53 protein-coding genes and 8 pseudogenes are annotated in these 56,386 nt (G+C 61.9%); 25 read left to right on the top strand and 36 right to left on the bottom strand.

Translation table 11 applies throughout. The features are described 5' to 3' along the window. The first annotated feature begins 249 nt into the window (after nt 1-249). Complete coding sequence (locus tag BZ163_RS15660; RefSeq protein WP_178110483.1) at nt 250-1,563, top strand: MFS transporter; 1,314 nt, start codon at nt 250-252, stop codon at nt 1,561-1,563. Nucleotides 1,564-1,617: 54 nt separating this feature from the next. Here BZ163_RS15660 and BZ163_RS15655 read toward each other — a convergent pair whose 3' ends face one another. The 11 genes from BZ163_RS15655 to BZ163_RS15610 form a co-directional block, all read right to left on the bottom strand. Then, the gene (locus tag BZ163_RS15655) at nt 1,618-2,343 is read right to left on the bottom strand and encodes an aspartate/glutamate racemase family protein (RefSeq protein ID WP_128871660.1); all 726 of its coding nucleotides are present in this window, start codon (nt 2,341-2,343) and stop codon (nt 1,618-1,620) included. A 97-nt stretch (nt 2,344-2,440) separates the two neighbouring features. Next, nucleotides 2,441-3,673, bottom strand: a complete 1,233-nt coding sequence (locus BZ163_RS15650; RefSeq protein ID WP_128871659.1) for an OprD family porin — start codon at nt 3,671-3,673, stop codon at nt 2,441-2,443. A 168-nt stretch (nt 3,674-3,841) separates the two neighbouring features. After that, nucleotides 3,842-4,849 (bottom strand): asparaginase, encoded by a 1,008-nt coding sequence (locus BZ163_RS15645; protein WP_128871658.1) that lies wholly within the window; start codon nt 4,847-4,849, stop codon nt 3,842-3,844. A gap of 3 nt (nt 4,850-4,852) precedes the next feature. Next, entirely contained in the window at nt 4,853-5,221 is a 369-nt protein-coding gene (locus BZ163_RS15640; protein ID WP_128871657.1) for a non-heme iron oxygenase ferredoxin subunit, read from the bottom strand. 14 nt (nt 5,222-5,235) lie between these two features. Continuing rightward, nucleotides 5,236-5,790 (bottom strand): nuclear transport factor 2 family protein, encoded by a 555-nt coding sequence (locus BZ163_RS15635; protein ID WP_128871656.1) that lies wholly within the window; start codon nt 5,788-5,790, stop codon nt 5,236-5,238. Further along, nucleotides 5,787-6,575, bottom strand: a complete 789-nt coding sequence (locus BZ163_RS35175) for an NAD(P)/FAD-dependent oxidoreductase (RefSeq protein WP_218190522.1) — start codon at nt 6,573-6,575, stop codon at nt 5,787-5,789. The genes BZ163_RS15635 and BZ163_RS35175 overlap by 4 nt, the downstream gene beginning before the upstream one ends. Next, on the bottom strand, nt 6,572-7,021 hold the full coding sequence (locus tag BZ163_RS35170) for an FAD-dependent oxidoreductase (RefSeq protein ID WP_218190521.1): 450 nt from the start codon (nt 7,019-7,021) through the stop codon (nt 6,572-6,574). Before BZ163_RS35170 ends, BZ163_RS35175 begins: the two co-directional genes overlap by 4 nt. Beyond that, nucleotides 7,018-7,344, bottom strand: a complete 327-nt coding sequence (locus BZ163_RS15625; RefSeq protein ID WP_128871655.1) for a hypothetical protein — start codon at nt 7,342-7,344, stop codon at nt 7,018-7,020. Before BZ163_RS15625 ends, BZ163_RS35170 begins: the two co-directional genes overlap by 4 nt. Next, on the bottom strand, nt 7,341-7,754 hold the full coding sequence (locus BZ163_RS15620; RefSeq protein WP_128871654.1) for a cupin: 414 nt from the start codon (nt 7,752-7,754) through the stop codon (nt 7,341-7,343). Before BZ163_RS15620 ends, BZ163_RS15625 begins: the two co-directional genes overlap by 4 nt. A gap of 14 nt (nt 7,755-7,768) precedes the next feature. Continuing rightward, nucleotides 7,769-8,152 carry a hypothetical protein gene (locus BZ163_RS15615; protein ID WP_128871653.1) on the bottom strand — a complete coding sequence of 128 codons (384 nt, stop codon included), beginning with the start codon at nt 8,150-8,152 and terminating at the stop codon, nt 7,769-7,771. 5 nt (nt 8,153-8,157) lie between these two features. Continuing rightward, nucleotides 8,158-9,444 (bottom strand): SRPBCC family protein, encoded by a 1,287-nt coding sequence (locus tag BZ163_RS15610; RefSeq protein WP_128871652.1) that lies wholly within the window; start codon nt 9,442-9,444, stop codon nt 8,158-8,160. Nucleotides 9,445-9,682: 238 nt separating this feature from the next. Between BZ163_RS15610 and BZ163_RS15605 the strand changes: the two genes are divergently transcribed. Beyond that, nucleotides 9,683-10,264: a TetR/AcrR family transcriptional regulator gene (locus BZ163_RS15605; RefSeq protein ID WP_128871651.1), complete on the top strand. Its 582-nt coding sequence runs from the start codon at nt 9,683-9,685 to the stop codon at nt 10,262-10,264. A 99-nt stretch (nt 10,265-10,363) separates the two neighbouring features. On the opposite strand, the gene BZ163_RS15600 is transcribed toward BZ163_RS15605, so the two are convergent. The 3 genes from BZ163_RS15600 to BZ163_RS15590 all read right to left on the bottom strand — a co-directional run bounded on the left by BZ163_RS15600 (nt 10,364) and on the right by BZ163_RS15590 (nt 13,347). Continuing rightward, nucleotides 10,364-10,960 (bottom strand): DUF4157 domain-containing protein, encoded by a 597-nt coding sequence (locus BZ163_RS15600; RefSeq protein ID WP_128871650.1) that lies wholly within the window; start codon nt 10,958-10,960, stop codon nt 10,364-10,366. A gap of 271 nt (nt 10,961-11,231) precedes the next feature. After that, nucleotides 11,232-12,404, bottom strand: coding sequence for an MFS transporter (locus BZ163_RS15595; protein ID WP_128871649.1), 1,173 nt, complete (start codon nt 12,402-12,404; stop codon nt 11,232-11,234). A 70-nt stretch (nt 12,405-12,474) separates the two neighbouring features. Then, a complete protein-coding gene (locus tag BZ163_RS15590) occupies nt 12,475-13,347 on the bottom strand; it encodes an SDR family NAD(P)-dependent oxidoreductase (protein ID WP_128871648.1) in 873 nt (290 codons plus the stop codon). Nucleotides 13,348-13,691: 344 nt separating this feature from the next. Between BZ163_RS15590 and BZ163_RS15585 the strand changes: the two genes are divergently transcribed. From BZ163_RS15585 to BZ163_RS15565, 7 genes and pseudogenes are all read left to right on the top strand, one after another. After that, nucleotides 13,692-14,381, top strand: a complete 690-nt coding sequence (locus tag BZ163_RS15585) for a GntR family transcriptional regulator (RefSeq protein WP_128871647.1) — start codon at nt 13,692-13,694, stop codon at nt 14,379-14,381. Nucleotides 14,382-14,403: 22 nt separating this feature from the next. Further along, complete coding sequence (locus tag BZ163_RS15580) at nt 14,404-15,081, top strand: DUF2848 domain-containing protein (RefSeq protein WP_128871646.1); 678 nt, start codon at nt 14,404-14,406, stop codon at nt 15,079-15,081. 7 nt (nt 15,082-15,088) lie between these two features. Further along, a pseudogene (locus BZ163_RS35675) lies at nt 15,089-15,469 on the top strand (amidase family protein); the annotation flags it as partial. Nucleotides 15,470-15,494: 25 nt separating this feature from the next. After that, nucleotides 15,495-15,860: an amidase family protein gene (locus BZ163_RS35670; RefSeq protein WP_371916808.1), complete on the top strand. Its 366-nt coding sequence runs from the start codon at nt 15,495-15,497 to the stop codon at nt 15,858-15,860. Beyond that, nucleotides 15,790-16,431 (top strand): amidase family protein, encoded by a 642-nt coding sequence (locus tag BZ163_RS35665; RefSeq protein WP_256579042.1) that lies wholly within the window; start codon nt 15,790-15,792, stop codon nt 16,429-16,431. The genes BZ163_RS35670 and BZ163_RS35665 overlap by 71 nt, the downstream gene beginning before the upstream one ends. 151 nt (nt 16,432-16,582) lie before the next feature. Then, a complete protein-coding gene (locus BZ163_RS15570) occupies nt 16,583-17,917 on the top strand; it encodes an MFS transporter (protein ID WP_128871645.1) in 1,335 nt (444 codons plus the stop codon). A 329-nt stretch (nt 17,918-18,246) separates the two neighbouring features. After that, complete coding sequence (locus BZ163_RS15565; protein WP_128871644.1) at nt 18,247-18,807, top strand: YSC84-related protein; 561 nt, start codon at nt 18,247-18,249, stop codon at nt 18,805-18,807. Nucleotides 18,808-18,902: 95 nt separating this feature from the next. Here BZ163_RS15565 and BZ163_RS15560 read toward each other — a convergent pair whose 3' ends face one another. The 3 genes and pseudogenes from BZ163_RS15560 to BZ163_RS15550 form a co-directional block, all read right to left on the bottom strand. Further along, the gene (locus BZ163_RS15560) at nt 18,903-20,006 is read right to left on the bottom strand and encodes an extracellular solute-binding protein (RefSeq protein ID WP_128871643.1); all 1,104 of its coding nucleotides are present in this window, start codon (nt 20,004-20,006) and stop codon (nt 18,903-18,905) included. 1 nt (nt 20,007) lies between these two features. Next, on the bottom strand, nt 20,008-20,916 hold the full coding sequence (gene aguB / locus BZ163_RS15555) for an N-carbamoylputrescine amidase (protein WP_128871642.1): 909 nt from the start codon (nt 20,914-20,916) through the stop codon (nt 20,008-20,010). Nucleotides 20,917-20,920: 4 nt separating this feature from the next. Then, nucleotides 20,921-21,972, bottom strand: a pseudogene (locus BZ163_RS15550) (agmatine/peptidylarginine deiminase). Nucleotides 21,973-22,106: 134 nt separating this feature from the next. Between BZ163_RS15550 and BZ163_RS15545 the strand changes: the two are divergent. Together BZ163_RS15545 and BZ163_RS15540 are read left to right on the top strand one after the other, a co-directional pair. Continuing rightward, nucleotides 22,107-22,976 carry a LysR substrate-binding domain-containing protein gene (locus BZ163_RS15545; RefSeq protein WP_128871641.1) on the top strand — a complete coding sequence of 290 codons (870 nt, stop codon included), beginning with the start codon at nt 22,107-22,109 and terminating at the stop codon, nt 22,974-22,976. 190 nt (nt 22,977-23,166) lie between these two features. Further along, nucleotides 23,167-23,676: a YkgB family protein gene (locus BZ163_RS15540; RefSeq protein ID WP_128871640.1), complete on the top strand. Its 510-nt coding sequence runs from the start codon at nt 23,167-23,169 to the stop codon at nt 23,674-23,676. Between the two features lie 45 nt (nt 23,677-23,721). Here BZ163_RS15540 and BZ163_RS15535 read toward each other — a convergent pair whose 3' ends face one another. Next, nucleotides 23,722-24,567: an AraC family transcriptional regulator gene (locus BZ163_RS15535; RefSeq protein ID WP_128871639.1), complete on the bottom strand. Its 846-nt coding sequence runs from the start codon at nt 24,565-24,567 to the stop codon at nt 23,722-23,724. A 169-nt stretch (nt 24,568-24,736) separates the two neighbouring features. Here BZ163_RS15535 and BZ163_RS15530 point away from each other — a divergent pair, with 169 nt between their 5' ends. Together BZ163_RS15530 and BZ163_RS15525 are read left to right on the top strand one after the other, a co-directional pair. After that, nucleotides 24,737-25,141 carry an antitoxin Xre-like helix-turn-helix domain-containing protein gene (locus BZ163_RS15530; RefSeq protein WP_128871638.1) on the top strand — a complete coding sequence of 135 codons (405 nt, stop codon included), beginning with the start codon at nt 24,737-24,739 and terminating at the stop codon, nt 25,139-25,141. Then, nucleotides 25,135-25,833 (top strand): RES family NAD+ phosphorylase, encoded by a 699-nt coding sequence (locus BZ163_RS15525; RefSeq protein ID WP_128871637.1) that lies wholly within the window; start codon nt 25,135-25,137, stop codon nt 25,831-25,833. The genes BZ163_RS15530 and BZ163_RS15525 overlap by 7 nt, the downstream gene beginning before the upstream one ends. Before the next feature lie 235 nt (nt 25,834-26,068). Here BZ163_RS15525 and BZ163_RS15520 read toward each other — a convergent pair whose 3' ends face one another. Beyond that, on the bottom strand, nt 26,069-27,742 hold the full coding sequence (locus tag BZ163_RS15520) for a tetratricopeptide repeat protein (protein WP_128871636.1): 1,674 nt from the start codon (nt 27,740-27,742) through the stop codon (nt 26,069-26,071). Nucleotides 27,743-27,929: 187 nt separating this feature from the next. Continuing rightward, nucleotides 27,930-28,001: pseudogene (locus BZ163_RS15515) on the bottom strand (AsnC family transcriptional regulator); the annotation flags it as partial. Between the two features lie 102 nt (nt 28,002-28,103). On the opposite strand from BZ163_RS15515, the gene BZ163_RS15510 reads away from it, so the two are divergent. Beyond that, entirely contained in the window at nt 28,104-28,640 is a 537-nt protein-coding gene (locus BZ163_RS15510) for a cupin (protein ID WP_128871635.1), read from the top strand. Between the two features lie 82 nt (nt 28,641-28,722). On the opposite strand, the pseudogene gabP reads toward BZ163_RS15510, so the two are convergent. The 3 genes and pseudogenes from gabP to BZ163_RS35165 form a co-directional block, all read right to left on the bottom strand. Beyond that, nucleotides 28,723-30,122: pseudogene (gene gabP / locus BZ163_RS15505) on the bottom strand (GABA permease). 257 nt (nt 30,123-30,379) lie between these two features. Next, nucleotides 30,380-31,270 (bottom strand): GlxA family transcriptional regulator, encoded by an 891-nt coding sequence (locus BZ163_RS15500; RefSeq protein ID WP_218190520.1) that lies wholly within the window; start codon nt 31,268-31,270, stop codon nt 30,380-30,382. Next, the gene (locus BZ163_RS35165) at nt 31,245-31,412 is read right to left on the bottom strand and encodes a hypothetical protein (protein WP_218190519.1); all 168 of its coding nucleotides are present in this window, start codon (nt 31,410-31,412) and stop codon (nt 31,245-31,247) included. Before BZ163_RS35165 ends, BZ163_RS15500 begins: the two co-directional genes overlap by 26 nt. Before the next feature lie 117 nt (nt 31,413-31,529). Here BZ163_RS35165 and BZ163_RS15495 point away from each other — a divergent pair, with 117 nt between their 5' ends. From BZ163_RS15495 to BZ163_RS15465, 7 genes are all read left to right on the top strand, one after another. Next, a complete protein-coding gene (locus BZ163_RS15495; protein ID WP_128871634.1) occupies nt 31,530-32,582 on the top strand; it encodes an ABC transporter substrate-binding protein in 1,053 nt (350 codons plus the stop codon). Between the two features lie 15 nt (nt 32,583-32,597). Beyond that, nucleotides 32,598-33,665: an ABC transporter ATP-binding protein gene (locus BZ163_RS15490; protein ID WP_128871633.1), complete on the top strand. Its 1,068-nt coding sequence runs from the start codon at nt 32,598-32,600 to the stop codon at nt 33,663-33,665. Further along, a complete protein-coding gene (locus BZ163_RS15485; RefSeq protein ID WP_128871632.1) occupies nt 33,662-34,504 on the top strand; it encodes an ABC transporter permease in 843 nt (280 codons plus the stop codon). The genes BZ163_RS15490 and BZ163_RS15485 overlap by 4 nt, the downstream gene beginning before the upstream one ends. Next, nucleotides 34,501-35,289 carry an ABC transporter permease gene (locus BZ163_RS15480; RefSeq protein ID WP_128871631.1) on the top strand — a complete coding sequence of 263 codons (789 nt, stop codon included), beginning with the start codon at nt 34,501-34,503 and terminating at the stop codon, nt 35,287-35,289. Before BZ163_RS15485 ends, BZ163_RS15480 begins: the two co-directional genes overlap by 4 nt. 34 nt (nt 35,290-35,323) lie before the next feature. Further along, entirely contained in the window at nt 35,324-36,337 is a 1,014-nt protein-coding gene (locus tag BZ163_RS15475; protein ID WP_128871630.1) for a proline racemase family protein, read from the top strand. 104 nt (nt 36,338-36,441) lie between these two features. Further along, the gene (locus BZ163_RS15470; protein ID WP_128871629.1) at nt 36,442-36,891 is read left to right on the top strand and encodes an antitoxin Xre/MbcA/ParS toxin-binding domain-containing protein; all 450 of its coding nucleotides are present in this window, start codon (nt 36,442-36,444) and stop codon (nt 36,889-36,891) included. Nucleotides 36,892-36,930: 39 nt separating this feature from the next. Next, nucleotides 36,931-37,335 (top strand): RES family NAD+ phosphorylase, encoded by a 405-nt coding sequence (locus BZ163_RS15465; RefSeq protein ID WP_256579040.1) that lies wholly within the window; start codon nt 36,931-36,933, stop codon nt 37,333-37,335. A 57-nt stretch (nt 37,336-37,392) separates the two neighbouring features. Here BZ163_RS15465 and BZ163_RS15460 read toward each other — a convergent pair whose 3' ends face one another. The 11 genes and pseudogenes from BZ163_RS15460 to BZ163_RS15415 form a co-directional block, all read right to left on the bottom strand. Continuing rightward, nucleotides 37,393-41,673, bottom strand: a complete 4,281-nt coding sequence (locus BZ163_RS15460) for a cytochrome P450 (protein ID WP_168187371.1) — start codon at nt 41,671-41,673, stop codon at nt 37,393-37,395. Between the two features lie 318 nt (nt 41,674-41,991). Beyond that, nucleotides 41,992-42,342 (bottom strand): RidA family protein, encoded by a 351-nt coding sequence (locus BZ163_RS15455; RefSeq protein ID WP_224790959.1) that lies wholly within the window; start codon nt 42,340-42,342, stop codon nt 41,992-41,994. A gap of 12 nt (nt 42,343-42,354) precedes the next feature. Next, nucleotides 42,355-43,533: an FAD-binding oxidoreductase gene (locus tag BZ163_RS15450; protein WP_128871626.1), complete on the bottom strand. Its 1,179-nt coding sequence runs from the start codon at nt 43,531-43,533 to the stop codon at nt 42,355-42,357. After that, nucleotides 43,526-44,551, bottom strand: a complete 1,026-nt coding sequence (locus BZ163_RS15445; protein WP_256579039.1) for an NAD(P)/FAD-dependent oxidoreductase — start codon at nt 44,549-44,551, stop codon at nt 43,526-43,528. Before BZ163_RS15445 ends, BZ163_RS15450 begins: the two co-directional genes overlap by 8 nt. Then, complete coding sequence (locus BZ163_RS35660) at nt 44,506-44,901, bottom strand: FAD-dependent oxidoreductase (RefSeq protein ID WP_256579038.1); 396 nt, start codon at nt 44,899-44,901, stop codon at nt 44,506-44,508. The genes BZ163_RS15445 and BZ163_RS35660 overlap by 46 nt, the downstream gene beginning before the upstream one ends. Next, nucleotides 44,898-45,251: a (2Fe-2S)-binding protein gene (locus tag BZ163_RS15440; protein WP_128871625.1), complete on the bottom strand. Its 354-nt coding sequence runs from the start codon at nt 45,249-45,251 to the stop codon at nt 44,898-44,900. The genes BZ163_RS35660 and BZ163_RS15440 overlap by 4 nt, the downstream gene beginning before the upstream one ends. Then, complete coding sequence (locus BZ163_RS15435) at nt 45,241-46,383, bottom strand: FAD-binding oxidoreductase (protein WP_128871624.1); 1,143 nt, start codon at nt 46,381-46,383, stop codon at nt 45,241-45,243. The genes BZ163_RS15440 and BZ163_RS15435 overlap by 11 nt, the downstream gene beginning before the upstream one ends. Continuing rightward, nucleotides 46,380-47,177, bottom strand: coding sequence for an ABC transporter permease (locus BZ163_RS15430; RefSeq protein WP_128871623.1), 798 nt, complete (start codon nt 47,175-47,177; stop codon nt 46,380-46,382). The genes BZ163_RS15435 and BZ163_RS15430 overlap by 4 nt, the downstream gene beginning before the upstream one ends. Nucleotides 47,178-47,183: 6 nt before the next feature. Then, nucleotides 47,184-48,056, bottom strand: a complete 873-nt coding sequence (locus tag BZ163_RS15425) for an ABC transporter permease (RefSeq protein WP_128871622.1) — start codon at nt 48,054-48,056, stop codon at nt 47,184-47,186. Further along, nucleotides 48,043-49,117: pseudogene (locus BZ163_RS15420) on the bottom strand (ABC transporter ATP-binding protein). Before BZ163_RS15420 ends, BZ163_RS15425 begins: the two are co-directional and overlap by 14 nt. Before the next feature lie 69 nt (nt 49,118-49,186). Beyond that, a complete protein-coding gene (locus BZ163_RS15415; protein ID WP_224790954.1) occupies nt 49,187-50,263 on the bottom strand; it encodes an ABC transporter substrate-binding protein in 1,077 nt (358 codons plus the stop codon). 222 nt (nt 50,264-50,485) lie between these two features. Here BZ163_RS15415 and BZ163_RS15410 point away from each other — a divergent pair, with 222 nt between their 5' ends. After that, nucleotides 50,486-51,382, top strand: coding sequence for a LysR substrate-binding domain-containing protein (locus BZ163_RS15410; RefSeq protein ID WP_128871621.1), 897 nt, complete (start codon nt 50,486-50,488; stop codon nt 51,380-51,382). 32 nt (nt 51,383-51,414) lie between these two features. On the opposite strand, the gene BZ163_RS15405 is transcribed toward BZ163_RS15410, so the two are convergent. Together BZ163_RS15405 and BZ163_RS15400 are read right to left on the bottom strand one after the other, a co-directional pair. After that, complete coding sequence (locus BZ163_RS15405; RefSeq protein WP_128871620.1) at nt 51,415-52,560, bottom strand: AraC family transcriptional regulator; 1,146 nt, start codon at nt 52,558-52,560, stop codon at nt 51,415-51,417. A 381-nt stretch (nt 52,561-52,941) separates the two neighbouring features. Continuing rightward, nucleotides 52,942-53,631: pseudogene (locus BZ163_RS15400) on the bottom strand (winged helix-turn-helix transcriptional regulator). A gap of 103 nt (nt 53,632-53,734) precedes the next feature. Here BZ163_RS15400 and BZ163_RS15395 point away from each other — a divergent pair. From BZ163_RS15395 to BZ163_RS15385, 3 genes and pseudogenes are all read left to right on the top strand, one after another. Continuing rightward, nucleotides 53,735-54,677: pseudogene (locus tag BZ163_RS15395) on the top strand (carbon-nitrogen hydrolase family protein). Between the two features lie 72 nt (nt 54,678-54,749). After that, nucleotides 54,750-55,184, top strand: a complete 435-nt coding sequence (locus BZ163_RS15390; protein WP_128871619.1) for a GFA family protein — start codon at nt 54,750-54,752, stop codon at nt 55,182-55,184. A gap of 151 nt (nt 55,185-55,335) precedes the next feature. After that, nucleotides 55,336-56,386, top strand: a pseudogene (locus tag BZ163_RS15385) (DUF3300 domain-containing protein); the annotation flags it as partial.

Below are 56,386 nucleotides of genomic sequence, written 5' to 3'. Positions count from 1 at the left end.
ACCTCGACCGCTGGGCGCCTGCGTTTTTTTTTTGTAAAACGGGACTAACGCCTCAAAAACGAATGATGTATTCTTTTGTTGTCTCTGCAGATGACGAACCACCAACAAAAACTAATAGTTGCTGGTTATAAAATGGCAAAAGCCAGAAATTGCCAGCACCAATAAAGATCATTGTATTTTTTTAGCCGCCCTTTTTTGGGGACTGGCTAGACCTTGCCTAATAAAAACATTACCCAAAGGAACAAATACGTGCACATCACCGAGACGAGCAATGCCGGGGCGGCCGCCAGCCTCCCCCGCCGCACCATGCTTTTAGTACTGGGCCTCTGCTGGGCCGCCATTCTCTCGGAGGGGTATGACATCGGCGTCATGGGCACTATCGTGCCCGCGCTGTTGAGCGACCCTCAGTGGAACCTGACCCCGCTGGAAGTGGGCGCAATGAGCAGCTCTGCGCTGTTCGGCACACTGATTGGCGCCTACTTCATCAGCCCATGGAGCGACATTATCGGGCGCAAACCACTGATCATCCTCTGCATCGCCCTGTTTTCGGGCTCCATGTTGGCGGCCGCCTGGGCGCCGACCCCGCAAATATTCTCGCTGGTCAGGGGGATTGGCGGTCTGGGGCTGGGAGGAGTCATCCCGGTAGCCGCCGCCTTGACGATCGAGTACTCGCCGCCGCACCGGCGCAACCTCAACTTCGCGCTGATGTACTCGGGGTACCCGCTCGGCGCCCTGCTATCGGCCTGGGTCGGCATGACTTTCATGCCCGAGCATGGTTGGCGGGCGGTGGTGGCCGTAGGCGCGATAGCCCTGTTGCTGATCCCGATCATGATGCTGTGGCTGCCTGAGTCATTGGAGTTTCTGGTCGCGAAGAAGCGTACTCGCCAGGCCCAGGCACTGGCCTCACGCCTGGGCATCAGCGAACTGCCTGCGCCACCGATCGATAAGGGCAAGGCGCAACTGTCGCCGTTCCGGGAGATTCTTGCCGAGGTCTTTTCCAAACGAAACCGCCGGGGTACGCTGTGCTTGTGGGTGGCCCAATGCACGGCGGTCATGGTGGTTTATGGGCTCGGTACCTGGTTACCGCACTACATGCGTAACAATGGCTACGACTTGGGCTCTTCGCTGATGTTTTTCGCCACTTTCAACCTGGCCGCCGCCCTGGGCGGAATTGTCATCGGACGGATTGCCGACCGCTTTGGCGCGCGCCGAACCCTTGCCCTGGGCTTTACTTTCGGAGCCTGCGCCATTGCCGCGCTATCGATGAAAAATTCGATTATGGTCACCTACATCCTGGTGGCCTGCGCCGGCTTTGGCAGTGTGGCCGTGGCCTTGGTCCAACTAGGTTACATCGCTAACTACTACGCGCCACACGCACGGGCATCGGCGACAGGCTGGGCCGTGGGCATCGGGCGCTTCGGCGCGATGGGCGGGCCCATCCTGGGAGGCTTTGTCGCCGGGTTGCAGCTCGGCAGTTTCTGGAACTTTCTGGTGTTTGCTGCGGCCGCCATTGCTGCCGCTATCGCGATTATCATGACACCTGCACCCGCTCACGGAAGATAATGTCCATGGCTCACCGACCAGCCTGTGCTGGTCGGTGAGCCACTGCTTCACACCTTACTCAATGCCCGCAAACGCCTTCGAAAACAACGAACCAAAACCCCGCACCTCGCTGTCGATGCGCAACCGCTGCAAGCACATCCACAACAGCGCCTGATTGCTGCTCACCACCGGCAACTCCAGCTGTGTTTCTATGATCGCCAGCACTTCGGCCACCTGGATCCCGGCACAGCTGATCAACACGCCATCCAACGCCATTCCGCGAAAGCCTTGCGCCAACTCGAGCCATGTCTGCGCAGGCAGGCTGCCCTGCTCCACCGGTGTGGCGCAGGGTCTACCCAAGGCGCTGACCACCTCGATGCCGAGGCCGGCGAAGTACTTGCGCTCAACCTCGATCACTTCCTGCGGGTAAGGCGTCAACAGGCCGATACGTCGCATGTTCTGCGCCCGGCAGCCCGCGATAACCGCCTCGATGGTGGTCACGCTGTCGAGCCCGGTCGCCGCCAACAACCGCTTGCGTAGCACCTGCGGCCCGGCCAGCAAGGTCGCGGCCGTGCAATTGATCGCCAGCAGATCGACCTCGGCATCGGCGAGCAATTGCCCATGGCTTTCCAGGCCTTCGGCAAACTTGCGATCCGCTTCCAGCGAGGTCTGGCGAAAAGGCACGCGGGTGGTGACGAAACGCACCCCCTCGGGGGCCATCAGTTGAGGTTCATGGTCGCAGAGACCACCCGATGGGTAGAGTTGGCCTATACGCGCCAAAGTACCGATTCCTGGATTCACGGGACGCTCCTTTTTCAGTTGTAGATTGCACATGCCTGTAAGCAGAAAAACCTCCGAGGCCGGCAAAGCCGTCGGAGGTCAGTGACCGCGCAGTCGACTACCAGAGCGCCAGGGTGTACCCGACAATCAGGCGATTTTCATCGACATCGGTGGTCAGGCCGTCGCCTGCGCGGAAGGTGACATTGCGCCAGCGTACGCTCACGCCCTTCAGGGGACCATCCTGCACGGCATAGGCCAGGTCAGTGTCGCGCTCCCACTCGCGGCCATCGGCCACGGTGGCCGTCCGGACATTGCGCCCGTCCACGTAGCGCGTCATGAAGGTCAAGCCAGGCACGCCCCACCCGGCGAAATCGTAGTCGTAACGCAGTTGCCACGAATCCTCCTCCGCCCGGGTGAACAGGTTATAGGTCACCAGGTTGGCCACGTAGGGTTCAGCGCCATTGAGGAACGGAAAATCACTGTCGCCCGACAGGTACTGCCAGGCCGTGGTGAACCGGTGGGCCTTGTATTCCAGACCGATCATGCCGTTGAAGTTGCGGTTATCGATAGTCCCCGCCAGCTTGCGTCCTTCGTCACGACTGTCGAAATACCGAATGTCGGTTTTCAACGCAACGCCCTCGCCGAGCGGCCAGCGATAAGTCAGGCCGGCGAATTGCTGCCGGTAGATGTCCTGCAGGTTCGCGCTGTAGTAACTCAGGTTCAGCCGGGGCGTCAGCGCATACTGGGCGCCGGCAAAATCGAAGTGGTCGCTGGAGGCTGCGCCATAACCGATATCTTCATTGCCGGAAGAGTCGCGCAGGCTGGCCTGGGTCAATCGTCCCGCGTTGAAAGACAGGCCCTGGATATCCTGCGAGTTGAGCAAGCCACCGCGGAACGAAGAGCCCAGCAAGCGAGTGTCGTTGTACATCACCACGGGCAGCACCGGCTGTAATGTGCCGAGATTCAACACAGTCTTGCCGGCCCGCGCCTTGGCCGTCAGCCCCAGCTTGCTGTAACTGTCTGCGGCCTGCCCGCTGTCGCCCACCGGCAACAGCCCGGAGCCCCTGCGATCAGGGCTGGAGTCAAGCTTGAGCCCCATCTGCCCCAACGCATCGACCCCAAAACCCAGGGTACCTTCGGTAAATCCCGAGACCAGGCGCCCCGTGAAGCCCTGGGCCCACTCATCGGTCCTGGACTGTGGGGCGTTGTCCTGACGAAAATCACGGTTCAAGTAAAAGTTGCGCAGTTCCACGCTGGCCTTGCTGTCATCGACAAAGTCCGCCAGCGCGCAGTTGGCGATGGAGGTCCCGATGGAAAACAGCAAGGGTGCGGCAAAGCAAGGTCGGCTCATTATTATTGTCCAGACTCGATTGAAGCCGGGGCGGCCGGCAACCGGACGCGCGCCGGATGGCACGCATCAATTCACTGAGCGGCAGGCAAAGGAAAACCATCGACACCCGTGACCGGGCGCCCTTACGTGGTGCTTATTGTTGAGTTGTGCCGCGACGACACGCCGTCGCTAGGCCCCGAGAATGCAGTCCTGCAACTGCGACGCCGGCAGGTTCCGGGTCAGCGCCAGCATCAGTAATATGCGCAACTTGTGCGGGCTCAGGTCGCCCCCGGCCAGCACTCCGTCGCGCTGGAGAAAGGCCTGGCGCGGCACAATTGCACGCACCGCCCGGCTCGCCTGGACCACAACGACACCGGCGGCGGTTGCCCGCCTGATCGCGGCTACCTCGCCCGCAGCCGGTCGGCCCGGAGCCAGCCCGGCACTGACGATCGCCTTGCTCCCTGCGGCAACCAGCGCATCGATGACCGCACCGTCGGCGCCGGCGTAAGAGGTGGCGATATCAACCCGCGCCAGCGCGCTGACGCCTTCGAACCGGAATTGCGCATGCCAGCCGTTGTCCGGCAGGCAGCGGCGCCAGTGCACGTGGGCCAGGGCATCCACTTGCGCCAGCGGCCCATAAGGGATGGCCTCGAACGCGTTGAGATCGAAACTCGAACTCTTGCTCACATCGCGCGCGGCGTAGGCCTTGTTATCCATGACCACCAGCGCGCCACACGCCTTGGCCTGGGCACAGGTCGCAACAGCCAGGGCTGCACGCAAGTTGCCCAACACATCGCTGCCGGCGGTATTGACCGGACGCTGGGCGCCGGTCAGTACCAACCCGACGTCCAGGTTCAGGGCCAGGTCGAGGAAGTACGCGGTCTCTTCCATCGTCGCCGTGCCGTGAGTGATGACAAACCCTTCGATGTCCGGACGCTCACTCGCCGTACGCTCGATAAGGCGCGCCAGCTCCAGCCAGTCCGCCGGGGTGATCGCGGTGCTGCCCAAGGCCCGGAACGGCACTGGTACGCATTCGATATGGGGTGCCACCTCGCCCAATTGCTCCAGCAGATGATCGATCGGCAAGACCACGCCACTTTCGCTGTATTCAACCCAGTCAAACGGGTCGCGGGCCTGCATGGCAAACGTACCGCCGGTGCCGATGACGGCGACCTTGGGACTATATTGAGTAGTCATCAATCAAGCCTCCGGGCTGACAAGCTGGACAAACACGCATTCGTCTTCGATTTTCACCAAGTGACATCGGGTGTTCTTGAGCAAGGGACTGCACAGCGCCTTGCCACTGCGCAGGTCAAATGCGCCAGCATGCAACGGGCATTCGATTTCATAGCCGTCCAGCTCACCCTCGCTGAGCAGCGCGTTGCCATGGGTACAAATGTCGTCGACGGCAAACAACTCATCGTCGACCTTGAACAACCCCACCTTGCGGCCGCCGACCTGGACACCAGCGCAATCGCCCTGGTCGAACAGTTCGGCCATCGTCCCGACGGCGATCCATTGCCCGGCGATTGCCGGCTCGGGAAATATCAATGCTTGCGAAGCAGTCATGAAAACACCCTCAATCAATTAGTGCCCATCGGAACAGGGCTTCGCGCGCGCAACGCTTCAAGCCCCGGCGCCAGCGGCAAGCTGCCGCTGCCCAGTGCCGTCACCTGGACGTCACTGAAGCGCATCGAGTCGATCAGCCAGCCGTGCGCCTCGGTGCAGCGATAGGTTTCCTCGGTCCGCGCCATCAGCAATACAGCCTCGGCGTTGTCGGCGCGCAGGGCGAGCTGCCATAAACGCCAGTTCGCACGCGCCTGCTGGCCGTCGACTGCGATGTCCGCGCCCACGTAGTAATGCGCGGCAAAGCACCATGGCGAGTGTTCAAACCACTGCGCCAGCGCTTCGCGCCCGACCCGATCGCCACCGAATTCGGCGCCATACCAGACCGCCTGCGGGGTAAAGCACGCCGCTTGCGCCGCGGCCAGTTCCTTCAGTCGCGCGGGTTCCTGCCGGCAGTAATCGGCGGTGTATTTGGCGTCAGCCAGGGCGGCGTAACGGGCCTTGAGCTGCCTGATGGCCTCGCAGGCTTCCAAGCGGTGCAAACGTTCGACCAGTTGGGATAAATCGCTCATGCCGCCACCGCCTTCAGGGACACCGAAAGGTCGCCCAACAGCGTTTGGTCGACGACTCGGCGCTCACGAATCAAGGCCTCCAGCGCCTTGCGCTCCTTACCCTGATTGACCATCACCGCCGCCACCACCCGACCTTCCCTGAGCAGCACCAGCGTCGCCTTGTCCTGGGCTAGATCGCCGCGCCAGACATGCCCGTCGGCCTCTTCGATCAAGCCGACGACCTGAATGTTGTGGCCCAGTTGATCGGTCCACATCCAGGGGATTTCACCGTACGGCTGCGCGTCTCCGGCAATCTGCCTGGCGACGGCCAGCGCCTGGTTTTCCGCGTTGCGCCAGGTCTCCTGACGCAACGACCGACCGTAGAAGGCGTTGTCGCAGTTGGCGACATCGCCGACCGCGTAGCACCACGGCGAATCGGGACTGCGGCAGGACGCGTCGACCACGACGCCGTTGCGGCAGGTGATGCCGGCCCGTTCGAGAAACCCGGTGTCGCAATCGATGCCAATGGCGAGCAGCACCTGCTCGACTTCCAGTACCTCGGACACTCCGTCGAGGTTTTGCACGTGTACCCGGTAAACCGTGCCGTCATGGGCGATGGATTGCACCCCGACCTGCGACTTCAGTTCGACGCCGACCCGCTGATGCTGCGCCGCCAGCCACTGCGACACCGGTGCCGGCAGGCACCGGCGCATAATCTGGTCAGACACGTCCAGCACCGTCACCGCGACGCCCAGCGCCGACGCGGTGGCCGCGACTTCCATACCGATCACACCGGCGCCGATCACCAGCAGCGCGAGCCAGCGATCAGGGTTGCCGCCAGTTTCTCGCAGTCGCCGATCCCCCTGAGCACATGCAGGCCGGGCAAATCACCGCCCGGCACCCGCAATGGTCGCGCGGCGCCGCCGGTGGCCACCACCAACTCATCGAACTCGACCTGACGGCCGTCATGCAGACTCAAGCAGCGTCGCTCGCTATCCAGCCCGACGACCCGCGCCGTGATGCGTTCCAGCCGAGGATGGGCGGTCCAGAATTCGTCCGCGGCCAGCATCAACTCGCCCCAGGCCTGCTCGCCTGCCAGGACCGCCTTGGACAACGCGGGACGCTCGTAGGGCGCAAAGGGCTCATCACCGATCAGCAGCACCTGACAGGCGCTGTCCAGCGCCATCAAATGCTGAGCGACACGCCCGCCGGCATGACCGGCACCGACTATCGCGATTCGCCGGGCGCTCATGCTGTGTGCTCCCGCACCGCGCCGACACGCACGATGGCGCGATAAAGCAGGCCCTTCGCCGAAGTGCACACCCACCGCCGCGGCTCGTGCGGCGGAATGATGATCGCCTCGCCGGCACTGAGGCTGTAGCACTCGTCGGCGGCGAACACGTCAAAATTGCCCTCGACGATTGCGCCAACCTCCTCGCCCAGATCGCTGATACCGCCAGTGACCGATTCACCTTGTACAAATGGCCGCAGTTGAAGGTCAAAAGCATCGCCGCTGACACGACTGCCCTCGGCGGATTCCAGTGGTGCAGTGACAAGACACTGTTGAGTGTTCATGAGTCCGCCCGATTCTTGAGTGGGTAATAAGGCACGCTGTCCTCCGGCCCGAACTCCGGCCGCGGTGGCGTGACCACATTAAGACGCATGCTCACCCCTTCGGCGCCAAAGCGATTACTGCCGTAGTGACTCAACTGCGCGGGAATGATCATGGCGCTGTGTGCCGCCATGGGCACCGCCACGTCACCCGCCTCGCCGGCGCCCTCAAACACCGTGCATTCACCCACCAGTTGCAGCGACGCTTCTTCGCCGTGTACGTGTGACTTGGCGGGCAGGTCGTGCCCGACCTTTTCCACGAACTTCACCACCGACACACTGATCTGCTTGCCGAACAGGTGCTTCATGTACAACCCGTCGGCGACGACTTCCTTGAGCCCGTCATCGATACCGAAAACCCTGCACTTGCCCATAGTCACCTCCGCGCTCAATAGACTGGCTTGAGAGAAAAATCTTCTTCCGCCACGAATCGGCGCGGATCGAATCCGTACACCACTTCCTGCTGGTTGTAGCATTCGACGGTGGGGGCGATTTCGGCCAACGACAGCAGCAACTTGAGCAAGATGGTCTCCACCTCGTCGAGCTCTGCCAGGGGCTTGCGGTTGAGGAACGCAAGCAGCTCGTCGAGCTGCGCCAGCATGGCGTCCTTGAAGGCGATGATGCTGGGCATCGACTGGCGATGACGCTGGATATTGCGTTCGGTTTCGGTTGCCAGCGCCCACACGCCGACATAGGCCTGCAGCGCATGGAACGCTTCAGGCAACAGCACGTTGACCGGGTGATCGACCTGGGAAGTTGCAATCATGTTCATGGTATTCACTCCGCAGCGGCTTGAGCGGCATTGCGTTCCAGCATGCGCTCGACAGCGTGATAGTTATGGCGCACGAGCACTTCGTTGTCCTGCAGGAACATGAAGCGCTTGGCCCCGGTTTCTGCAGCCTTTTGCGTGCGTTCGACAGTGCTCATGTCTTCGAGCAGCACGTCGCGCAAGGCGACTTTCATGTACTCGACGAAGAAGCGCCCACCCGCCGTGGTCATCTCCGGGTAGAACACCCGGCACTCCACGCGCGTGCGGTTGTAGGCCGTGGGGCGGAAGGTGTAGCACTGGAAGTAGTTGGGGCGCAGGGACAGGTACAGGTCTGGAAACACCACGTTGATGTCGAACAACCAGTTGGGACTCTTGGTCCAGTTCATGCCTTCGGGCAATGCCTCGATGGGGAAGTCGTATTTTGCGCTACCCGCGGCACCGCGCAGCGCGGCCGCCGAGATCGGCTTGGTCTTGCTCGCCTCGACCAACGCTTCGGCAAATGCTGCCCCGCCTTCGGTCATGGCCTTGGGGTTGCCGTAGACCGACTTCGGATTGCCCGACAGAGACAATCGACGATGGTATTCGCCGCACAGCGCGCCGAGCGGCGGCATGGCGCCATGTTCGTCCTTCTCCACCGCGTCGGCGATCGACAGGCCGTGGATGTAGGCCACGTGGTAGGCCTCCTGGAAAGCGTCCAGGGCCAACTTCCAGTTGCACTCCACTTCACTCACCCAGGAAAACCCGGAGGTCAGTTTTTCGAAGGGGTAACCTTCGATCGAACCGAACATGGGCTTGAGGTAATCCTCAAGGGATTGCGCGGGCTGGGCCTGCATGTTGATGAAGATGAAGCCTTGCCAGATTTCGCAGGCGACTCGCACAAGGCCATTGGCGGACTTGTCCAGGTCGAAAAAGCTTTCCTCTTCCGGCACGCCCGTCAGGTTGCCGTCCAGGTCAAACGCCCAGCCGTGGAACTTGCAGGAGAACTTGCGGGTGGTGCCGCACTTCTCGTAGGCAATCTGGTTCACCCGGTGCGAGCACACGTTGTGCATCGCATTGATCTGCCCCTTCTTGTTGCGCACGACAATGATCGAGGCATCGGCGCACGCCAGCTCCTTGACCATGTAATCCCCAGCGTTGGGGATTTCCTCAACCCGTCCTACCTCAAGCCAGGTCTTCTTGAAGATGTGTTCTTTTTCCCGCGCGTAGTACTCGGGAGAGATGTAGGGCTCAACCGGCACCGGGCCTTTGCCCAGCTCGGGATAGTCGTCAGTAATAAAGGTGCGCTTGATGCTCATTATTTTTCTCAAACCTCATCAGGTCGTCCAATTAACGAATGTCATTCTGTTATCTGGCGTGATCATCTGTCAATAGCCAATGAATAAGGCTAACAAACCGCAGCAATACCCTTATAAAACGAGTACCAGTCTTTAAAGAATGATTGAATTGAAGGATGGGGGCACCGTAACGGCGCTAACTGATATGATTCGCAGTCCATGGCACGAGCGTGCGAGAGCGATCAAACAGGAGTAATGCGTGGCGCAAATCAAAAAAATGGAAATCCGCGATGCCATCGTCGAATCCGCATTCACCTTGTTTAAACGCAAGGGCTACACGGCGACCACCATGAGCAGCATCGCCCGCGAAGCCGGGGTGACGGTGTCGAACCTGTACGTTTACTTCGATTCCAAATTCCTGATTCTCTATGCGATTTACACGCCTTGGTTTGAAGACCAAGTCACCCGACTGAAGGACTCCGTCAGCCGCTTGCGCCAGCCACGGGCGCGGCTTAAACGAATACTGATCGGCGTTTGGTCAGAGCTGCCCGTGGCCGACCAGGCCTTTGCCAACTGCATGATCGAAGCGCTGGCGAGCGCCCCTCGCCAACAGGGCAAACCCAATGACCTGCTCAAGTGGGCAGAAGCGCAGATCAGCGAAATGATGTTCGATACCCTTCCCGAGGACCGCCATCACCTGCTCACCGACGGCCTCCTGGCACATACTCTGTGGATGGCATTTGACGGGTTTGTGATCAATCAACGCGTGGGCGATTGCCGCGACATGGGAAAAATCGCAGATCTGTTCACCGAGATGCTGTTACCCGATTCAACCAAATGAAATCTCGAAAGACGCCGACCTTTACCCGCTCGCCCGGCAACCGGATGGGACTCGGCGCAGCCTGAAGGAAGCGCCCCGGACAGGCAGCTTCGCTTCCCGTCAGCGAGCCCCTTCCCGCACCCACCGCCGGACCTCGACCTGTACGGCATAGGCCGGGGCCTCCACCGCATTGAAATCCTGGGTGTAGCGCTGGGCAAATCCTGCTACCCCCCATTCCTGATACTGCTGCACGTGCTTGAGTTCGTGAGCCCAGAGCGCGATGTCCTGCTCCGCGGCTTGAGCGTCCCGGAACAGGATGATGTCGATCAGCATCACGGCACCGACATCGGGGTTTTGCAGCATGGCCGTGGCGGCGTTGAATTGACCGTTGTCGCTGATTTTGTAGCGCGCGGTATCGAGGACGCCGGGGGCGTACCAGCGCAGCAGTTGCTCGCGGATGTGCGGTGGAACGGGTTGGGTGCCGGCGCTGGCGGCTTCGGCGCGGGCTTGGGTCAGCCACAGCGCCAGGGCCGGTGCCGCGACCTGGAAGATGCCATCAGGCAGGGGGTCGAGCAGCGGCCCCAGGTCTGGCAGGCAGATGCAGCTGTCCAGGCACACTGGTTTCTCGCCAGCCGGACAGACGTTGGGCTGGGCTGGCACTTCAAGGGTCAGGCAAAGAACCGACAGCGCCACCAGGCGCGTGGTGATGGGCGACATTGGGCGCTCCGGGTACAGCGCGATTAGACAGCTAGCTATCTGTTGACGAAAGCCTGAAGTATTCATTTGAGCTTACAGATTCTAGAACGGCAATATCCAACTGGACACCGCACCTCACACCATACGCTGCGATGCCGAAGGCGAGCGAGTGCGGCGCTTCATGGGCATCAATACGCTTTCGCCAAACCTGTCTGCCACCGCGGACCCTGCGTAGGCGGGGTGCGTAGCGACGAGGAACGTCGCACCGGGTTCCGCTCACGGCAGTCGACGCTCAGGCCAACCCTGGCAGCTTGATCTGCAGGCGCCGTGCCAGCAAGCCGGCAAAGGCCAACACCGGCAGGATCGCCGTGGCAAAGGCCAGCCATAACAATGGCGAGAACCCGTCGCCGACGAGGGAGCCGGCCAGTGCCGGGCCGGTCATGGAACTCAGGGCGAATGCGGCGGGAATCAGCATGATCGAGCGTCCGCTGGGGTCCAGGCGGGCAATCGCCGCAGTTTGAAAAATGCAGCCCCAGGTGAAACCGACTTCCCAGATCCAGGCACCCAGCGCGTACATCAAAAATCCCTTGGCGCAGCCCAGCAGGATCAGCCCGAGACTGATCACCGCAAACACCAGCAGATGCGGCAGGCGCGCGCCCAGGCGATCACCCATGGCCGCCAGGGTCAGCGCGGCGGCCCCCCCCAGCAGTTTCAACACGGCGAAGACGATGCCCAGCTCGGTGGGTTGCAGCGCCAGGCCATGGCCCAAACGCTCCAGGAACGCCCACAGACCGATCTGTCCGGCGCCGAACAGGAAGAAAGCCGCGAGCGCGAAATACGCCGGCAACGGAAAACTGAAGCGGGCGTAAAGGGAGCGCTCGCCAACGACGTCGACCGCCTTGGCGAAATCGCTGCGCCGCGGTAGTGCCAGGGCGCTCAGGCTCAACAACAGAATGATCGCCGCCAGTACGAGTGCCGCGCCGGCATAGTGAAACCGTGCCACGACCAACGAAGGCAAGGCGAACAGCAAGGCGGCAACCAGGCCCAGTTCAATGCCCTGACGCACCCCCAATGCGCGTTCCTTGTCCGCCATTTCGCTCATGATGCGCAGCCCGAGGCAGGTCATCAGCGAGGCAAAGAAACCAATCAGCGCCCACAGCGGCGCTTGCGCCTGCGCCGGCAAGCGAGCGGACGCCAGCAACGCCAGCGCGGCGCCCACCGCGCAGCCAACGGTCAGATAACGCCAGTTCATCCGGTCGATGAACGCCACCGCCACCAGCGTCCCGACCAGGTAACCGGCAAAACAGATGGAGCCCAGTTGGCCGATTTGTGCGGCATCGAAGCTGAAACTGTCGGCGAGCGCGCCCAGCAGGATGGGTAATGTGTTGAAAGGCAGGCCGCCAATGGTCGAAGCCAGACTGGCGGCCAGCATGAAGGTCAACGTGGTGCGGCGACTGATGCTCATTCCCCTCTCCTGTCCCTGGTGCTGTCAGCGCTGGTCGACCGTGATGATCTGACTAGACGCAGGCAGCGGCTTATCGCCAGTCCGCCACAATCCCATGCTCCAGCGCGAAAGGCTGGCAGGCGATGGTGCGACGTTGATGGTCGACGGCCTGTTCAGCGGTGGCCAGCCAGAGCATGACAGCGGCGGGCACCTCGGGGGGCGCCGAGCCGGCACGCAGCGCGATCACACCGCGATCGCCGATGGTGGCCTTGAGCGCATCGGTGGTGACCACCCCCGGATTGACCGTAAAGCCACGAATGCCCGACTCGCCCAGTTCGACCGCGAGAATGCCCGACAGGCGTGACACCGCCGCTTTGCCAGCCCCGTAGGCGTAGCCCCAGCCGCCCTTGCCTGCGGCGACCGGAGGGTCGGTTTCACCCGCGCCGGAGGTCACATTGATGATCACGCCGCCACCCTGTTCGACCATCCCGGCCACCACCGCACGGGTCAGCAGAAAGGGTGACATGACATACCCCTGAAATACCCGCTCCAGGGTGTCGGGCTGCAGTTGCATGAACGGCAGGTTGAGGTCGCTGCCCTGGTAGATGGCGTTGTTGACCAATACATCGACACGACCGAACTCGCTGAACACCGCTGCACTGGCGTCCAGTACCGAAGCGCTGTCGAGCAAGTCCATGCGCACCACCAGGGCCTTGCGGCCCATGGCCCGGATTTGCGCAGCGGTCGCATTGAGGCTGCCGGACAATGGCGAGCCATCGGCATAACGCAAGGCATGGTCGTGGCTTTCGCCCTCGTCCAGGGTGCGCGCACTGATCGCCACATCGAACCCGGCACGGGCGAATGCCAGCGCCGTTTCGCGGCCGATACCGCGACTGGCGCCGGTGACGAATGCCACTTTGTTCGTGGTCGCCAAAGTGGAACCGCTGACGGCTGTAACTGGCATGGGGTTTCTCCTTGAGGATTCAGGCTCAGTATCGACAGGCGGCAGTGTCAACGACTACGTCCGCTTGGACTACTAGCGAATCACGCCACGCAGCGGCCACCGCGTACGGCCATACGGGCGAGGTGCTCTGAGGAGCACCTTGCCCGCACAAAAATCGGTCACGCGGGTACAAAACCGGGCACAAAAGTAACAAGTAACACTTCCCATTGGACCGCCTGCGCGTCGCAGGTGTGGGTACAGCCCTTATAAACCGCGACTCTCTGCCAATTCATGGGAAATGGCATGACCCTTGCTCCCTCCACTGATAATCATCTGATATATCAGATGATTATCAGGAGTGAGATATGTCTGAACCTATCGATTTTTCCAGCCATCGCCAGCCCGCGATGGCCCCCGTGAAAAGCGCAGCACAAATGCGCGAACTCGCCTACGCGCAAATCAAGCAGCGGATTATCAGCTGCGAGTTTCGCCCCGGTGATGCGATCAATGAAGCGCAATTGACGGCGGCACTGGGGCTTGGCCGCACGCCGATCCATCAAGCGCTGCACCGCCTGGAAGTGGAAGGCATGGTCACGATCATGCCGCGCAAGGGCGTGATGGTGACTGCCCTGTCCCTCAACGATGTGCTCGACATGATCGAAGTGCGCGTGAGCAACGAACAGCTGTGCATCAAGCTGGCGGTTGAGCGGGCTCACGACTCCGAGATCCAGGCCATGCGCGACATTCTCGAGCGCACGCCCGCCCTGCTGGCCAAACACGACGTGGCAGGGCTGATGTCGCTGGACCTGCAGTTCCACATGTCGATTTCCGCCGCCGCACACAATCGCGTGCTGGCCGAACTGCTGCGCAACCTTCACGAGAAACAGGCGCGCTTCTGGTACCTGACCCTGTCGGAAAACCACCATAGCGAACGCATCTACCACGAGCATCTGCAAATCCTCGAGGCGCTGGAACAGCGCGACGGCGACGCTGCCGTCGCGGCGATCCATCACCACATCGACGATTTCCGTCGCGCCATCATGCGCACCCTTTAATCACTGATCACGAGAGTTCTTCATGACCCAATTGACATTCCAGGTAGTCGGCCAGGGCGAACACCAGACCAGCATCAAGCACTTGATTATCGCTGGCTGGGCGGGACGCAACAGCGCAGCGGTGGAGCACCACATTGCCGAACTGGAAGCGCTGGGCGTGCGCCGTCCGACGCAGATTCCGTGTTTCTACCGGGTCTCGGCCAGCCTGCTGAACAACGCCGACAGCATCCAGGTTCCGGGCAAGGACTCATCCGGGGAGACCGAATTCGTGCTGCTCCCCAGCGAGCAAGGGCTATTGATCGGCCTGGGTTCGGATCACACCGATCGCAAGGTCGAAAGCTATGACGTCACGGTTTCCAAGCAGATGTGCGACAAACCCATCGCCCGGCAGGTTTGGCGTTATGCCGAAGTTCAAGGGCATTGGGATCAATTGGTGATGCGCACCTGGCGGGTGCGTGACGGTGTGCGTGCGCTGTATCAACAGGGCCCGGTGACTAACCTGCTGGCGCCGGAAACGCTGCTGGCAAAACTCAACAGCGACGCTTCGCTGCCAGCGGACACTGCCATGTTCTGCGGTACGCAATCGGTGATCGGCGAACTGGGTTATGGCGAAGCCTTTGAAATGGAGCTGTTCGATCCCGTACTCAACCGCAGCCTGCGCCACCAGTACGGTGTCGAGCCGCTGCCTGTCGCGGAGTGAATAGAAGATGAAGGATATTGCACAGTTCGCCCAGGCGCTGGCAGACGGCCGTACCACCAGTGTCACCTTGGTCAAGGAAGCGTTGATCCGTATCGAAGCGCATCGTGCGGCGGGTGGGGTTGCCTACATCAGCGTCGATGCCGAAGGTGCCTTGCAGGCTGCGCAGGCCAGCGATCTGGCACGGGCTTCAGGTTACGTGCCCTCGCCCTTGGCCGGGCTTCCGGTCTCGATCAAAGACCTGTTCGATGTGGCCGGACAGGTCACTGCGGCCGGTTCCAGCCTGCTGGCCGATGCGCCGCCCGCCAGCAGCGCTGCGCTCGTGGTCGAACGGCTGAGATCGGCCGGCGCCATTTTGCTGGGCCGCACCAATATGAGCGAGTTCGCCTTTTCCGGATTGGGGCTGAACCCGCACTATGGCACGCCGCTCACGCCGTCAGCGGCTGACCGGCATCGCCGGCGGCTCCAGCTCTGGCGCCGCCGTGAGCGTGGCATTGGGCATGGCCGTCGCCGGGCTGGGCACCGACACCGGTGGCTCCATCCGGATCCCCGCCGCGTTCTGCCGCCTGACCGGGTTCAAGCCCAGTGCCAGCCGAGTCCCCATGGCCGGCACGTTCCCCTTGGCCGTCAGCCTGGACTCTGTCGGCGCCCTGTCACGCAGCGTCGCCGACTGCATCCTGCTCGACCGGATTCTCACCGGCGAGCAGCTGGATACCCGCGCCGCCCCCCCTGGCCGGGCTGCGCCTGGCGGTCACCCGGGATTTTGTCCTCGATCAGGTTGATGCCGGCGTCTCAGCGGCCTTCGAACGCGCCCTGGACCTGCTCGCCAAGGCAGGCGCCTGCATCCGCTGGTTCGACTTTCCGGAACTGCATGAACTGCCCCGTATCAACGCGGCTGGCGGGCTGACGGCTGCCGAAGCCTGGCACGGCCATCGCCAGTGGCTCCAGGGCGACACGCCCAGTGCTGATGACACGCGCGTCGCCCAACGCATCCGCCGCGGCGCGGCCATCAGTGCAGCCGATTACCTGGACATTCGCAGCGAACGCCAACGCCTGATCAGCGTGGCGGGTGAGCGTCTGGGCGACGCCGACGCCTGGTTGATGCCCACTGTCGCCGTGGTCCCGCCGAAGTTGGCAGACCTCGCTGAAGACGCTGCATTTTTCGCCACCAATGGCCTGGTATTGCGCAACACCAGCGTGATCAATTTCCTCGACGGTTGCGCCCTGAGCCTGCCTTGCCAGCGCGGCGACGAGTTGCCGGTCGGGCTGTCGATCGCCGGCCTGCATGGCCAGGACGCTCGTGTCCTGCAGGTGTCTCGCGCTATCGAGGCACTGTTGCAAGAGCACACGTGATGCACGGCCGCTGAACCAGGGGCAGGCCCGGCCTGCCCTGTTTTACCTGACTGACTCACCGAAAAAAATACACGGCAGCCCCTCGTGCGGCCTCACTCGCCTGCCAATCGGCTTGCGTGCCCAACTGCGCAACGAATTGACGAGATAACTTATGAACCGAAGTCACGCAAGTTCAACCATGGCGATCGACCTCGACCCGAAGACGGTCGAAGTGGCGGCCGTCTATCGCAAGATCGCCTGGCGCCTTCTCCCGTTTCTGGTGTTTCTCTTCGTCCTGGCCTGGATCGACCGGGTCAACGTCGGTTTCGCCAAGCTGGCCATGCTGCAGGACCTGGGTTTCAGCGAAGCCGTTTATGGCCTGGGCGCCGGCATATTCTTCATCGGTTACTTCATCTTCGAAGTGCCCAGCAATCTGCTGCTGGAAAAAATCGGCGCCCGCCGCACCCTGGCGCGCATCACCATCATGTGGGGCCTGACGTCCATCGCCATGGCGTACGTCGAAAGCGCCTGGTCGTTCTATGTGCTGCGGTTTCTACTCGGGGCCTTTGAAGCAGGCTTCTTTCCTGGCGTGGTGCTGTATCTCACCTACTGGTTTCCAGCGGCGCAGCGGGCCAAGATCAACGGCATGTTCATGACCTCCTTCGCCATTGCCGGCGTCGTCGGCGGCCCACTGGCCGGGTTCATCATGAGTCGCATGGTGGGGGTCGGCAGCCTGGCCAACTGGCAATGGCTGTTCATCCTCGAAGGCATTCCTTCGGTGATCGCCGGGTTCCTGGTCCTGCGTTATCTCCCGGAGAAACCGGCCAATGCCAAATGGCTGAGCCCGGCGCAACGCACAATGGTCAGCGACACCATCGCCCGCGAAGACAAGGCGCCAGGCAAACACAGCGACCTGCGTTCCTTGCTGCGTTATCCCAAGCTGTGGTTATGCGCGCTGGTGTATTTCTGCCTGGTCAGTGGCAACGCGACCATTGCGTTCTGGACGCCATCGGTCATCAAGTCGTTGGGCGTCGATGACAATATGCACATCGGCCTGCTCTCCTCGATCCCCTTTATCCTGGGCACCGTGGCGATGCTGTGGAACGGCTTTCACTCCGACAAGACCGCTGAACGCCGTGTGCACTGCGCGATGGCAGCGCTGCTCGCCGGCCTCGGATTAATCTGCACCGGCCTGTTCATCGGCAATGCCGTGCTGGCGCTGGTCTCCCTGACCATTGCCGCCATGGGCATTCTTGCCGCCTTTCCGGTGTTCTGGTCGATTCCCGGCGCATTCCTGGCAGGCACCGCCGCCGCGGGGGGCATTGCGCTGATCAACTGCATCGGCAATCTCGCCGGCTTCGTCGCGCCCTACATGATCGGATGGCTGAAAACCCAGACCGGTAGCCTGTCCGCTGGACTGTATATGGTCGCAGGCTTTGAAATACTCGCGGGTGTGTTGCTCCTGCTGTTATTCAAAGGGATCAAGGTGAGCAAGTCGCAGGTTTGAGCCGCGATCCATACCTGACCGTCGGAGCACAACGTCGACAATCGAATCGGCGTTGTGTTTCCCTGATATCTATAAAACATATGAACGATGGCCCTCTACTCCTCTGCCAAATGTCGCTTTGAATGACGAACCCCGCCCCCGCGCAGAGGTCAAAGCCAGTGATGACCTCGCCAATGATCATGGGCCGCTTCTGAGCGGCTTCAATCAAGGGCGAAGCCAGGAGCTCACACACTTTAGGGTGCGCCGGATAATTTCAGTAGGCTCGGATTCTGCCGAGGGCAGGCGCTGACTGCTGCTCACATCCAATGCTCCCGTATCGGAGTACGAAAATGACTCAGTCAATGCGCTTCTTCCTATCGATCGTCCTCGCGACAGCCTCACTGGCCTCGGCGAGCTTGCTGAACACTGCAGGTGCGGCAACCGCCGAGGATCTGAATGCCGACTCCCGGCAAGCGTTGCAAACGCTTTACAAGGCCACGCCCTTTGCCGAAACCATTTCGCACAACGCCAAGGCGATACTGGTCTTTCCGAAAATCATCAAGGCCGGCCTGGTGTTTGGCGGCAGCTATGGTGAGGGCACATTGATGAAGGGCAAGCAAGTAGAGGCCTATTACAACTCCGTCACCGGATCATGGGGGCTGCAGGCAGGCGCCCAGTCCTATGGCTATGCGGTGTTCCTGATGACCGATAAAGCCGTGAAGTATGTCCGCGAAACCAAGGGCTGGGAAATCGGCGTAGGGCCGACTGTGGTCGTGGTCGATGAAGGGGTGGCGAAGAATCTGTCCAGCTCCACCTTGAAGGACGACGCCTATGCGTTCATTTTCGACCAGCAGGGGTTAATGGCCGGGGTGAGCATCGAAGGCACCAAGATTTCCCTGATCAAGCGCTAACGCCGGCTGTCTGGCGCAGGGATGCGCCAGATGCAAAAAGTGCCCGGGCAGTGCGGCCTGAAAGCCGTGTTGATCTCAATAGCGTCCGCCTGAAATCATTTCCCCGCCGCCGTCTTGAACTTGGTCCAGGTTCGCATGCGCGCCCGCATGTCGGACTGGGGGATGTCCTTGCCGGGAATCAGCCGGGCATATGTGGCTTCATCGATGTAAATGTCCGGGTTGTCGCGCATGGTCGAATCGACACTTGGGCGAGCCTTGGCGTTGGAGGTCGGGTAGCCGGTGAAGTTGCTGATGGCGGCCATGTTCTCCGCACGCATGACGAAATTGATGAACGCGTAGGCGTATTCCGGATGCCGGGCGTCGACCGGAATCGCCATGGTGTCCATCCACACCGTGGTGCCTTCACGGGGAATGCGGTACTGGAACGCGGTGTTCTTGCCGGCGGAGTCCGCCGCCCGTTGTGCCTGGGTCATGTCGCCGCTGTAGCCGAGCGACAGGCACAGGTTACCGTTCACCAGGTCGGTCACCGGCTGCGACTGGAACTTGCGGATGTAAGGTCTCAGCTTCAGCAACAGTTCACTCGCCGCCGCCAGGTCTTGCGGCTTTGCGCTACGAGGTTCGCGGCCCAGATAGTTGAGCACCACCGCCAGCACTTCGTCGGGCGAGTCGATCATGGAGATGCCGCAATCGGCAAATTTTGCGGCCAGTTCCGGTTTGAACAGCATGTCCAGGCTGTTGACCGGGGCATCCGCCAAACGCTGTTTGATTTGCCCGGCATTGTAGGTAAGGCCGATGGTCCCCCAGGTGTAGGGGACGGTGGCCTGGCTCGAATGTTCATACTGCGAACGCAGCTTCTGCAGGCCGGGCTCGATGTCACCCAGGGCGGTGAGTCGCGAGCGGTCCAGCGGTTGCAGGCTGCCGGCGCGCATCAAGCGTTCGGCGACGGTGTCGCCCGGGAAGATCAGGTCATACCCGCTGCCACCGGCGAGCATTTTGGCTTCCAGCGTCTCACTGCCATCCATGACGTCGTAGATTACCTTGATCCCGGTTTCGGCAGTGAACCGGCTGAGGGTGTCCTCGGCGAAATAGTCGGCCCAGTTGTACAGCCTGAGGGTCTTCTCATCCGCGTGCAGCACCGGCAGGGTACAGCCGAGCGCCAGGCCCAGGGCGCCGCTCAACAGCGTGTTGATCCTGTGCATATCAAACCCCTTGAGTAGTCCAACGTGGATTGAGTTGACGACCGTCCTGAGTCAATAACGCGCCGTACATCTCCGGGCGACGGTCGCGGTAGATTCCCCAGCTGCGGCGTTCTTCGCCCATGGCCGCCAGGTCCAGGCTGTGCACCAGCACGCCAGTACTGTCGCGGTCGGTCTCGGCGAGCAACTGGCCCTTGTGATTGCAGATGAAGGACGAGCCATAGAAGCTCATGTGCAGGGCAGGATCAGTGGTGGCCACCTCGCGGCCGACGCGGTTGGCTGCCACTACCGGCAGTAGATTGGCGGCAGCGTGACCGCGCATGGTTATCTGCCAGTGGTCACGGGAATCCAGCGTTGCGCAGCCGGGCTCAGAGCCGATGGCGGTGGGAAACAGCAAGACTTCAGCGCCCATCAACGCCAGGCAGCGAGCGGTCTCGGGGAACCACTGGTCCCAGCAGATCCCCACGCCGAGGCGCCCGAACGCCGTGTCCCAGACACGAAAACCGCTATCGCCAGGGCTGAAGTATTCCTTCTCCTGGTAGCCTATGGCGTTAGGAATGTGGGTCTTGCGATACACACCCAGCAGGCGCCCGTCGGCATCAGCCACGCTCAATGAATTGAAACAGGCATTGCCGGCCTTTTCGAACCAGCTCAGCGGCAGCACCACCCCCAACTCCCTGGCCAGTGCGGCAAAGCGTTTGAGCACCGGGCTGTGCCGATACTCCTCGGCCAAGGCCAGGTGTTTATGGTTTTGCTCAATGCAGAAGTACGGTGTGGCAAACAGTTCCTGCAACAGGATGACCTGGGCGCCCTTCCCGGCCGCCTCTCGCACCAGTTGCTCGGCCTGATCGAGGTTGTGTTGCAAGTCCCAGGTGCAGGGCATCTGCGTCGTGGCAATCGTCAGCAAGTTCATGGCTTCAAACCCCCACTGACCAGGCGGGCTGTTGCTGGGTGATGCAATGCACACCGCCACCGCCATGGGCCAGGTGATTGATCCGCACCGGCACCACTTCGCGCCCAGGGAACGCCTGGCTCAATACGCCGGCTGCCACGTTGTCGGCATCAATACCGTAGGCCGGCATGATGATGGCGTCGTTGGCGATGTAGAAATTGGTGTAGGAGGCGCAGAACACTTCAGCCTCGGTGTCCACGGCATCGCTGGCTTCATACAATTCGATCAGTTCGAACGGTCGGCCTCGGGCATCGGTGGCCAGCTCCAGCGCGCGACGATTTTCGCGGGCCACTTCGGCATACACCGACTGCCGGTCATGGGTGGCGTCCACCAGCAAAACCCCTGGACGGGCGAAAGAGCACACGCCATCGACGTGGCCGTCGGTCATGTCGCCAGTCACATAGTCCGGATCCCCGGGCAGCCAGATCGTTTTCTTCACCCCCAGCAGACGCGAGAAGATTTCCTCTATCTGCGCCTTGCTCACGCCCGGATTGCGATTGGGGTTGAGCAATACCGATTCGTGGTGATCAGCGTGCCTTCGCCGTCGACATGGATGGCCCCGCCTTCATTGCTCAGCGCCGTGCCAAAGCACTCCATGCCCAAGTGATTGAGAGCGCGGCGAGCCAGGCTTTCATCCAGATCGTGAGCTGACTTGCCACCCCAGGCGTTGAAGCGCCAGCTCACCCCGGCCACGCCCTGTTGCGGGTGACAGATGAAACTCGGGCCGGAGTCCCGGCACCAGCTGTCGTTCACCGCCAGCTCGATCAATTCGATGTTCGGCCCACACAGCGTTTTGGCGCTGGCGACAGCAGAAGGATCGATCACCAGTTTCACCGGTTCGAAACGGGCGATGGCATTGGCCACTCGAGCGAAGTCCTGTTGCACCTGCGTCAATGTCACACCCCAACCGGACTCCCAGAGCGCCGTGTTGTGTGGCCAGACCATCCAGGTGGCAGCGTGCCTGACCCACTCGGCCGGCATCATCCAACCACTGTTTCGAACTTTATCCTGCTGCATGACAAGTACCTTTAAGTTAAGTCATTGTGTTCAATGAAAACTGCTTGGGTGGTCCTGGCATGCATGCTACGGCCGTAAAAACAGGCAAACAAACGATGGATTTTGCCGACAACTGATTAGAGGAACTTATCTATATGCTCAAACACTGGCCGCCTCTGAGCACCCTTCGCGGCTTTGAAGCTGCCGCCCGGCTCGGCAGCTTCCACAAGGCGGCTGACGAGCTGCACCTGACCCAATCGGCGATCAGCCAGCAGATTCGCAGCCTCGAGGCATACCTTGAACAACCCTTGTTCCATCGAAGCGGACGCAGCGTCAGCCTGACCGATGCCGGGCACGATCTGCTCAGCACCACCCAGGCGTTGCTGCAACAACTGGCCGTCGGCATTCGCCGGCTGGGGCAGTACCAGAAACCCAACCAGCTGGTCCTCAACACCACCCCGGCGTTCGCCCGTCATTGGCTGTTGCCGCGCCTGGGGGACTTTCGCCGTGAACATCCGGAAGTAGACCTGTGGATTTTCAGTACCGATGAAGTCCCGGACCTGACCCGCCAGACCATCGACCTCGCGGTGCGCGACGACATCAGTTCCCAGGCCGAGTGCAGCTTCAAGGTGCTGCACGCCGACCGGCTCTACCCGGCTTGTCACCCGGACCTTTTGACGCTGCCGCGGGAACAGCGCACGACCCTTCACGGCGAGCGGGAAATGGACTGGAGTCACTGGGCGGTAGAGGCAGGCATCGATGTCGGCCAGAAAGATCAGGGGCTGAACTTCTCCGATCCCGGCCTGCTGCTGGACGCCGCGTGTGCGGGGCTCGGTATCGCCTTGGTCAGCCGACTGCTGAGCCAGCAGGCGCTCGCCAATGGCCTGTTGCAACCTTTGGTGGAGCGATCCATCCGCGGTCCGAACTGGGCGCTGCTGACCCACCGTGACAGTGAGAACAATGCACTGGCGCGAAGCTTCAGCGAATGGCTGCAGAGTCACCTGGAGGATCGCCCGACGGGTTGAGCCACTGATGTCAGGCAGCCTCGACCCTGACATCGCCCTCCTCGTTCAAGACCGGCGGTAGGTCAAGACGATCTGCACAGTTCTCGATACGTTCAGGACCCACGCGCGTGGAGACACAGACAACAATGTCGCCACGCCCAACGTAAACCGCGCTGGGTTTCGAGTCATCACACTATTGGAAGCCTTGCTCATGACTACCTTGAATATCGAGAACGACAGCATCATCGACAGATCCAGGAAATTTTCGCTGGGGGTTAGAACCACGGCGCTTGGCACCTACGGTGTGTTCTTTGCACTCGCCGTCATCTACTTCTGGTTCGGCGGCATGAAGTTCACGCACTATGAAGCACAGGGCCTGGTGCCGCTGGTGAGCAACAGCCCGTTCCTCGGTTGGGTGTATGAGGTTTTCAGTGTCGATACCTTCTCCAGTCTGCTCGGCGTCCTGGAAGTCTCGATCGGTGTGCTGATTGCCGGTCGCGTGCTGTCACCCAAGTTTTCGCTGATCGGTGGCGTGTTGTCTGCGGGACTGTTCTTCACCACCTTGAGCTTTATGTTCTCGACACCCGGCGTGATCGAGCCCGGCCTCGGCTTCCCGGCCATTACCGTTGCACCGGGCCAGTTCCTGCTCAAGGACATCGGGCTGCTTGCCGCTTCCATCTTCGTCGCCGGCCATTCCCTGACTGCGCTGGAAAACCGTTGAACCGATGACTTTGCTCTTGGAATGGCCTGAAGCAGTTCGATGCTTTCAGGCCATTGCCCCATCATCCTCCCCCGCCGAATCCTTCATCCAGCCCCGTGGACTGCAGCCCGTCTTGCGCCGAAACGCGCGAGCAAGCGCCGATGGACTTTCATAACCGACCTCGGCGGCGATGAGCGTAATCGGTCGCCCTTCACGCAGGCGCTTCTGCGCCAGGCTGATCCGCCAACTCAACAGATAATCGGCAGGCGTCTGCCCTATGACGGCCCGAAAATGCACGGCATAGGCCGCGCGAGACATGTTCGATTCGCTCGCCAGCCCCGCCACCGACCAGGCACGCTGGGGTGCGTTGTGTATTTGCACCAGGGAGCGCGCCAGCCGCACATCCGCCAGTCCAGCCATCATGCCGGTACGCAATTGCCGATGGTCGAGCAGATGCCTGAACAACAAGATGATCAGTAGTTCGAACAAGCGATCCAGCGCGGCCTCCCGGCCACAATGCCCGCCTGCCGCCTCATCGAACATCCATTTGAGTGTATCGGCCAGCAGCGGCAGCTCATCCAGGGACAACACCAGGATGTCGGGTAACGACGCCGACAACGGGTTATCGACGCCGCCCTCGAACTGCATGGCCGCACACAGGAGTTGAGCCCCCTCGGGCTCACTGGCGAACAGTTGATGTCGGCTGGGGCGTGGCAGGAAAATCAGGCTGGGCCGGGTCAGCAGCAGGTCCTTGCGCTCAGGCCCCAGCAACGTGACGGTACCTGCCTGGAGCAAGTGGATATGGCCGCGCTGGTCAGCGCCGTCATATGACGCCATGCCGCATAACCTGCCGTTGTAAAACAGGTTTGCACGCACGCCGAACTGCGAAAACAACGTAGACAGGCGATCCATGGGCAATCTCGTTGCGAGATATAGACGCCCAGTAGCATATCACTGGCAGCTTTCGATCCCGTTTTGGTGGCAGGCGCTGGATTCCGTTCGTCCACTGGTCGAGATGCCTTGCTCTATAGATTCAATATAACTATATTTGAATCTATAGATTCAACGTGAGGTATTAAACATGGCCGTCGCCCTCCAGGAACAGACATTCACCAAGCACCAGTGCGTAACAGGTCTGCGTGCGGCGGTTGGCATTCTCGAAAAATGGGCCGCGTCCAGCGATCAGGCCTGCCGCATCCTGCGCATTTCCCGCAGCACCTACACCCGCGCCAGGCAGCGCGATCCCGACTGGGCCGTGACGCTGGACTCGGACCAGATGCAGCGCATCAGTTTTGTGCTCAACATCCACGCCGCGCTGCGCCTGGTCTTCGACAACCCGGAAAATGTCTACGGGTTTCCATCGATGGCCAATGACAACGAGTTTTTCAATGGGCGCAGCCCGCTCGAGATCATGTCCCAGGGCGATATGATTTCCCTGTATGAAACCTTTCGGCGCATTGACGTGCTGCGGGGCGCGCAATGGTGAGGCTCGGCGAACTGGCCACGCTTGCCGGCGAGCAGTTACAGGCCTACCGACTGGTCAATTCGAAGTTTCCGCCGATCGCATTGTTTGATGATGTCGCCGATGCGGACGAGTTTGAGGTGCTGTATCAGATCCAGGCGTTGACCAATCCCAGGCTGAAAAACGAAATAGGTCACCTCGAGTTGATTCCACGAGCGCAGATCCCGTTCGGCATTCCTGGCTGTTCTTACGCGACCGCCCCTTTTACCCACGTCAACCCGGCGGGTTCGCGGTTCAGCGATGGCAGTTTTGGCGTGCTGTACCTGGCGGACTCCATGGAAACGGCGCTGGCCGAAGTCCGGCATCATCAGACGCTGTATTGGTCGAATGTGCCAAGCCTCAACTACGAGCGGTTTGTTTTCCGCGGACTGTCCTGTTCCTTTGTCGACGAAGCGATGAAGGATGCCGCGGCTATCCCGATGACCGACCCTGTCTATGCTCCTGACGATTACACCGATTCCCGTCGTCTGGGGCGGTCCGTCAAGGAAGCCGGATGTCCCGGCATTCGCTACAACTCGGTGCGCATGCAGGGCAGTCATTGCTGGGCGCTGATGACGCCACGACCGGTGTTATCGGTGATTCAAACGGCGCATTACGAGATGGTCTGGAATGGACAGGTCACCAGTGTCAGCAAGATCGTAGGAGCTGTCGAGTGAAGCGAGGCTGCGATCTTTTGATCTTGCCGTTGCCTTTGCCTTTGCCTTTGCCTTTGCCGAAGGTCTCAGGGGGCGACGCGTTTATTCAGAAATAAACGCGTTATCGTTGACGTCCATCGCGAGCAAGCTTGCTCCTACAGCGAAGGCGTCTTCATGGGCGATGCAAGGCTTGAGGCAGCCTTCGCCGGCAAGCCGGGCTCCTACAGGATTTGTGTAGGCCTGTCGGTTCCGGGCATCAGTTGCAACAACGCTCCCCCACCCGACAGAAACACGATGCCGTGATCTGCACATCAGCCCGGGCCATCGCCAGGTCGAGTCGCGTCTGTGCAGCGGCCGCTTCCGCATCCCGGCCCAGCCGTTTCAGGCATTCCACATAACCGTGCAGGCTCCACACATTGTCCAGATGCCAGGCCGCGCGGCTGAGGGTGTTGTCCAGCCCCAGATCGGCGCGGTAGGCCTGCAAGGCGTCTTCCACCCTGCCCTGCTCCAGCAACAGTGCGCCCAACGCATGCCGCACCGGTTGCATCCAGCCCCATGGCTCGTCGTAGGGCAGGTTGTCGTCCAGCGCCAGCGCCTGGCGCAAGTGGGCAAAGGCGCTGTCGTAGTTGCCTTTGCGGTACTCGATTTCCCCGCTGAGCATCGCGCCGGCCACCGCCAGGATGTCGATGCAGGTGTTGTTGAAGACGTAGCGGGTTGCCGGCACCCGGGTCAGGGCATTGCGGAAAAATTGCTGTTCGGTTTCTGCCGCGGCGACATGCCCGCAGGCGGCGTGCGCCACGCCCCTGGCGTAATGCAGCATGGCCGTGGTCACGCAGTACAGCGCCTGGTCGTTCGGCAACGGGATGGCGAGGATGTCCTGCCATTTGCCGAAGCGTATCTGCACATGGACCTTCATCGAAACGAAGCCTTCCAGCCAGTCGGCCATGGGCGGCTGTTCCACGCGCAGCAGTTCTTCGCGGATCGTCGCCTGCAGTTGCTCGGCTGCTTCCAGGGCCGGTCGGTACTGGCCGAGGAACATCGCCGAATAGAGTTTGAAGTGGTAATTGTGGCAACGGTACAGGGTGTAGAAGTTGAGCGGGCCTTCCTGTTCCAGGTATCGGCTGTCGGCCTGGATCGCCCGGCTGTTGGTGATCATCGCGCCACGGTAATCACCGCAGAGCACGTCGATGTGCGACGGCATATGGCGCAGATGCCCGGCGTCCGGCACCAGGTCGCGCAGGACATCGCCGGCGCGCAACGCCCGTTCCGGGTGCGGCGACATTTCCATGGTGTGCACGTACATGTGCAGCACGCCCGGGTGCGGCGCAGCACCGTGCTGTTCCATACGCTGCAGCGCCTGTTCCAGCACGGCCACCGCTTCGAGGGTGTCGGCACCCGCTGCCGGTTGACCGCTGCGCAGGTCCCACAACAGCCAGGGCGTGCGGTCGATCAGGGCTTCGGCAAACAGCGCGACGACGTCCGGATCATCGGCAAAGGACCGATAGACATCGCGCATGGACGCCGCATAGGCATCGTTCCAGCTGAAGAGTTGCTCAAGGCTCGCCGCCTGGCCGGCCTGGTAGCGTTGCTCCAGAGCCCGGATCAGCCCTTGCTCCACCGGCGAGGCACGGTCGATATGCGCCAGCGCGGCTTGCGTCGCCAGTCGGGCCTGGGCCACGGCCTCTTTCAACTCCTGCTCGATGAAGGCATCCCAGCGCTTGTTGTAGTTGGGACCCGAGGCGTAGGCGATGCCCCAGTAGGCCATTGCGCAATCGCGGTCGTGTTCGATCGCCTTGCGAAAACAGCGGATGGCTTCATCGTGGTTGTAGCCGTAGCACCAGGTCAATCCACGATCGAACCAGAGCTGGGCCTGGGCCGAACGGGTCGTCACCGGGCGGCTGTAGGTGCCCAGATCGTAATAGTCGTCCATCGATTCATCCTCCCGACCAGCGCCTGAAACCTCACAGGAAACCCGTGCAGACCCGAGAGGTGGTAGAGGTCTGGATTCCTGGAGACCATCGATAACTCAAGAGATCCAGCATACCCCGGCGGTGCTGGCTGAGCGGTGGAGCCGACGACAGGCCAGGTACGGTCGAGGACGATAAAACCTGCTCATATCACAGGGGCAACGGACGGTCTTGGATGACGCGTTTCATCACCAGGGTGAAGGTCAGTCGCTGGACGTCGGGTTAGCTGGAACGCACCTTTGCGAGTACAGGGAGTCATAGAAAACATGCCTCGTTCGTAACGACTTCACCATGCTGGCGTTGCCAGGTTCTGGAGGTTTCCCAATGGCCAATTCGCAAGCTGTAGCGACTCCCGTACAACCGCTGTTGCTCGAGCGCAACGGCTGGGTCCCCAACAACCCGCGCCTGCCGGTGCTCATTTACCCCAAGGCCATTGCCGTCCAGGGCAGCGACCCGGCCGCACTGTTCGAGAAGATTTTCAACGCCAATGGCTGGCCACCGCAATGGCGCTACGGCGTGTACAACTACCACCACTACCATACCGAAGGCCATGAAGTGCTTGGCATCGGCAGCGGCCACGCCCGCCTGATGCTGGGCGGGCCGCTGGGTCATGTGTTGGAGGTCGGCCCGGGCGATGTGTTGTTGCTGCCAGCGGGCACCGGCCATTGCAACCTGGAATCCAGCGACGACTTTCTGATGGTCGGCGCGTACCCGCCGGGGCAGCACGCCGATATCTGTCGCGAGGCGCCGACCGCCGCGCAACTGGCGAGCATCGACGCGCTGCCAATTCCCCACCGGGACCCGGTGCAGGGTGTGGACGGTGCGGTAGGCCAGTATTGGGTCAGTCAGCGTCAGCAATGAAAATCCCGGGAGCCGAACGCTCATTGACCGCGCTACTGGCGTCCAGCCTCAATCGGGCACAAGGCAGTCAATCCGGTTTGACCTAGCCCAGCGAGGCAGCCTTTTCGGGCTGCGGCTGTTCCCGCGAAGTCACCAGCCCGATAAAGGAAATCGCCAACGCCAGGCCGATGGTCGTACTCACCTCGGTACGGTGCTCCGGGGCGATCATCATGACCGCCAACGCTGCGCAAATGAACACGATCACCAGCCAGGTGAGCCACGGGAATAGCCACATGCGAAAGGTCAGTTCGACATTCTGCCGATGTAGCATCCGGCGCATACGCAGCTGCGACACCGCAATGGCCAGGTACACCAGCAAGGCAATGGCGCCGGAGCTGGCCAGCAGGAACTCAAACAGCCCGGCGGGCATGAAGTAGCTCCATACGGTGATCGCCCCGCCCAGCACGGTGCTGGCGATGACTGCTGCCCGGGGCACGCCTTCGGAGGAGGTCGCCTTCATCGCCTTCGGCGCATCGCCACGACGGCCAAGCGAGTACAGCATGCGCGAGGCAATGTAGATCGAGGAGTTCATGCAGCTGGCCACGGCGATCAACACCACCACGTCCACCATGAACTTGGCGTGGGGAATGTTCATGATTTCCAGTGCCCGCTGGTAGGAACCCACCGACGCCAGCAGCGGATCGTTCCAGGGCACCACGGAGATGACCACGAAAATCGACAACAGGTAGAACACGCCGATGCGCCAAATCACCGAACGCGTGGCTTTGGCAATGTTCTGCGACGGGTTGTCGGATTCGGCGGCGGCGATCGTGACCGCTTCCGTGCCGATGAAGCTGAACATGATGGTGATGAAAGCGCCGACGACCGCCGACAGGCCGTTGGGGGCAAAGCCGCCATGGTCGGCCATCAGTCCGCTCAAGCCGCTGACTTCCCGATCGGGAATCCAGCCCATCAGCACGGCAAAACCCACGCCGATGAAACCGATGATCGCTACCACTTTGGCCATGGCGAACCAGAATTCGAATTCGCCGTACTTGGAGACACTGAACAGATTGGTGATCACCAACGCAATGATCGACACCAGGGCGAACAGCCAGGCATCGATCTGGGGAAACCATTGGTTCAACACATGGCCGGCGCCAGTGCTTCGATCGGTATGACCAGCACCCAGAACCACCAGTAGAGCCAGCCAATGGTGAAGCCGGCCCAGCGTCCGATGGCCTGGTCGGCATAGGTGGAAAAAGACCCGGTGTCCGGGTTGGCAACCGCCATTTCACCCAGCATGCGCATGACCAGCACGACCAGCAGGCCGGAGAACAGGTACGCCAGCATGACGGCCGGGCCGGCCGCGGCGATGGCATGCCCGGAACCGACGAACAATCCTGCGCCGATGATTCCCGCGATAGACAGCATTGTGACGTGGCGTGGCTTGAAGCCCTGCGCCAATTGGCCATTCGAATCCTTGGAGGTCGGGCTGATCATTGGCTTCTATTCTTGAAAAGATGCGCCACCTTACCCGCCTTGTGCGCCAAATCGGTTACCTGATCGCGCCGCCGCCGTATCTGATCTCGCCACGCGCCCCCCCCCCCTGTAGGAGCTGGCTTGCCAGCGAAAGGGCCGTCACATTCAACATCATTGTTGCCTGACAGTCCGCCTTCGCTGGCAAGCCAGCTCCTACAGGGCAGGGCCGTTTGAATAGAGGGAGACACCGAGCCAGACGGCTCAGCCGTGCAACGCCATCAGCCCGACCGCTCCTGACGCTGATACTGCCGCGGGCACACGCCAAACCGGGCGCGAAATTCGCGGGAGAAATGCGCGCCGTCGGAGAAGCCACAGTCCATGGCAATCTGGGTGATGCTGCTGTGGCTGTTCACCAGCAGCCAGCCGCCGTACTCGACCCGCAGCGAGCGTTGGAACTCCATGGGTGAAAGCCCCAGCGACTGCTGGAATGCCCGTGTCAGCTGGCGCCGGCCGAGCCCTACGTAGCGTGCGATGGCATCCAGGGTCGGCAGGCTGTCCATGCGCTGCTCGATATAGTGCGCGGCCTGGCGCACGCGCTCATCCTTGATGTCCGCCAGGTTGGCATAGAAGTGTGCCTGGGGTTGCCGCCCCGGGCGCATGCCCTGCAGCATCATGTGCCGCACCGCCTGCTGGGCTTTTTCCCGGCCGCAATGCCGGGCCACCAGGTACAACCCGAGGTCGATGGCCGCGGTCGAGCCGGCACAGGTGATCAGGTCGCCCTCGTCGATGAACAGGTGATCCACCGCCGCCGGGGTCTTGGGGAAACGTGCGCGGAACGCGTCCAGCACGTTCCAGTGCACGCACACCGACCGGCTGCCGACCACCCCCGCCTGTGCCAGGGCAAAGGTGCCGGTGCAGATGCCCAGCAACCGCGTACGACTCTTCGCCGCGCGCTGCAGCCAGTCACGCAAGGGGGTGGGCAGATGGGTATTGAGGTAATCGTTGCCGCCGCAGATGGCCACGTAATCGAAGGCATCAAGATCCTGCGCCAGGCCCCCGGACACCTCCAGCGTGATCCCGGCGCTGGAAGTTCGCGGCAAGCCGTCCACACTCATCACCCGCCAGGCCGTATGGATCTGCCGGCTACCGCCGCCGAGGTCGGCGGACAAGCGGCAGCACATCGACAAAGCCGGAAAATGCCGCCAGGGTGAATTGATCCAGCAGGACCAGGCCCACCGACAGCTGCGGACGACTGCCTGCCCCGGGAACGGGGGAGTCAGGTTGCAGGCTTTCTCGATTGAGCTGAGTCATTTTTGTCATGACCTAACTATTCAACTTTAAGACCCCGAAGTGCAAGCGCTCGCAGCACGGATACGAGCAAGATTCAGCCAAGGGGAACAGTCCAACAACGCCCCAAGAGGCCTCACGATGAAACTGAAGACAGGTAAGCAAATCACCGCTGCTCTTTTAGTTACCGGCTGCATCTCCTCATCGGCCGTCATGGCCGAACAGCAAAAGCTGACCGTTGCGTTGTATGGCGGCAACTGGGGTGAGGCGTTCCTCAAATGTGTTGCAGAACCTTTCACGCAAGCGACCGGGATTGCCGTCGCCCAGGAGGTCGGCACCTCGACCACCACCCTGGCCAAACTCCAGCAACAGAAATCCAGCCCGATGATCGATGTGGCCTGGATGGACGGTGGCATCAGTGAATTGGCGCATGCCGCCGGGGTCGTCGCCGATCTCGATCCAGCGGCCATTCCCAACCTGAAGAACGTGCAGGAAAAAGCGGTCTACACCGATGCCGGCCATACCTTCGCCGTCAGCAGCGGTTTCTATTCCCTGGGCCTGACCTACAACACCAAGGAAATCAAGGAAGCGCCCACCAGCTGGAAAGACCTGTGGAAACCCGAGTATGCCGGTGCCATTGCCCTGCCCTCGCCCGCCAACTCTTCCGGGGTTCCCTTCGTGTTTTTCATGGCCGATGTCTGGGGCATCGACCGGGCCGACCTGGCGCCGGTCTACACCAAGCTGGGCGCGCTGGACACCGCACTGTTCTTCGACAGCTCGGGTGCCGCCACCAATGCTTTCCAGAGTGGCGAAGCGATCATCGGCGCGCATTTCAACGTCGGTGCCTGGGACTTGATCGACAAGGGCGCGCCCATCGGTTTCACCATTCCCAAGGAAGGCGCCTGGGCCACCGACGCCCGCCTGCACCTGATCAAGGGGGCGAAGAACAGCAAGGCCGGCGAGCAGTTCATCAATACCGCGCTGACCAAGGAAGCGGCGGCCTGCCTGGCCGGCAAGCTGTACCTGGGGCCGGCGGTGAAAGGGGTTGAGGTCGCCGATGACGTGGGCCGCAAGCTGCCATGGGGCGTGGGTGGTTCGATCGACAACCTGCGTTTGTTCGATTGGCGCCAGATCAACGCGCAGCGCGCCGCTGTCACCAACGACTGGAACCGCAAGGTCACCGCCAAAAACTAGCTCAAGAGGTCTGCAATGTCAGTTTTGTTGAGCATCGACAGTGTCTGTAAAAGCTTCGGGCCGTTCCAGGCGCTGGACAACATCCACCTGGACATCGAGCAGGGCGAATTCATCGTGCTGCTCGGCCCCAGCGGTTGTGGCAAGACCACCCTGCTGCGCTCGATCGCCGGCTTCATGCAACCCGACTCCGGCCGCATCGCCATCGATGGCCAGGATGTGAGTCGCTTGCCGCCCTACCGTCGGCCTCTGAATACCGTGTTCCAGAACTACGCGCTGTTCCCGCACATGACCGTCCTGGAAAACGTCGCCTACGGACCGCGGCGCCAGGGGATCAATCGTGCCGAGGCCCGGCTCAAGGCGCGAGAAGCCCTGGCGATGGTCGGCCTGGAAGCCCTGGAGGAGCGTTTTCCCCGCGGATTGTCCGGTGGGCAGCAGCAGCGCGTGGCCCTGGCTCGCGCCATCGTCAATCAACCGAAACTGCTGTTGCTCGACGAGCCGCTCTCGGCCCTGGACATGAAACTGCGCAAGCGCATGCAGCTGGAGCTCAAGCACCTGCAGGCCAAGCTCGGCATCGCCTTCATTTTCGTCACCCACGACCAGGAAGAAGCGATGACCATCGCCGACCGTATCGTGGTGATGAATGCCGGACGCATCGAACAGGTCGGCGCCAGCAGCGAGATTTACAGCGCCCCGGCTTCGCGTTTCGTCGCCGACTTCATCGGCGAGGCCAACCTGATCGGCTATCAGGCCAGCGATAGCGGTGAGATTCGCCTGGGCATCGCGCATAGCCCGATTTCGAGCGGCGCCAAGGATCTCCTGCCCCACGGCGTGGCGGTGCTGCGTCCCGAGCATCTGCAGGTCCTGGATGCCTCGAGCCCGGCGAGCGCCAGTTGCTGTGAACTCAAGGGCACAGTGACCGATATTGTCACTGTGGGCAGCCATACCCTGGTGCACTCGCTGATCGACGGGCAATCGATCGTGGCGCGCTCCATGGGTTTCCCCCGCGCCGACCTGAGCACCGGAAGCGCGGTGCGCCTGGGCTTCAATCCCGCGCACCTGCACCTGATCGGGGAGCCGGTATGAAACGCCCGGTGCTCGCCCCGTCGTTGATGCTGTTCGGTGCCCTGGCCTTTTTCACCGCGTTCTTTCTCGCGCCGTTCGCCGTGGTGATCTTCGCCAGCCTGACCAAGGGCGCCGATCAGGCGTTCACCCTGGAGCACTACATCAGGGTGCTGGGCGACCAGTACCACTGGGACGTGATTCTGGTGACCTTCCGCATCGCCGCGCTGACCACCCTGATCTCGTTGCTGCTGGGTTATCCGCTGGCCTGGTATCTGGTGCGGATCGTGAAATGGCGGGCCTGGCGCCGCGCCTGCGTGATTCTGCTGGTGGTGCCGATGTTCACCAGCAACATCGTGCGCTCGTTCGGCTGGATGGTGCTGCTGGGGCGTAAGGGCCTGGTCAACCAGAGCCTGCTGGAAACCGGCCTGATCGAGACGCCGGTGCGTTTCCTGGGTACCGAACTCGGGATCCTGATCGGCATGGTGTACATCCTGCTGCCGTTCATTGTGCTCGCGGCCGGCAATGCCCTGGCACAGGTCGACCCGGCCTTCGAACAGGCTTCCGAGGACCTTGGCGCCAGCCCCCGCGCGACCTTTTTCCATGTGGTGCTGCCGCTGACCATGCCCGGCATCATCTCCGGTTCGATCATGGTCTTCACCCTGGCGGCGAGCGCCTACGTCACGCCGGCCCTGCTGTCCGGGGGACGGATCTCGGTGCTGTCGATGCTGATTTTCCAGCAATACAGTTCGGTCTTCGACTTCAACTACGGCGGCGCGCTGAGCGTGGTGCTGCTGATCTTTACCCTGGTCATGGTCGGGCTGGCCGGGCGCGTCGGCAGTATTCGGGGGAGCAACCCATGATCACTAAAATACTGGTCAGGCTGGTGGCCTGGGCCGTGCTGGGCTACATGCTGCTGCCACTGGTGGTCATCCTCGGCGTCTCGGTGACCGCCACGTCATTCCTGGCTTTCCCGCCGCAGGGCTGGACCCTGGACTGGTACGCCAAGATGCTCAGCGATCCAAGCTATGTGGCGTCCTTTGCCACCAGCACCGTCCTGGCCCTGGTCGCCACCTTTGTCGCTGTGCTGCTCAGCGTGCCGGCCGCCCTGGCGATGGCACGCTACGACTTTCCCGGCAAAGCCACGATCCTCGCCGCCCTGACTTCACCGCTGGTGTTTCCGCACATCGTGCTGGGGGCGGCGCTCTTGCAGTTTGGCAGTTACTTCGGCTTGACCCGCAGCTTCCTGGCGTTGTTGATCGGTCACACCATCATCATCTCGCCCTTCGTTTTGCGTTCGGTGCTGTCGATGCTGACGCCCGAGCAGCGCGCCCTGGAAGAAGCCTCGAGCGATCTGGGCGGTACGCCCTGGGCCACCTTTTTCCTGGTGGTGCTGCCGCAGATCCGGCCGGGGATCGTCACCGGGTCGATCTTTGCCTTCATCTCGTCATGGATCAACGTCGAGCTGTCGATCTTCAACACCACGCCGGACCTGAACACCATCCCGGTGAAGCTCTTCAACTACGTGCAGTACACCGTCGACCCGACCATCGCCGCCGCTTCCGGCGCCACCATCATCGTCGTCGTAGTCGCGGTGATCGTGCTGGATCTGTGCATTGGTCTGGACCTGTTGTCAGAACGCAAATAACCCCCACATACCCCCGTAAGCCAGGAGTTCCGTCATGCGCATGCAAGACACGTTCGATGTCATCTATACCCATACCGAAGGCGAACCATTGTGCATCGTCCACAGCGGCATTCCCTACCCCGCCGGCTCCAGCATCCTGGCCAAGCGCGCCTTTCTCGAGCAGAACTACGACTGGCTGCGCAAGGCCCTGATGCAGGAACCGCGTGGCCACAAGGACATGTTCGGGGTGTTTCTCACCCCGCCTTCCAGCAGCGAGTTCGACGCCGGGCTGATCTATATGGACGGCAGCGTGTATTCGCACATGTGCGGCCACGGCACCATTGCCGTGAGCATGGCGATGGTCGCCCTGGGCCTGGTGCCGCGCGGTGCCGATGGCATCACCAAAATCCGTTTTGAAACCACCGCCGGCCTGGTAGTGGCCGAGGTGGCGTCGGAAGGTGACAACGTGCTCTGGACCCGTTTCGAAAACGTGCCGGCCTACGTGGCCGCCCAGGACATCCCGATCAGTCTTCCCGGTTATGGCGACCTCAAGGCCGACCTGGTCTGGGGCGGCAACTACTTCGGCATCGTCGACCTCACCGATTGCGCCCTGCGCATCAGCCCGGACAACGGCAGCGAACTGTCGCGCCTGGGTCTGCTGGCACGCGAGCAGATCAACCGGCAGATGAAGATCCAGCACCCCACCGAGGCGCATATCAACGACCTCAACTTCATCACCTTCTGGCACCCGGCAACCATCGAAGGCGCCTTCTACAAGAACGTGCACGTGATCAGCGCCGGCCAGCTCGACCGCTCGCCCGGCGGCACCGGCACCAGCGCGATGATGGCCATGTTCGAGGCCCGGGGCAAACTGGGCCTGAACCAACCCATCCTGTCCGAAGGCCTGCTGGGCAGCGGCACCTTCGAAGGCTGCCTGCTGGGCGAAGTCGACCTCAACGGCACCCGCGCGGTGCGCCCCACCGTCAAGGGTACGGCCAGCATCCTGGGGACTTCGCGCTGGGTTATCGAGCGCAATGATCCGGTGGGGGCGGGTTTCGTCGTCAACTGACGGGCTGAACCGGTACTTCCCAAGACCGCTCGCATAGTCGCATTTACCGGGTACAATTCGGTAAACGCCGACTAAATCGGTGAACGCCGTCCCAGGAGAAGGCCATGCTGGCTGAAATCATGCGTGAACCCGCCTACGGTGCCTACCGCGCTCGGCTGCACGCCTTGCTGCAAATTCCCACCGATGCGTCTGACCTGGAAATCCACGACATCATCCAGATCGGCTTTGCGGCTGGCCGTCTTGTGTCACTCTGCGAACAGGGTGAACTGACGCCGCTGGAGCGCGACCAGATCATCCCCTTGAAAACGCTGAAGACCCGGGTGGCTAAAGACCAGCACCTCACGGTCGACGAGAGTGATCGCCTGTTCCGCGCCGCCCACATCACCGCCATGGCAGACGCTGTATTTGGCAACGATGAAAAAGCCAAACGCTGGCTGTCGAAACCCAAGGACCGGTTTTCGGGCCGTAGCCCAATGGCAATGCTGTCGACGGTACAGGGAACACGCCAGGTTGAGGAAACACTGATCCAGTTGGCCGAAGGCTACGCCTTTTGATCTTTTGGCGAATCAGCGCTTTTGCGGATCTGACCGGACGTGGCGGCATCCTCGCGGGGGGGGCGCTGGCACACGGCGGGGAGACCGGTGGTCTATCTGGCGGGGACACCTGCCGGTGCAATGCTCGAAATACTGGTACACCTTGAGATCGATCAGGAAGACCTCCCGGAGACGCTCCAGTTGCTCAAAGTCGAGGTGCCCGACGATATCAGCCTCGCCCCTGCCCCGGCACTCAAGCCGGATTGGGAATTCGAGCCGAACCACACCAAGGGCATTGGCGATGCATTCCTGAAAGGATGCCCTGCCCTGCTGTTGCCGGTACCGAGCGCTATCATGCCGCATTCGCTGAACTACCTGTTCAACCCCATGCACCTCGACTCGGTCAAGGCCATCATTACCGCTGAGCCGTTCAGGCTCGACAACCGACTGATCAGGAAAACGTAAGCCGCACGCCAGCGTGTTCGGACGCCTCCATTGCAGTGCGAAGCGCGGAACATAGGTTCAGTTAACTTCAGTGTTCCGGATCGTGATTCTCATACGCTCAAGGTTGCGGAAAATAATGCTTTGACGCCAAGCCAGGCCGCCAGGTACCAGCCTGATGTCACGACGAGCGAGAGCCGGCATCACATGCTCGAGTTCAAGCCTGGCCAATTCAGCGCCCAGGCAGTAATGCGCACCATGGGAGAAAGCGAGGTGTTGCTTGGCGCCCCGGCCCAGATCCAGGCGGTCAGGGTCAGGAAACATCGCGGGATCACGATTGGCCGCCGCGATCGACATAATGACCGCGTCACCCCGCCTGATGTGTTGCCCACCGATTTCAACATCCTCCAGTGCATAGCGAATTGTACTGCGGGCCGCGCTGTCAAAGCGCAAAAACTCATCGACAGCGACCTTCGCAAGCTCCGGATGTTGACGCAATCTGTCGCGTTGGTCAGGGTTGCGCAGCAACGCCAACGCGCTGTTACCGAGCATGCTCATTGACGTTTCGAAGCCGGCGGTGAAAATGAGCGCGTAGTGGGAGATGAGCTCATCCATGGTGATGCCATTGTCCAGCGCCGCATTCAAGTCCAGTGCACAGCCGTGCTTGGCGGCCCCATCGATCTGCTTGCCCAAATGTTCGCGCAGGTAGGTTGCGAAACTGGTGGCACTGCGATTGGCACGTTGCACAACTTCATGGGAAACCAGTGGATCAAACACCAAGGCGAGATCTCGTGCCCAAGGCACCAGTAAATTGGCATCCCCACGAGGAAATCCGAGAACCTCGGCCATTATTTTTACCGGAAGGGGAAGCGCAAGATCGCGGATCAGATCGGGCGTGGAGCGCAGACACATATCGGCGATGTGCTCGTCGACACAATCGCTGATATAGCGCTCCCAGCCCTGCATCGCTTCGCGAGTGAACAATGGGCCGAAGACCTGCCGCAACAATTGTTGCCGTGGTGGGTCGATGAAGAGCATGAACTCGTTGAACAGAAGCGTCAGGGGCATGCTTTCCCGGCGTTGATACCAGGCACCGAGCAGTGATGGCTGTGTCTGTGCGAGTTCTACCCCAATGGCATTGCGCGAATCCGCGGAGAAGCGCTTGTCGCGCAAGGCGGCGGAGACGTCCTCGAACCGGGTCAGCCACCACTGCCCCCGCGCATCACGGTGAACGGGGTCATGCTTGCGGATCTGATGAAGAATGGGATAGGGATCTTCGATGAAGGTCGGGTGGTAGGGATCAAAGCTCAGGCCAGCAGATGAATAATCAATCGCGCGTCCTGTGGTCCGGCTACCTTTGGCCGCTATCAATCGATCCAGACCGATATCAAAGCGCACATCGGTCTGCGTTTGCTGGGTTATTGCAGCAGCAAGGGTTTGAACATGCGGGCGGGTGATCATGCTGAAGTGGTCTCCGGGAACATCAATCACACGCAATGCCGGACACCACTGATTCCAGCCCAGCGCGTCCGTCCCGAAGCGAAAGCGCACGCGACGAGCGGGATGCATGACACTGGCCGGAAAACCGCCGGTCGCCCTGAACAAAACGACTGGACCAGGATAGGGGCGTGGCCGGTACTGTTCCATTGCCGCGTAGCCGGCGCGATATGTGCGCAGTACGTGGGCAATGGCCGAGCCGTTCAATAGTCCGGCCTGCGCTCCCAGCTCCTGGGTCAACAATTGGCGTTGCTGATTCGGGTCGAGCGAGATGATGGACGCAAGAACGTCGGGCTCATCGCTGGCACCGGAGATACGCCGATACGAGTTGCGCAACTCGAATAACGCCATGAGCTCGTCATCATCGCTCGGACTGCCTTCGTACTGTGCAGCGGAAGAGTCAAGTAATAACAGGGGATCCACACGCTCCCCCCGTTCTGCAAGCTGTTGTGCGATCTCAAAGGCCACCAGGCCACCGAAGGAGTGGCCAGCAATCGTGTAGGGCCCCGAGGGCTGAATGGCGCGAATCTCGTTGATATAGCGCCGAGACATTTCCTCAACCGAACCCAGGGGCGGTTCGGCACCGTTGGTGCCTGGCGCCTGGAGCGCAATGAAAGGTCGTGTGCTGTCGAGCGCGGTGCAAAGATCAACAAGGTAGGAAACGGTGCCACCCAGCCCACCGATGCAAAACAGTGGCGGGGATGACGACAAGTCACGCAAGGCAAATGCGCAGCTCGTGCGAGTGTTACTGAGAGGCACGGCCTCTGCGGCGACGTGAGGCGTTGGCGTGCCGGGCTGGGAACCAGCGGTCTCGTGGCCTGATGCCTCATATTGTTTGATCAGCCGAACAGCCAGTTCATCGAGTGTGGTAGTCCCTACCAGTGTCGTTACCGGGATGGTGATACCGAGACTTCGCTCCAGATAGCTGGTCAAGTCCATCGCGACGAGCGAGTCGAGTCCCAGGTCGTCCAGCCTGGTATCCTCCGAAGGCCGACCACCGCCTGTCAAACGCACTATTTCCTTGGCGATGTGGTCGATCAGGGCGAATCGACTGTCAGCGTCATTGCCCATTAAGGTCAACGTTTCGTCGAAAGCCACAGGACTGAGCTCCCAGGCCTGTTCGACCTCAAGTTGCTGCTTCAGGTAACGTTTCTGGCAGGCTTGGCGTGCCAGCTTACCGCTCGAGGTCTTATCGATGCTGCCCGTTTTGATCAAGACGATGTCCTGCGCTTGCAACTGGGAATGGGCACTCAGAGCACAGCGTATGGCATCCAGCACAGAGGCAAGGGTTTGCTGGCGCTCCGTCTCATCGGGCAGATGACGCGCGTCTACCTCAGCGATGATCGTCAGCCGCTGCTGGGTGTCTCGTTCACAGGAAAAGACGATCACAGCTCCAGGTCGTATCCTGGCATGGCTCTGCTCAATCGCTAATTCAAGGTCTTGGGGGTAGTAGTTACGTCCGCGAAGGATGATCAGATCTTTGATCCGCCCGGTGACATAAAGATGACCATCCTCCAGGCAGCCCAAGTCCCCCGTCCTCAGCCAGGTGCGATTGGGGTCCTGGTCGAGGGTGGCCGCGAATGTGGCTTCGGTATCGGCCGGCTTGTTCCAGTAACCGGTGGCCACATGAGGGCCTCGTACCCATATTTCGCCAATCTCACCCACCTGCACGAGTTGGCGCGAGTCCGGATGCACGATGCTGACCTGAACGTCGTGCAACGGCCTGCCACAGGAGGTGAACGGTATGGCTTGCGGATGGGACGGTTGGACTGGCGTGAAGCGATTATGCTTGAGGGCTTCGCCATCAATGAAAAGGGTTCGCGGTGTCTCAGAGGCAGGACCTGCGGCCACGGCAACCACTGCTTCGGCCAAGCCATACGCTGGCACCATGCAGTTTCTGCTCAAACCTTGTTTGCCAAAGGCCTGAAGAAAGCGTTCAACACTGGCGTGACGCACAGGTTCGGCGCCCACGATGCAGCTTCTGAGACTGCTGAGGTCGAGCGCATCTCGGTCGACCCCGACAATTTTGCGTACAGCGATGTCGAGTGCGAAATTCGGAACGAATGTATCGGTGGCGCGGTATCGGCTGATCGTCGACAACCAGACCGCCGGGCGACGCATAAAGTCCAGAGGCGACATAAGTACGGAGCGACCGCCACTGATGACCGGGAGCAGGACCCCACCCATCAGGCCGAGGTCATGATAAAACGGGGTCCAGGAGACCACCGTACGATCAGGTCCTTGTTCGACTTGCGCTTCCATTTCTGCCTGGATCATCCGCATGTTGGCAATGATGTTGCCATGACTCAGGATGACCCCCTTGGGCCTTGATGTAGAGCCTGAAGTATATTGGATAATCGCCGGGTGCCGGGGCGTTAGCCCCAGTGCTTTGAACATAGGGGAAGTCTCACCCTGGCACAGGGTGTCGACGGCCAGCCATGGCAGTTTCGCTAATTGAGGGGCGAAGGCCAGCATGGGCTTTGCCAGCTCAAGAATCGTGCTGCTGGTGAGTACCACCGCAGGGGCTGCATCGGCGACGATGGTCATGAGGCGTGCCAAGGTACGCTCGATCCGGGAAGGCTCTGGCGGATAGGCGGGAATAGCGGTGGCCCCGGCGTACAGGGCGCCGTGCAGGGCGGCAATAAAATCGAGCCCGGGCCAGAATAGCAATAACACCCTGGTATCTTGCCCAAACTGCTCGTCCAGGGATTGCGCGATGACTCGGGCCCGACGGTCGAGCTCGGCGTAGCTGAAGCCAATCTCGGATTGATTGGCGTTGTCGAGGAAAATATGGACCTGTTTGTCGGGTGATTGTCCAGCACGTTCACGCAGGTAAACGTCCAGCGAGGGATAGGCGTTATCCATGTAGCCTCCGTATTCCATCGTCAGGAGCCCAAGCATTCATCCAGCATAAAATCAATGACTTGAATGCTTCGCACGCCAAACTTGGTGACTACATGTTGCCGCCGGGCCGGCTCTGGATCTACTGTCATAGTTGACAGTTTTTTATAACCAATTGAAATTCCATCAATAATCAAAGTGTCCAAAGGCCAGTGGCCAAACTGCGAGCACAGTGACTCGCAGCGCCCTTCAGACAGGCGAGTCAAGTCACGCTTCAACTCAAGGGGGCAGCGAACCTGGAATGGACCGGTGCTCCCGGTCCACTCCATTGATCACTGGTGATCAGCCCGCCGCGACCACGGTGATTTCCACCAGCAGGTCCGGCGCGGCCAGGCGCGATTCGACGGTGGCACGGGCAGGCGCGTGGCCTTCGGGTGCCCAGGCGTCCCACACCTCGTTCATGCCGGCGAAGTCGGCCTGGATGTCCGACAGCCAGACCTGGGCGGTGAGGATACGGGTTTTGTCCAGGCCGGCCTGGGCCAGGAAATTGTCGATCTTGGCCAGCACCTGGGCGGTCTGGCCCTTGATGTCCTGGGTGCGGTCGGTGGCGGTCTGGCCGCCGAGAAAGGTGAAGCCGTTGCATTGAACGACGCGGCTCATGCGTTGATTGGTTTCGATGCGTTTGATTTCCAGCATGTGAACTCCTTATGGGTGTGCGATGGTTGAAGCGGATTGAAAAGATCCCGGCGGCGCGCTGGCCGCCGGGTTGAAACGGTCGATGGCGAAGGGTTCCAGTGAAATGTCCGAGTGTTCGCCGAGAATCAGTTGGGCCAGGCGTTTACCAGTGCCGGGGCCCATCTGAAAGCCGCTGCCGCAAAACCCGAATGAATAACTCAGGTTACTGGCCTTGCGACTGGCGCCGATCACCGGCAGGTCATCGGCGGTGAAGGCTTCGACCCCGGCCCAGACGCGGTTGACGCCCAAGTGTCGCAAATGCGGAAACAAGTCGGTGACCGTGCGCGCGCTGCTGCCCAGGCGTTCCATCTCGACCTCGCCATGGCGCGCGAGAAAATCCAGGGAGCCGACCAGCTTGCCGCCGATCACTACCGTACCATTGGCGAACTGTTTGAACGACAGTGCGCGTGATGTGGCACCCAGCACCGGGACACAGAACGGCGCAACGCGATGGGTGACCATCAGCATCAGGCCTTCCGGGTGCACGGGCACGGGCTCGCCGATCTGCGCCGCCAGCCCTCCGGCCCAGGCGCCCGCCGTGACCACCAAGTGCTCGGCGCTGAAATGGCCTGCGGCTGTGCTCACCCGCCACTGGGTTCCGGTCTGCTCGATCCGTTGCGCCGGGGTGTTTTCGTGAATCCGCACCCCGCGCTGTTGCGCAGCCAGGCGAAACGCGGTGACGGTCTTGAACGGCACCGCATAACCATCGTCCTTGACCCAGATACCGCCCGTCACATGCCGTGCCACGGTCGGCACTGTGTCGAATACCTGTTGTTGATCGACCAACACTTCATGGCTGAAACCCAGCGCCTGCAGTTGTTCGACCCGCAGCCGGCACTCCTGCAGATCGGCCTGGCTCTCCGCCAGCTTGAGCTGGCCGCTGGGGACAAAACCGCCGTCGTCGCCCAGAGTATTTTTCAGCTCATGCCACAGATCGCGCGAGGCCAGGGCCAAGGGAATTTCCGCAACGTGTCGGCCCAGGGTGCGTACGCCACCGGCATTGACGCCGGAGGCATGGCGCCCGCAATACTCCGCTTCCAGCACGGTCACCTTGACCCCCGCTTGCGCCAGGTACAACGCGGTGCTCAGGCCATGGATGCCACCGCCGATCACCAGCACGTCGGCCTGGCGCTTGCTCGACTCACTCACCGGCCAGTTCCCCCAAGGTGATGGGCTTGATCGGCGGACGAATGCGGTAATACCCCACCTCCGCCGCCGATACGCCGCGGGCCTTGGCAATGACTTCGGTCACGGTCAGGCCGCACAGGCGCCCCTGACACGGCCCCATGCCACAACGACCGAATGACTTGGCCTGATTCGGACCGGCGCAACCCAGGGCGACAAAGCTGCGCAGTTCACCCGCCGTCACTTCTTCGCAGCGGCAGACCATCACTTCATCGGCCGGAATGCGATTGGGTTCCTTTGGTTGATACAGCGCGTCGAGAAACGGCCGAATCCGCAGGTTGGCCTCCAGTTGTACGCGCAACGGCCGGGCCTGGTTATCACGCTCGGCGTTGCTGATGCGCTTGAGCTGCGCGGCAATCCCCAGTGCCGCCAGCTGCCCCTGCACTGCCGCTGCCTGGGCGCCACCGATGCCGGCACCGTCGCCGGCAACGTAGACCCCCGGCACATCGAGTTCGCCCCAGGCATCGGTGACCGGGCGGAAACACAGCTGATCCAGGTCCCACTCATGCCGGGCGCGCAAGGCCTGGCTGAACTGGATATTCGGCACCACGCCCTGGTGCAACAGCACACAACGGGTGTCGATGCGCTGCGCCTTGCCGGAGGCGCTGAAGGTCAGCGCCCGGGCCGCCTCCTCGCCCTCCACCGCCAGGTGTTCGGCACCGGTGTGATGAGCGATCCCGGCACTGCGCAAGCTGCGCATCAGTTCCAGTCCCTTGCGCAAATACGGCCAGGCGCGCAGCGCGGCAAACAGGTGGCGGCGGGCACGCCAGTAATCTTCGGGCCGCGTGGTGTCGACCAGGGCCTTGATTGTCACGCCGGCCCGCAGGTACTGCCAGCCGAGCAAATACAGGAGCGGGCCGCAACCGGCCAGGACCACCGGTTCGCTCGGGGCCAGGCCGGCGCTTTTCAGCAGGATCTGCGCCGCGCCGGCGCTCATCACCCCGGGCAAGGTCCAGCCGGCAATCGGAAACGGCCGCTCCATGGTGCCGGTCGCCAGCACCACACCTTGGCGTCCAGGGTATACAGCCGACCTTCGCGCAGGTAGCTGACCTGATGCTCCCGGGTCACTTGCCACACCGACGCGCCTTTTTCATAACGCACGCTCGAGGAGGCCAGGGCCTGGGCCAGCTGATTGCCGTGGGCGTAATCCGGCCCCAGCAGGTCCCGGCGGGACAGCGGCGCCAGGGTGATACCCCGGTAAATCTGGCCACCCGGGCTGCCCTGCTCATCCAGCAACACCACCTGCAAGCCCATCCCGGCCATCCGCGTCGCGGCCGCCATGCCGGCCGCGCCGGCGCCAATCACCACCACCTCCACGCTTTCACGGTTCATGACTGCACCTCCACGACCTGGACATTCAGCGGTTGATAGATCAAATCCCGAGCCCCTTCCTGGGAACGGATACGCATGCCGTCAACCGCTTCGATCAGGCAGCTCTGGCGGTTGGGAACACCGTCGATCTCCACCAGGCATTCGAAGCACACGCCCATCATGCAGTACGGCGCCCGGGGCGACTCGCTGACCGGCGTGGCGCGAAAGCGGCTGATGCCGGACATCAGCAAGGCCGCCGCGACGCTGATGCCGGCGGGCACGTTCAGCGGTTGATCGTTGAAGGTCAGGCTCACCGTCCGCGTCGCCCTGACCTCACTCATGACCGGTTGAAACAGCGGATCAGTGCGCATGTGAAAACACCTTGTCAGTTAGAAAACGATCACCGCAAAACACCTCAAGCTCCTCAGGTCGAGCGCCGCCCATGATCCACGGCGCGATGCGCAGGGCATGGGCGGCGGCCAGGGTCACGCCGCTGTGGCAGGTGACCACGAAGGCGCCCGGGTGCGCGCTGGATTGCTGGTAGATGGGCAAGCCGTCCGGGCTCAACACCCGCAATGCGCCCCAGGCCCGCACCAGCCGCACATCGCGCAGCAAGGGAAAGGTCGCCACACCACGTCTGGCGATCGCGGCCAGAACCTCGGTGGAGGTGCCGTCATCGAAGCCCACCTCCTCCATCGAATCCCCCAGCTGCACGGTGCCTTCGTCGGTCTGGCGGACGTTGAGGGTCGGATATTCGAGAAAGGGCCGCAGCCGTTCGCTGATCAACACCTGTCCGCGATTGGGCGCCACCGGTGCATACAGCCCCACCTGCCGCGCCAGCGCCGCATTGCCCAGCCCGGCGGCCAGGACTATGCGTGGCGCGACGAAACTGCGCTGCCCGGCCTTGACCCGAAACTCGCCGGGGGCGCAGTCGATGCGATCGACCTGCACGCCGCCATGCATCTGCGCGCCCTTGGCTTGCGCCGAGGTATGCAGCGCCCGCAGCAGTTTCAACGGATTGACGTGGCCGTCCTGCGGGGTGTAACTGGCGCCGATCACTTTGGGTCCGATCAATGGCAACCGCGCTTTCACTTCGGCGGCGTCCAGCATCTCGTACGGGTAATCGCCCAGCGCATCCTGCAATATCTGCAATCGCGACTGGCGCTCCAGCAGTTCTTCGTCGCTGAAGCACATGTGGAAACCACCGGGCTGCTTGAGCTGCACGTCGACCCCGCTGTCGGCCAGCAGCGCTTGCGCGAACGCCGGCCAGCGGCTCGCCGAAGAGCGGGTCCAGCGCGCGTAATCCGGCAGGTCATGGCCTTTGCCCTGGACCCAGACCAGGCCGAAATTGCCTCGGGACGCACGAAACGCATCGTCGCCCTGATCGAGCACCACGGTGTCGACACCGCTGCGGGCCAAGCCATAGGCCACCGCCGTGCCCACCAGCCCGCCGCCGACCACAATCACATCCGACTGCACGACCTTGAGTCTGTCCTGGCTCATTTGCCTTCTCCGATCAATACCCGATCCAGCCCGACCATGCGATCCAGCACCAGCATCAACACCAGGGTGCCGACGATCAGCACCGTGGAGACGGCGGTGATCAACGGATCGATGGTCTGGGAAATCTGGTTGTACATGGCCACCGGCAAGGTGGTGGTGCCGGGCGTGGCGACGAACACGGTCATGGTCAGTTCGTCGAAGCTCTGGATGAAGGCCAGCATCCAGCCGCCGATCACGCCGGTGCGAATCCGTGGCAGGACCACCCGGTGAAAGGCGGTCCAGCGCCGCGCCCCCAGGGACAAGGCAGCCTGTTCGATGTCGCGCTCCAGGCCGATGGTCGAGGCCAGCGTCAGCCGCAAGGCATAGGGCAGCACCACGATCACATGGGTGATGCTCAGGGCCCAGAAGGACCCGCCGATCTGCGCCATAGAGAAAAACCGCAGGAACGCAATGCCCAGCACCACCGAGGGAATCATCAGCGGCGACAGCAGGAAACCGGTCAGTGCGCCGCGCCCCGGAAACTCGTAACGGCTGATCGCCAGTGCCGCCGGGACTGCCAGCAACGTGGCGACGGTGGCCGAGACCAGGCCCAGCTTGAGCGACAGGAAAAACGCATCGAGCATCTCCTGGTTCTCCAGCAACGCCCGGAACCACCGCAACGACAGGCCGTCGGTGGGCAGCGACAGGTAGCCCTTGTCGGTGAACGCCATCGCCATCACCACCAGCAGCGGCGCGACGATGAAGGTGATGAAGAGCAAATGGAACAGCAGCGAGAAAAATCCGTTCTTGTGCATGGCGGCTTACTCGAAGACTTGCTTGAAGCGGCGCTCGGCCAGCTTGCTGCAACCCAGGATGATGATCAGGTTGGCGACCAGCAGGAGCATCGCGATGGCGGCACCGAGGGGCCAGTTGAGGGTGCCGAGGAACTCGTCGTAGGCCGCCGTCGCCACCACTTTCAAGCGTCGCCCGCCGATGATCGCAGGGGTCGCGAAGGCTGACGCCGCCAGGGCGAAGACAATGATCGAGCCGGAGAGAATGCCGGGCATGATCTGCGGCAGGATGATTCGGCGGAACACCGTCAGGCGCGACGCGCCAAGGGACAACCCGGCCCATTCCACCTGCAGATCCAGGCGCTGCAGGGTGGCCCACACGGCAATCACCATGAACGGCACCAGCACATGGGTCAGGGCGATGATCACGCCGACCTGGGTGAACAGCATCTTCACCGGCTGTTCGGTCATCCCCAACGCCTGCAAGGCATCGTTGATCAGGCCGTTGTTGCCCAGCAGGATCGCCCAGCCGAGCGTGCGCACCACCACCGAGATCAGCAGCGGCCCCAGCACCACCAGCAGAAACATCGAACGCCAGCGCGGCGCCATGCGCGCAATGATGATGGTTTCCGGCACCCCGAGCAGCACGCAGAGGACGGTGACCGCCAGCGCCATGCCGCCGGTGCGCAGGAAGATTTCGTGGAAGTAGCCGTCCTTGAACACTTCCAGGTAATTGCCCAGGCTGTAGACCGGCAACACGCCTTCGGTGTCGCTGAACAGGTTGAGCGACAGCAGCGCGGTCAACAGCAGCGGCACCAGCAACAGCGCGACGAACACCAGCATCGCCGGACCGCTGAGCAACCACGGCGCAACACCGACGCGCTCGGCATCATACCTGGCCATGGGCGACCTCCCGATCCAGCAGGCGCAGGTAGTCGTCGGACCAGTCCAACCCGACTTCACTGTTTTCATCCGGCGGTGGCGTGCCCAGGTTGGGCTGGGTCATGTGCACCACGCCGAAGCTGGTTTCCACCGCGATCAGCCACAGGTTGCCGAGGAACACCCGCAAGCGCACGCGCCCGATCAAACGGCCCGTGCCCAGCTGGGTCAGGCGGATTTTTTCCGGACGGATATAGACGTTGACGTCGTTGCCCAGGGAGCGATCTTCGTGGGGCACGTGCAACAGCGTGTCCTTGACCTGCACATGGCAGCACCGATCGTTGCGGGTTTGCACCGCGCCGGCGAAGGCGTTGGTCTTGCCCAGGAACGCCGAGGCGAATGGCGAGTGCGGCCGTTCGTAGGCTTCGTAGGGCGTATCGATCTGCACGATCCGGCCTTTTTGCATCACGGCGATGCGGTCGCTCATGGTCATGGCCTCGACCTGGTCGTGGGTCACCAGAATCGTGGTGATGCCCAGGTCGCGCTGGATCGCCCGGCAATTCGATGTGCATCTCTTCGCGCAGCTTGGCGTCGAGGTTGGACATGGGCTCGTCGAGCAGCAACAGGTTCGGTCGAATCGCCAGGGCCCGGGCGATGGCGACCCGTTGCCGCTGCCCGCCGGACAGCGCCTTGGGATAACGCTCGCCGAGACCGCCAAGGCGCACCAGGTCCAGCGCTTCATCGATGCGCTTGCTGCGCTCGGCCTTGGGCACGCCGCGCATCTCCAGGCCGAAACTGATGTTCTGCGCCACCGTCATGTGCGGGAACAACGCGTAGCTTTGAAAGACGATGCCCAGGCCGCGCTGCTCGGGACGCACATGGGTGATGTCGCGCCCATCGAGGACGATGCGCCCTTCGGTGGGCTGGACGAAGCCGGCGATGGATTGCAGGGTGGTGGTCTTGCCGCAGCCGGAAGGGCCGAGCAAGGCGATGAATTCGCCGTGGCGGACTTCCAGGTTCAAACCGTCGATGGCCCTGAAACTGCCATAGGTCTTGACGATGCCTTCAAGGGTGAGAAATGCCATGGGCTTGCCACGCAGGCGCGGGCCTGCGTCTCCAGAAAGAGGTCGGGAAGGATCGGAGCCAGTGCGCGGCTAGCGTTCGACCGTGCGGTTCCAGCGCGTCGTCCATTCGCTGCGCTGCTGGTTGATCGTGTCCCAATCGACCTTGATCAGCGCGTTGACCTTCTCCGGGCCATAGGGCATGCGCGCGGCGATGTCCGGTGCGAGGGTGACGGTCTGATTGACCGGGGCGAAGCCGTTTTCCCGGGCCTGGATGGTCTGCACTTCAGGCGACAGCACGTACTGGATGAATTGCTGCGACAGTTCCGGCTGCGCGTTGGGCGTGATGCCGCAGGCGGCGATCTGCAAGGCGATGCCGCCCTCTTTCGGGTAGATGAATTTCAGCGGAAAACCGGTGCCCTGCAACGCCACCGCACGACCGCTGCCGTACACCGCCATGACCACGTCGCCGTTCTGCATCATGCCGTCCATCTCGCCCGGCGCCGAGACCCAGGCCAGGACGTTGGGGCCGATTTCGTCTTTCAGCGCCTTGAAGCCCGGGTCGATATTCTTTTCGCCACCGCCGCGCAGGCGGGCCATTTCCACCAGGGTGTGCAGGCCATAGGTGTTGGTCACCGGCGGCATGCCCAGCAGTTGCTTGTAGCGCGGGTCGGTGAGGTTTTCCCAGGAGTCCGGCGCGGCCCAGCCGCGCTTCTTGAACGCCTCTTCGTTGTAGCCGATGCCCGTGGCGACCACGCCGACCCCGGTCGCTTCAGGGCTGAGCCGAGCCAGCGGATAGAGGTCCTTGTAGACCGGTGCGTCGCTGAGTTTTTCGCACAGGCCCAGTTGCAGCGCCTGGTACATCGGCCCGTCGTCCATCATCGCGACGTTGATCTGCTGGCGCCCCTTCTGCGCTTGCAGTTTGGCCAGGGTTTCGGTGGAGTTGCCGGCGACGTACACCACTTTGACGTTGTGCTGCTTCTCGAACGCGGGGATGACTTTGGTCTTGTACATCTGCTCGGTGGAACCGCCGACTCCGGCGACATACAGCGTCGGCTCGGCGAACGCGGCGCCACTGCCCAGCCCGACAAGGGCGACAGCGACAGCAGTGGCAATGCGGGTCAGGGGGCGAAACGACGGCGTGATCAAGGTCGATTTATAGTTATTCACAGACTATCTCCGAAGTGCGTGGGGCAGATCGAACAATGCGTCAGTTGCTTCGGCGTCAATCGAAGCCATGCAGCGCGCTGCATGTTCCCGGTGAATACATCACGGGATGGCGCATCTTCATGTGCGCTATGGGTTGCTGGTCTGGAGTATTGCGAGGCACTATCCATGTGGTCAAATCACAATATCCGGGTTAGTTATTCATATTTGATATGGAAGGTCGGGATGAACCTCAGGCAGATCGAAGCATTCCGCAGCGTCATGCGCTTGGGCTCCATGACCGCCGCGGCAGAAGTGCTGTACACCTCGCAGCCCAACGTCAGCCGGCTGATAGCCCAGCTGGAACTGAGCACCGGGCTGACCCTGTTCAAGCGCGCAGGCGTGCGGCTGATCCCGACGCAGGAGGGGCAGGCGTTTTTTCATGAGGTGGAACGCGCCTATGTCGGCCTCGACAGCCTCAAGCACTCGGCGAAGAACATCCGCAACCTGGGCACCGGACGCTTGCGCGTCGCGGCGGTGCCTTCGACCGGCATGAGCGTATTGCCCGGGGTAATCAAACACTTCACCGATACTCGCCCGGAGCTCACGGTGTCATTGCACGTGAACTCCTCGCCCACCGTGGAGCAATGGGTCAAATCGCAGTTCTGCGACATCGGCATCGTGGTGCACCCCGGCGACGTCAACAGCCAACAGGTCGAGTTGCTCGCCGAGATAGCGGCCGTGTGCGTGTTGCCTCGCTCACACCCGCTGGCTGAACGCGCGCAGATCACCTTCGCCGACCTCGAAGGGCAACCGTTCATTTCGCTCTGTCATGGCGATGGCACCCGCTCGTTGGTCGATGGTTTGTTCGAGCAGGCAGGCGTCGAGCGGGTGATGGCCGTCGAAGCGCAGTACAGCGCAATCAATTGCGAAATGGTCGCGCTGGGCATGGGCATCACCCTCGCCCACCCATTGGTGGCCAAGGATTATCGGCATCGGGACATCGTGATCAGACCGTTCAGGCCGGACATCCTGCTGCCGACCTACGTGATCTGGCCGAGCGCGCCAACCCGCACGCGACTGGCCGAGGAATTTGTCGATACGCTGAAGGGGTATTACAGGGACGCTGTCGACGCCGTTTAAAAGCACGCCGAACCTGCGCCCCTCCGGTCATTTCACATTGTTGCGACCATGGCCATGAGTCGACTCGCACCTGCCATTCGCCGGGTGTCGGTAAAAGGTGTCCACTTATGACCACCTTCTATCGCCAACGGCTGGCCGACCAGACGGAGCTTGCCGTCTCTGACCTTTTGCACGGAGCCATCGACTCGATACTGACCGGGCGTCATGCCGAACCAGCGGATGCACGCTTTGTGGAAACTGCTATGGTCGTGGAACCCGAGCGCGTGGGTCACGTGCTTCATATTGAAATGGGAATACCGCAGGTAGAAGTCGGCCAACTGCCGACGCACATCGTTGAGCACGTCCTTGAACTGCGCGCCATCCTTCTCCAGTGCCCGTTGCAACGTGCGCTTGCTGATGTTCAGCGCAGTGGCTATCGATTCCATATCACACTGCCCCTGCCCCTGACTCAGGCGTTCGGTGATCAATGCCCGAATCCTGCAGACAATGGTGAAGCCGTACAGCTGGTCCAGCTGAGCTTCGGCAAAACTGTCATGCAGTACAGCCAGCGACTCGTTGGCCATGCTCAACGGACGCAGAAGCTCCTGGCCATCGAACAGGATGCTGTCGTAGGCCGCCCCGAAACGCAGTTCATTGCCAAACAGCCGCTGATGCTCCGAGATGTCTTCAGGCTCCGGATAGGTAAACTCCACGCGTAACGGTTTCGGCAACCTGCCGCCCGTCAGCCAATTACAGAATCCCAGCAGCGACGCGAGTCCGGCATCGCTGTACTGCCGCGGCTTGACCGAGTCGCATTGGTGATCCAGCCCGGCCAGTCGGAAATTCTGCCCTTCCTGCCCCAAAAACAGGCTGAGGCCAGAGCTGATCAATGGGCTGAAACGCACCAGGCGTTCGAGCGCCCGCTTCAGGTTCATGCTGGACATCATCGAGTACCCCACGACCTGGAAGTTACCCGGATGTACATGGTCGTAGGCTTTCAGTCCAATATTCGCATCACCAGACGCCTGCGCTGCCAACGCCCAAAGACGGTAGATGACACTTCGTTCATAGAAGGCATGCTGCTGGCTCAGAACTGCCAGATTCAGCCCCGCTTCCCGGGATAATTCGATCACATCCAAGCCTTCAGCCGAGAGCGTATTCACCAACACATTGGTATAGCCTGTACCCACTCTATACATGACGACCTCAAAAACCTGTTGAACCACGCTTTCTTTCGTGAACCATTGAATTTGCTGTGAAATTCATCTTAATGGCCATTCATTACAAGGCCGTTATGCTTGATGTCAAAGACGACCCACGGCCAGCGTAGACCCGAAATCCCGATGTCGCCAAAATAAGCCACAATCAGCGATCCAGACGGCTTTTTTGAAGCGAGCCTGCTCGAAAAAAAGTTCGATAATCGGCGGATTTGATTGATTGACTGTGTACAAATCCGAACTGGCTCCACCTGAAAACATCCCTGGCTCCACGTGAACGCATCCCCCCGTAGGAGCTGTCTCGCGAAGCGAGGCTGCGATCTTTTGATCTTGCCTCCCAGCGATCCCGAGAAGACCCAAAGATCAGGGCTGGCGCGCAGCGCTGCGAGTCCCGGCAAACGCGCTAGTGCCCAGCCAGCGCCACAGGTTTTGCGCATCCTGCGCGGCGCCGTCGACCCGCAGCTCTTTCGACTGAAGCACCTCCTGCGGAGTGCGGTCGCCGGTCCACACCTCGGTCAGCGCGCGCACGCTGGAGTCCACGTCGAGCGTCAGTTCGCGACCGGGGTCGTCGCGGCACAGGTCTGCCACTCCCGCTTCGACCACGAGCCACCACACTCGCTCGCCGGGCCGCGCGTCGCGGAAATTGAAATGGATCACCACCGGTCGGGACGGGAAGGTTTCGATGCGCACGAACCGGCGCACGTCCCACATCAGCAGGCCCGCGTCGAGTTCGTCTTCACGAAGGCGACTGCCGATCCAGCGCGCGCCCCAATGGCCAGCGCCATGATGATCGGGCGCAATTCCTCGCCCGCCTCGGTCAGGCTGTACTCCCAGACTTTGCCGGCGGCCGTGCGATGCACCACGCCGATTTCTTCCAGGTGGCGCAGCCGCTGGGCCAGCAGGCCGGTGGACATCCGGGGCACGCCGCGGTGCAGTTCGTTGAAGCGCTTGCTGCCGCACAGCAGCTCGCGCACCGACCAAAGGTGTCCAGCGCTCGCACAGGGCCTGCGCACCGCGCGCGACCGTGCAAAACTGACCATAGTTCTCTTCCATCAGCGGACTCCGCAACTGCAACGCTTCAGATTCTGAACTGGCCCCGGGACTTTCCCACGCGCACGCTGAAGCCTTCGCAAGCCAATCGCTAAAGGAGAACGCCATGACCAAGGTAGCCATCATTCAGCGCCCGCCCGTGCTGCTTCGATCGCAGCGCGACAATCGCCCGGGCCGTGCAATCGGTCGCCGAAGCTGCGGCGGCGGGCGCCTCGCTGATCGTTTTGCCCGAATCCTTCATACCAGGTTACCCGTCATGGATCTGGCGGCTGGCGGCTGGAAAGGACGGGGCTGTCATGGGCCAGTTGCACACGCGGCTGCTGGCCAACGCCGTCGATATCGCGAACGGTGACCTCAGCCCGTTGTGCGAGGCCGCCAGCGCTCACGCCGTGACGATCGTGTGCGGTATCGATGAATGCGACCGGCGCAATGGCGGCGGTACGCTCTACAACAGCGTAGTCGTAATCGGCCCCGACGGCGAAGTGCTCAACCGCCACCGCAAGCTGATGCCAACCAATCCCGAGCGCATGGTGCATGGCTTCGGTGATGCATCCGGGTTGCGCACGGTCGATACACCGGTCGGCCGCGTGGGTACGCTCATCTGCTGGGAAAACTACATGCCGCTGGCCCGCTATTCCCTGTATGCCCAAGGGGTGGAGATCTACGTCGCCCCCACCTACGACACGGGCGACGGCTGGATCAGCACCCTGCGCCACATCGCACTCGAAGGCCGCTGTTGGGTGCTCGGCAGCGGCACCGTACTGCGCGGCAGTGACATCCCCGACGACTTTCCGGCCCGTGCGCAGCTGTTTGCCGATCCGGACGAATGGATCAACGACGGCGACTCGGTGGTGGTCAGTCCTCAAGGCCGGGTCGTGGCCGGTCCGTTGCACCGGGAGGCAGGCATTCTGTATGCGGACATCGACGTCGCACTCGTGGCACCCGCGCGACGGGCGCTCGACGTCACCGGGCACTACGCGCGTCCGGATATTTTCGAGCTGCAGGTACGACGCACGCCGGCGACAGCGGTGCGCTACATCGACGAGTGAAGTCAGGCAAGGTTCCGGCGATCCATGCCCTCTGCGGCGGTATCGCTTGACCAATGATCGAGGAGTCATGCAATGAACAATGAACGGTCGTACCAGGGCAGTTGTTTTTGCGGCGCAGTCGAATTCACCGTCCGCGGCGAGCCCGCCGCGATGGGCTATTGCCACTGCGAATCCTGTCGGCACTGGTCGGCAGGGCCAGTGAATGCCTTCACCCTGTGGAAACCCGAGGCGCTGCAAGTGACTCGGGGGGCCGACAATATCGGCACCTACAACAAGACAGCGCAGAGTTACCGCAAGTGGTGCAAGACGTGCGGCGGGCACCTCTTCACCGAACACCCGGGGATGGGGCTGATCGACGTGTATGCCGCGCTGATCCCGGAGCTCGCCTACTCGCCAGGCGTTCACGTGCACTATCAGGAGACCGTGCTGCGCATCAAGGATGGGTTGCCCAAGCTGAAGGATGTCCCCACGGAATTGGGGGGATCGGGCATCAGCCTGGCCGAATAGCGCGGGCAAGGTCGGCGTGCGGGCGATCAGTGACCCATCCGAATAATTCACTACGCCCGCGCTGTGCCCGGCTATGATTTACAGCATCCAGCCTCGCCAGCGGTAGCCGCTGCGACCCCGTCTCGCTTTTTCTTCCCCCGGGAGAAGCGTCATGCGTGTTAGCTATTGCTTCAGCGCAATCCTGCTCACCGTGCTGTCTTTGCCCGGCGGTTCGGACGAGGGCGGGTTCTTCATCACCCAGGCATTGGCCGCCACCCCCGAGGCCGGTGCCGCAGGCGCTGCGCCCGCACCCGAACCGACTGCACCGGCCGAGGCGGTCTTCAAGCCGGAAGAACTCGACCAGATGCTGGCGCCGCTGGCCTTGTTTCCGGACTCGTTACTGGCCCAAGTCCTGATGGCGGCGACTTATCCGGGCGATGTCGCCGACGCGGTGGCCTGGTCCAAGCGCACCCGACAGCAGCGGTGACGCCGCGGTGCGGCAAGTGGCGAATGAACCCTGGGATCCGAGCGTGCAATCGCTGGTCGCCTTCCCGGCAGCGCTGGTGATGCTGGGTCAGGATCCGGCCTGGGTACAGCGCGTGGGCGACGCCTTCCTCGCGCAGCCCAACGCCGTGATGGATTCGGTACAACGCCTGCGTCGCCAGGCGCAAGCCGCCGGCCACCTCGAATCCAACGCGCAACAGCGCGTCACCGTGCAGCCCGCCGTGCCGGCACCGGCACCGGCACCGACCAATTCGACCGTGGTGGTGCAGCAACCTGCGGCCACCCAGACCATCATCATCGAGCCGGCCCAGCCGCAGACCGTCTACGTGCCGAGCTACAACCCGAGCGTGGTCTACGGCACCTGGGCCTATCCGTCCTACCCGCCGGCGTACTACCCGCCACCGCCGGGTTACTACCTCGGCACCGCGCTCGCCGCCGGCCTCGCCTTCGGCGCTGGCGTGGCTATCGTCGACTCGCTCTGGGGCGACTGCGACTGGGGCCTGCGGCGACATCGACATCGACGGTCAACCGCTACAACAACATCAACACCAACCGCCAGATCAACGCCAACCAGAACAATTGGAAACACAACTCGATCAACCGTGACGGCGTACCCTACCGCGATAGTGTGAACCGCGAGCAGAATAGCCGGCGTCTGGCCGGCAGCGAACAGCGCGACGCTTTCCGCGGCCGCGATCCGGTGCGGGCCTCCGAGCGCG

Origin of the sequence: Pseudomonas sp. VI4.1 (assembly GCF_002029345.1) — a bacterium.
Lineage (GTDB): Bacteria > Pseudomonadota > Gammaproteobacteria > Pseudomonadales > Pseudomonadaceae > Aquipseudomonas.
Note: the sequence above shows the minus strand (reverse complement) of the source record. Positions and strands in the feature narration are given on the sequence as shown.

Coding starts and splice junctions, on each gene's coding strand:
- BZ163_RS15525 (WP_128871637.1), top strand. CDS start 25,135: ATGGTGAGGCTCGGCGAACTGGCCACGCTTGCCGGCGAGCAGTTACAG.
- BZ163_RS15590 (WP_128871648.1), bottom strand. CDS start 13,347: ATGCCAGTTACAGCCGTCAGCGGTTCCACTTTGGCGACCACGAACAAA.
- BZ163_RS15585 (WP_128871647.1), top strand. CDS start 13,692: ATGTCTGAACCTATCGATTTTTCCAGCCATCGCCAGCCCGCGATGGCC.
- BZ163_RS15485 (WP_128871632.1), top strand. CDS start 33,662: ATGAAACGCCCGGTGCTCGCCCCGTCGTTGATGCTGTTCGGTGCCCTG.
- BZ163_RS15440 (WP_128871625.1), bottom strand. CDS start 45,251: ATGCGCACTGATCCGCTGTTTCAACCGGTCATGAGTGAGGTCAGGGCG.
- BZ163_RS15470 (WP_128871629.1), top strand. CDS start 36,442: ATGCTGGCTGAAATCATGCGTGAACCCGCCTACGGTGCCTACCGCGCT.
- BZ163_RS15460 (WP_168187371.1), bottom strand. CDS start 41,673: ATGGATAACGCCTATCCCTCGCTGGACGTTTACCTGCGTGAACGTGCT.
- BZ163_RS15645 (WP_128871658.1), bottom strand. CDS start 4,849: ATGACTACTCAATATAGTCCCAAGGTCGCCGTCATCGGCACCGGCGGT.
- BZ163_RS35670 (WP_371916808.1), top strand. CDS start 15,495: ATGGCACGCCGCTCACGCCGTCAGCGGCTGACCGGCATCGCCGGCGGC.
- BZ163_RS15475 (WP_128871630.1), top strand. CDS start 35,324: ATGCGCATGCAAGACACGTTCGATGTCATCTATACCCATACCGAAGGC.
- BZ163_RS15565 (WP_128871644.1), top strand. CDS start 18,247: ATGACTCAGTCAATGCGCTTCTTCCTATCGATCGTCCTCGCGACAGCC.
- BZ163_RS15430 (WP_128871623.1), bottom strand. CDS start 47,177: ATGCACAAGAACGGATTTTTCTCGCTGCTGTTCCATTTGCTCTTCATC.
- BZ163_RS15520 (WP_128871636.1), bottom strand. CDS start 27,742: ATGGACGACTATTACGATCTGGGCACCTACAGCCGCCCGGTGACGACC.
- BZ163_RS15445 (WP_256579039.1), bottom strand. CDS start 44,551: ATGGAGCGGCCGTTTCCGATTGCCGGCTGGACCTTGCCCGGGGTGATG.
- BZ163_RS15535 (WP_128871639.1), bottom strand. CDS start 24,567: ATGGATCGCCTGTCTACGTTGTTTTCGCAGTTCGGCGTGCGTGCAAAC.
- BZ163_RS15560 (WP_128871643.1), bottom strand. CDS start 20,006: ATGCACAGGATCAACACGCTGTTGAGCGGCGCCCTGGGCCTGGCGCTC.
- BZ163_RS15480 (WP_128871631.1), top strand. CDS start 34,501: ATGATCACTAAAATACTGGTCAGGCTGGTGGCCTGGGCCGTGCTGGGC.
- BZ163_RS15595 (WP_128871649.1), bottom strand. CDS start 12,404: ATGAGCATCAGTCGCCGCACCACGTTGACCTTCATGCTGGCCGCCAGT.
- BZ163_RS35170 (WP_218190521.1), bottom strand. CDS start 7,021: ATGAGCGCCCGGCGAATCGCGATAGTCGGTGCCGGTCATGCCGGCGGG.
- BZ163_RS15580 (WP_128871646.1), top strand. CDS start 14,404: ATGACCCAATTGACATTCCAGGTAGTCGGCCAGGGCGAACACCAGACC.
- BZ163_RS15625 (WP_128871655.1), bottom strand. CDS start 7,344: ATGAACACTCAACAGTGTCTTGTCACTGCACCACTGGAATCCGCCGAG.
- BZ163_RS15435 (WP_128871624.1), bottom strand. CDS start 46,383: ATGAGCCAGGACAGACTCAAGGTCGTGCAGTCGGATGTGATTGTGGTC.
- BZ163_RS15530 (WP_128871638.1), top strand. CDS start 24,737: ATGGCCGTCGCCCTCCAGGAACAGACATTCACCAAGCACCAGTGCGTA.
- BZ163_RS15620 (WP_128871654.1), bottom strand. CDS start 7,754: ATGGGCAAGTGCAGGGTTTTCGGTATCGATGACGGGCTCAAGGAAGTC.
- aguB (WP_128871642.1), bottom strand. CDS start 20,916: ATGAACTTGCTGACGATTGCCACGACGCAGATGCCCTGCACCTGGGAC.
- BZ163_RS15495 (WP_128871634.1), top strand. CDS start 31,530: ATGAAACTGAAGACAGGTAAGCAAATCACCGCTGCTCTTTTAGTTACC.
- BZ163_RS15405 (WP_128871620.1), bottom strand. CDS start 52,560: ATGTATAGAGTGGGTACAGGCTATACCAATGTGTTGGTGAATACGCTC.
- BZ163_RS15615 (WP_128871653.1), bottom strand. CDS start 8,152: ATGAACATGATTGCAACTTCCCAGGTCGATCACCCGGTCAACGTGCTG.
- BZ163_RS15545 (WP_128871641.1), top strand. CDS start 22,107: ATGCTCAAACACTGGCCGCCTCTGAGCACCCTTCGCGGCTTTGAAGCT.
- BZ163_RS35165 (WP_218190519.1), bottom strand. CDS start 31,412: ATGACTCAGCTCAATCGAGAAAGCCTGCAACCTGACTCCCCCGTTCCC.
- BZ163_RS15410 (WP_128871621.1), top strand. CDS start 50,486: ATGAACCTCAGGCAGATCGAAGCATTCCGCAGCGTCATGCGCTTGGGC.
- BZ163_RS15600 (WP_128871650.1), bottom strand. CDS start 10,960: ATGTCGCCCATCACCACGCGCCTGGTGGCGCTGTCGGTTCTTTGCCTG.
- BZ163_RS15540 (WP_128871640.1), top strand. CDS start 23,167: ATGACTACCTTGAATATCGAGAACGACAGCATCATCGACAGATCCAGG.
- BZ163_RS15425 (WP_128871622.1), bottom strand. CDS start 48,056: ATGGCCAGGTATGATGCCGAGCGCGTCGGTGTTGCGCCGTGGTTGCTC.
- BZ163_RS15510 (WP_128871635.1), top strand. CDS start 28,104: ATGGCCAATTCGCAAGCTGTAGCGACTCCCGTACAACCGCTGTTGCTC.
- BZ163_RS15490 (WP_128871633.1), top strand. CDS start 32,598: ATGTCAGTTTTGTTGAGCATCGACAGTGTCTGTAAAAGCTTCGGGCCG.
- BZ163_RS15570 (WP_128871645.1), top strand. CDS start 16,583: ATGAACCGAAGTCACGCAAGTTCAACCATGGCGATCGACCTCGACCCG.
- BZ163_RS15610 (WP_128871652.1), bottom strand. CDS start 9,444: ATGAGCATCAAGCGCACCTTTATTACTGACGACTATCCCGAGCTGGGC.
- BZ163_RS15650 (WP_128871659.1), bottom strand. CDS start 3,673: ATGAGCCGACCTTGCTTTGCCGCACCCTTGCTGTTTTCCATCGGGACC.
- BZ163_RS35660 (WP_256579038.1), bottom strand. CDS start 44,901: ATGAACCGTGAAAGCGTGGAGGTGGTGGTGATTGGCGCCGGCGCGGCC.
- BZ163_RS15640 (WP_128871657.1), bottom strand. CDS start 5,221: ATGACTGCTTCGCAAGCATTGATATTTCCCGAGCCGGCAATCGCCGGG.
- BZ163_RS15390 (WP_128871619.1), top strand. CDS start 54,750: ATGAACAATGAACGGTCGTACCAGGGCAGTTGTTTTTGCGGCGCAGTC.
- BZ163_RS15635 (WP_128871656.1), bottom strand. CDS start 5,790: ATGAGCGATTTATCCCAACTGGTCGAACGTTTGCACCGCTTGGAAGCC.